Source organism: Shinella sp. (assembly GCF_049651085.1).
Lineage (GTDB): Bacteria > Pseudomonadota > Alphaproteobacteria > Rhizobiales > Rhizobiaceae > Shinella.
Genome location: NZ_JBASBL010000021.1, coordinates 227,743 through 284,294, shown reverse-complemented (window position 1 = coordinate 284,294; position 56,552 = coordinate 227,743). Strand labels below are relative to the sequence as shown.

Below are 56,552 nucleotides of genomic sequence, written 5' to 3'. Positions count from 1 at the left end.
GACATGTCCTTGTCTTCATCCGGCAGGAAGTCCGGGTTCACCGCGCCGCGCGACACGACTTTGGTGGCTCGCGTGAACATCGTGGACAAGCTTTTGTCGAAAGGGCAGCCGTCTCCGGCAAGCGCGTGCACGGCGGCAAGGTGTTCGCTCATCGAGCGCCAGGCCATCAACAGGTCCGGGCCGGAAAGGTTCACTGCCGGGACGCCGGGAATGGCGCTCATGATCAGGCAGGCGCCGTGTTCGTTCTGGCGCCATGCGACCACTTCGGGGCAGGCAATGCCCTTGTCGGCGAGCCAGCCAAGGCGATCCCGCTCGCCGGCCAGTTCGCCGGCGCGCGCGCCTTTTGCAAGCTTGGCATAGTGGCGTCCGTCGCCGCTGCGAAAAACCCGGTCTCCGGATTCACCTTCATGGGCCGGGATCCACCCGGACCGGATATCGAGCACTGTTTCCATCCAGTCCAAAGTGCGCTCCCTGTCGGTCAGCCGGCGAGCAGGCGCTCGACCAGCTCGGGCGTCAGCTCGTCGAAATGACTGATGACATGGGTCGGCTCCAGCTCGGCGACCGGCACGTCGGAATAGCCGAAGGGAACGCCGATCGACGGCACGTCGGCATTGCGGGCGACGAGCATGTCGTTGAGGCTGTCGCCGACCATCACCGTGCGCTTCGGATCGGCGTCGGCGAGGCGGACGGTGCCGAAGAGATGTTCGGCGTCCGGCTTGCGCACCGCGAAGGTGTCGCCGCCCGTGATGGCGACAAAACGGTCCGTCAGGCCGAGGCCGTCGATGAGGCGGCGGGCAAGGGCTTCGTTCTTGTTCGTGCAGACGGCAAGTCGGTAGCCGGCGCCGGAAAGACGGTCGAGGGCGTCCGTCAGGCCGGGGAAGGGCTCCGACACGCCCGGCATGGCCTTGGCGTAATGCTCGACAAAGGCGTCCACCATGCGCTGGAGCTCGCCGTCCGAAATCTCGCGGCCGCGCAGGGCGAAGGCCCGCTTGATCATCACCTGGCCGCCATGCCCGACGAGATAGGTGAGATCGTCGTACCCGACGGGTTCCAGCCCCTCGAGGCCGATCGTGTGGTTGAGGCTTGCCACGAGGTCGTGCGCCGTGTCGATGAGCGTACCGTCGAGATCGAAGACAACAAGAGAAGCGGACATGGGAAACCTTGTGCGGAGAGGGGAGGAACTCCTCCGGTATGCGATGGCGCTGGCATTTGCAATCGCTTCCGTGCCGCGGCGGCAGGGCGTTTTTGGCTTTCGTTTGGCTTTCAGGGCGTGTAAGTGTCTCCCGGAATTCCGGCCGCTTCGCGCGTGCCGGCTCGCAATCATTCAGGGAGTTTGAGGGCATGGACGCCCGGGAAATGAAGATCAAGGCCGCTGAGGCCGCGCTCGCCCATGTGGAAGACGGTATGCGGCTCGGTATCGGTACCGGTTCGACCGCCGAGGAATTCGTTCGACTGCTGGCCGAAAAGGTCGCTGACGGCCTCAGGGTCGAAGGCGTGCCCACCTCCGAGCGCACGGCGCGGCTGTGCGTCGAACTCGGCGTGCCGCTGAAGTCGCTCGACGAACTGCCCGAACTCGACCTCACCATCGACGGCGCAGACGAGGTGGATGGCCGGCTGCGGCTGATCAAGGGCGGCGGCGGCGCCTTGCTGCGCGAAAAGATCGTTGCCAGTGCCTCCACGCGGATGATCGTGATTGCCGACGAGACCAAGGTGGTCGAGACGCTCGGCGCCTTCAAGCTGCCGATCGAGGTCAACCCGTTCGGGCTCGTCGCCACCCGGATCGCCATCGAGAAGGTGGCCTCGCGCCTCGGCCTTTCCGGCGGCATTGCACTGCGCGCTTCCGGCGACGGCACCTTCACCACGGACGGTGGACACTATATTCTCGACGCATCTTTTGGCCGCATTCCTGATGCAGATGCGTTGGCCAGCAATCTCAATGACATACCGGGTGTCGTCGAACACGGCCTCTTCATCAATATGGCGTCGCTTGCCATCATCGCGGGACCCGCTGGTGCGCGCACGCTGACGGCGAAAGAATAGACAGGAGCACAGACCGACATGATCAAATTTGCTGGTTTCGGCCGGACCCTCGCGGTGACCCTTATCGTTTCGGCAGGCCTTTCGGGCGCCGCAGCGGCGCAGGACGTCACGGACGAGCAGATCAAGACCGCGCGCAGCGCCATCGACGCCATTGGTGCGACGAGCAACTTCGACAACATCCTGCCGGGCCTCGCTGTCCGCGTGAAGTCGACGCTCGTGCAGGCTTCGCCGAACCATGAGCCCGAAATCAACGCCGTCGTCGACGAGCAGGCGCTTGCCCTCGCGCCGCGCCGCGCTGACCTCGAGAAGGAAGCGGCGACCATCTACGCCAAGACCTTCACGCAGGAAGAGCTGAAGGCCATAGCCGACTTCTACAGCTCGTCGGTCGGCAAGAAGCTCCTGGCGGATGGCCCGATCGCCACGCGCGAAGTCGTGAAAGCCGCAGAAATCTGGGCTGCCGGCGTCGACCGCGATCTGCGCACGGAAAGCGTCAAGAAGCTCGACCTGATGCTCGGCACGCCGCCGGCGACCGAGGGCGGCGAAGCGCAGCCGCAGCAGTAACGATTATCGAAAAGGCGGCCATTGGCCGCCTTTTTTGTGAATTTTGCACAAACACTTTTTATACATTCATTCACCGAATGCCTTGCCTGCCATGATCCAGTCCTATCAGGCCGACCGTCTTATGGCGGATAGCCGCTTTCACGATTGCCTTGTCTTTTCCGCCGCCGAGCTGCTTGCCACCCATCAGGAAATCCCGCGGGAGGTACGCTACCTTTCCGATCTGCAGAAATGGCTGCTCAGCCAGGCGACGCTGGCGCTGCACTTCGAGCACCGGCTGGACCCGGCGCAGCCGCAGATTTCCCCGACCAATCTCCTGCGGTTTCTCACCGGCACGCCGATCGCCAGCCGCAACACGGTTCTGGCGTTTCTCACCGAGATGCGGCACTACGGGCTTGTCGAGCAGGTGGCGTGCGAGGATCGCCGGCAGCGGCTTTTCCGGGCACGGCCGCAGACCGAGGATCTGATCCGTCGCTGGTATGGAACCCATCTGGACGCGCTCGATTGTATCGATGGCGCAGGCAGGGCCGGCCTCCTGCGGGCCAATCCGGACCTGATCCTTCATGCGCAGACGCGAATGGCGCGCCTGCTGCTTTCATCGCGCGGCTGGTGTCATCCGCCCGAGTCCGTCGGGCTTCTCACCCGCGCGGAATCGGGCAGCAACGTGTTGCATGAACTGGCGGCCCGCGCGCCGTGGCAGCTTCCGGCAGAACGCGTCTGGATCGGTCCGGTGACGGCGAACGGCATCGCCGCGCGCTACCGCATTTCGCAAAGCCACACGGCCCGTATCCTGGCAAGGGCGCGGGTTGCAGGCCTGATCGGCTGGGAGCTTTCGGGAAATCGCGGTGACTGTTGGGTGTCGTCGGGCTTCGTTACCGACTACCGGCACTGGCAGGCGCTGAAATTTGCGGCCATCTCCGAGGCGTTCGTCCATGCGGTCGGGTGCGCTGCGCAGCCGGCAGGATAAGAACCGGGCCGCAGCAACGGGCGGCCCGGCCGGTCTTATTCGTGGATGGTGTAGGTGCCGAGTTCGCAGAGGTTCTGGGTATCGGTGGTCGTGTCGAGATCGGAATCTTCCGAGAATTCGAAGCGCATGTCGTATTCACAGACGCGACGGCCATCGGCGATGGTGATTTCGATCGTTTCGCCCGGGTTGAGAACCTGGTCGCCGAAAACGTCGTCTTCCCACTTTTCCACGCCCACAGGGGAGCTGTAGAAATGCGTAAGGACGGATTTGGTGCCGTTCTTCAGCTGAAAGACGAGATCATCGGCCGAGGCTGGGCCTGCAATCATGAAGAGTGCTGCGGCGCAAGCCGAGAAAGATGCAAATTTATTCATGTTTTTCATCCGCTTAGACCACAATCGGTCGGGCAGTTTCTTAAATCTTGAACAGCGCGCGGTAAACAGGATTCAGCACATGCGGCCTACCCATTTTTGGGATGAATTCACGCTTGCGTGATCCGGCCGCAGGCGTGCCCTGGAGTCGCGGCCTTTTCCTTTTGGCTGCGCTGTTCCTATATGTGTCGAGCCCGCAGGCGGATTCGGCCGGCGAGGATACCGTCAGACGGCCGTCCGGCCCGCTTGCATGCAGGAGATCACGACATGACGACATTCGACTACGACCTCTTCGTGATCGGCGGGGGATCTGGAGGCGTGCGCAGCGCGCGCCTTGCCGCGAGCATGGGCAAGAAGGTGGCGATCGCGGAGGAATTCCGGTTCGGCGGCACCTGCGTGATCCGCGGCTGCGTGCCGAAGAAGCTTTATGTCTACGCCTCGCAGTTCCATGAGCATTTCGAGGATGCGGCGGGCTTCGGCTGGCAGGTCGGTGAATCGCGTTTCGATTGGCAGGCGCTCGTCGCCGCCAAGGAGAAGGAGATCACGCGTCTCGAAGGCCTCTACCGCAAGGGGCTGGACAATTCCGGCGCGACGATCCTTGCGACCCGCGCCGAGCTTGTCGGGCCGAACACGGTCCGGCTTGCGGCCACCGGTGAACTGGTGACGGCCGAGCGCATCCTGATCGCCGTCGGCGGCCATCCGACGCCGCATGTCGACCTTCCCGGCCACGAACTCTGCATCACCTCGAATGAGGCCTTCGATCTGCCCGAGATGCCGAAATCCATCCTGATTTCCGGCGGGGGCTACATTGCCGTCGAATTTGCCAACATCTTCCATGGCCTTGGCGTCGAGACGACGCTGATCTATCGCGGCAGGCAGATCCTGTCCCGCTTCGACCAGGACATGCGCCACGGCGTGCAGTCCGCGATGGTCGCCAAGGGCATCCGCGTTATCTGCGAGGACATCATCACCGATGTCGCCGAAGCCGAAGGCGGCCGCCGCACCGTGACGACCAAGGCGGGCGAGACGCTCGTCGTCGATCAGGTGATGCTGGCGCTCGGCCGCGTTCCGAACACCAGCGGCCTCGGGCTCGAAACGGCAGGCGTCAGGATGAACGAGCGAGGGGCGATCCTCGTCGACGACTATTCGCGCACCAACGTGCCCGGCATCTTCGCGCTCGGTGATGTCACCGACCGCGTGCAGCTCACCCCCGTCGCGATCCACGAGGCGATGTGCTTCGTCGAAACGGAGTTTCGCGGCAACCCGGTCTCGCCCGACCACGACCTCATCGCCACCGCCGTCTTCTCTCAGCCGGAGATCGGTACGGTCGGCATGAGCGAGGAGGCGGCCGCCAAGGCCTTCGACGACCTCGAAGTCTACCGCGCCGAGTTCCGCCCGATGAAGGCGACGCTTTCCGGCCGGCAGGAGAAGATGATCATGAAGCTCGTCGTCAATGCAGCCGACCGCAAGGTGGTGGGTGCGCATATCCTCGGCCACGAGGCAGGCGAGATGGCGCAGCTTCTCGGCATTTCGCTGAAGGCGGGTGTTACGAAGGATGACTTCGACCGCACGATGGCGGTGCATCCGACGGCCTCGGAAGAGCTGGTGACCATGTACCAGCCGAGCTATCGCGTCAGCAAGGGGCAGCGGGTGTGAGGCGAGCCCCGCATTCTGCCGCATTTGGAACAGTTCGCACTGGAAGTTCGGCTATGCAAGGCCCATCTAACGGTTTATAAGCCCGCATCTTTAAATGGAGGGGGTGTCCGTCGCATTTGCGGGCGCTTCAGGACAGGTGAGTATCATGGCACAGAATTGGACCCCGAGCAGCTGGCGGCAGAAGGCCATTCAGCAGGTTCCGGATTATCCGGATCTCGCCGCACTGGCGGCGACCGAAGAGCGCCTTGCGAAGTTTCCGCCGCTCGTCTTCGCCGGCGAAGCGCGCCGCCTCAAGAGCGCGCTTGCCAACGTTGCCGAAGGCAAGGGCTTCCTGTTGCAGGGCGGCGACTGCGCCGAGAGCTTCGCCGAACACGGTGCCGATACGATCCGTGACTTCTTCCGCGCCTTCCTCCAGATGGCCGTGGTGCTGACCTTCGGCGCTCAGCAGCCAGTGGTGAAGGTCGGTCGTATTGCCGGTCAGTTCGCCAAGCCGCGCTCGTCGAATATCGAGAAGCAAGGCGAGGTCTCGCTGCCGTCCTACCGCGGCGACATCATCAACGGCATCGAGTTCACGGAAGAGGCCCGTATCCCGAATCCGGAACGCCAGATCATGGCCTACCGCCAGTCGGCCGCGACGCTCAACCTGCTGCGCGCCTTCGCGATGGGTGGTTACGCCAATCTCGACAACGTGCACCAGTGGATGCTCGGCTTCGTCAAGGATAGCCCGCAGGCCGAGCGCTACCGCAAGCTCGCCGACCGGATCTCCGAGACCATGGACTTCATGAAGGCCATCGGCATCACTTCGGAAAACCATCCGAGCCTGCGCGAGACCGATTTCTTCACCAGCCATGAGGCGCTGCTGCTCGGCTATGAGCAGGCGCTGACCCGCGTCGATTCCACGTCCGGCGACTGGTACGCGACGTCCGGCCACATGATCTGGATCGGCGATCGCACGCGCCAGTCCGACCATGCGCATATCGAATATTGCCGCGGCATCAAGAACCCGATCGGCCTCAAGTGCGGCCCGACGCTGACCGGCGACGGCCTCCTGGAACTGATCGACCTGCTGAACCCGCAGAACGAGGCTGGCCGCCTGACGCTGATCTGCCGTTTCGGCCACGACAAGGTGGCGGAAAACCTTCCGCGCCTCATCCGCGCCGTCGAGCGGGAAGGCAAGAAGGTCGTCTGGTCCTGCGACCCGATGCACGGCAACACGATCACGCTCAACAACTACAAGACGCGTCCGTTCGAGCGGATCCTGTCGGAAGTCGAGAGCTTCTTCCAGATCCACCGCGCCGAAGGCACGCATCCGGGCGGCATCCATGTCGAGATGACCGGCAATGACGTGACGGAATGCACGGGTGGCGCGCGGGCGCTGTCGGGCGACGACCTCGCCGACCGCTACCACACGCATTGCGACCCGCGCCTCAACGCCGATCAGGCGCTGGAGCTCGCCTTCCTTCTTGCCGAGCGCATGAAGGGCGGTCGCGACGAAAAACGTATGGTTGTGAACGGCTGATCACCGTCTGTTCATGCTTCGGTTCCGTAAATTAGCGGAGCTGATGCATGCATTCAGGATTGTGAATTTGACAGGACCGGGCCAGCTGGCAAAGCTGGCCCGGTTTTGTTTTGGGGGGAAAGGCATGAGCGAGGAACATTCGGGGCATTGCCTCTGCGGCGCGGTACGCTTTCGTACCGTCGGCCCGTTGCGTGAGGTCATCGCCTGCCATTGCAGCCAGTGCCGCCGGCAGACGGGACATTTCTATGCTGCGACCAACGTGCGTGATGAGGGCCTGACCGTCGAGGGTGGCGAGAACGTGACCTGGTACCGGGCGAGCGACGGGGCGAGCCGCGGCTTCTGCCGCACCTGTGGCTCGGCCCTGTTCTGGAAGGCGGACGGCACGGCCTCTACCTCAATCATGGCCGGCACATTCGACCAGCCGACGGGCCTCAGGATCGGCATGCATATCTTCTGTGCCGACAAGGGCGACTATTACGAGATCGAGGGCGATGCGCCGCAATATGCGCAGAACCGGTAGGCGGCGCTACTGCACGAGGGCGGGGCGCTGGCAGGTAACGCCCGTCACGCGGATATCGGCCTCGCCGATCCTGACGCCGACGACCAGCAACAGGTTGTAGAGCAGTTCATCTATGGCCGGTGTCACGGTCGTCAGCGTCGAGGCGAGCGCCTTGGCGACGAGCTCCGTGCCGATGGGCAGGCCGAGAAGATTTATCTCGACATCGAGGTCTCCCAGCAGGGTCTTGATGGCGGATGTAAGCGTGTCTCGTGTCGAAACAGACTTCATTGCCTTGGCGGCAATCTCGGTCGGGGTGTAGGTAAGCCGGGTCTTGCTCAGGTTCTTCACCTCGCCATGGGCGAAGGCATCGATTTTCAGGAGTGCACTGTCAACGATCCTCGCCTTCTTCACGCGAGGCTCATCGGAAAAATCGGACAGCACGGACGGATCTACCTGGCCGATTGCGAGTTCCGCGACGCCGGGGACGGCATCGACCGATACGCTGGCATTGGCGGGTGCGCCGCCATGACAGCGGATATCGGCAAGCTTCGCCTCGGAGGCGGCGACCTCGACATAGAGCGGAAGCTTGACCCTGAGGCCAGCAAGGGCCGCCAATCCATCGATCCCGACTTCGACGGCAAGCCGCGTCTGGGCGCTGCGCACCGCGCTGCCCGGCGCACCAAGCCTGTGTGATGGGGTTTCGACCGGCGGCTCGCCGATTGCGAGATTGACCTTCACGGTCGCAAGGCCGGGGAGGGTGGCGCCGACATCGAGCGCGATCTGGTTCTTGCCGTTCGCCAGGCCCGCCGCGGCTGTCACCATCTGCAAGGCGTTGACCGACATTGCCCAATTGCCGCCGGTCGCGACCGAAACGCCTTTCTTCGGATCGAGATTGAGGATGCGCGCGAGCGGCAGCTTGACCTTGCTGCCGGCGGTCGCCTGCTCGATGGCGTGCAAGGCGGAACGCACCGGCCCGGCAAGGCCTTCGACGGCGCGCATGGAGGCGAGGAGCTGCGGCATGGTGATGCCCGCATTCAACACTTCCTCATAGGTCGCGGCCGTCAGGTTCAGGTTGGTGGCGACGGCCTTGAGGAAGGGCTGTACCGAAATATCGGCGTCGAGCAGCGCCCGGTAGTCCATCACGTTGAGGGAGATATTGGTCCCGAGGAGTTTGCCCAGCAGCGCATTGAGAATGCCGTCATTGAGGCTTGCGAGCCGTGTCCCGATGGAGAAGGCGGCAAGTTTCGTGCGGGAGGCCGAGCCGGTTGCCGACAGAAGCGGCGGTCTGGGCAGGATCATCGAGGCGATGAACATGTCGGCGGGGCGCTGGAGCGTCACGCGCGCGGCGTCGGCATCCGCGCCCGCCGGCTTGAATCGGTCTTCCGGAGCGATCTCCGGATCGGCGAAATAGCGGCCGCGTTCGACGCTTGCCGTCGCGGCCGTTGCCTTGAGATCGATGGTGGGGATAGACGGTATCGATACGCCGTTCCTGCCGGTGACGGCAACGGCAAGTTTGTTGAGCGAGAAATAGGTCGCAGCCGCCTTTTCCGCCTCTGCGATGTTCGACGCGGCGGCAATGGCGGCAAGGTCCGCCGAGGACTGCAATTCGCGCTGCTGCACGGTGAAATATCCGTAGTCGACACCGAGGGCGAGCGAAGCGATCAGCAACGGCAGGGAGATAGCGGCAAGCGTTCCGATATTGCCGCGTCTGTCGGTGAAGAGGCGACGGGCCTTCATCTCAGAGCCCCCCGACGCGCACTGTGGCGAAGCGCTCGATCTTCTCGTGCGGCAGGGCGAAGGTGAAGAGCTTCCAGATGGGAAGGTCGCTGGAATCGTAGGAGATCGCCACAGTGAACTGGTCCGGATTGCGGGGATCGTCGGTGACGACGACCTGCATCTTCGCCCGCTTGATGAAGGAATAGTCGAGACGGGAGGCGTCGAGATAGCGGTTGACCAGTGTCACGCGTTCCGCCGGGTTGAGACCGGCCACCGCCGTGCGCGCCGCATCGGCAGCGATCTGCTGCACCGAATGGGTGACGGAAAGATAGATGCCGTAGGCGATCAGCGTGAAGAGGACGAGAAAGAAAAGCGGGGCGATGATCGCGAATTCGAGAGCGGACGTTCCGCGTCGATCTTTTGACAGGTGGGCAAGAGTGCGCATGACACCTCCTCCGACGACTGCCTCGTGATAAGGCTTTCGTGCTTCCAAAATGGGAATGCACGTATATGGTGCACTTAAAATATTAATTTCTTCTGTAGATTGACGTTTGCCAATAGCACCAAGGTCTTGTCGACATGACGGAATTTAGTGTTTTCTGATATACAGACTCTATTTTCCGGTTTGTTTTCAAAGGGTAGCGGCTTGTTTCTATGTGATCCTGACGCAACGGAACGACCGGCATGCTGGTCTTGCGTATGGTTAACCGATGGTTTCCATCCACAGTGGAAACCTGGCGCAATGATAAATATGTTGCGCTTTTCTATCTTTGGTTGTGTTTATTATTCCTTCTGACGTAGTGCCTCACGCAGCTGGAGCACTTCCATCTTCAAGGCGGCAATCTCTCCGATGAGATGCGTGTCGATCTTGTGGTGCAGCGCCATCAGCTCGATCTCTGCCTTCAGATTGACCTCGTAGTCCTTGGAGGCCTCGAAGCGGTCGCGGGTCGCCTGACGGTTCTGCGACATCATGATGATCGGCGCCTGAAGGGCGGCGATCATGGAGAGTACGAGGTTGAGGAAGATGAAGGGGTAGGGGTCGAAGGCATCCTTCGTCAGCAGGATCGTGTTGGCGAGCGTCCAGACGACAAGGAAGGCGATGAATCCGGTGATGAAGGCCCAGGAGCCGCCGACACGGGCGATGGCGTCGGCAATACGCTCGCCGGCGGATTGCTTCGACTGGAAGGCGACGTTCCTGTCCTCGGAAAGGATGCGGCCTTCGTGGGAATGCAGCAGCACGTCGCGCTCGGTCTCGTCGAGATCGCTGGCAGGTTTGCCGAAGAGGATCTGGGCAGCGTCTTCGAACGGTTTCATGGCCGGGCTCCGCAGTGGGAATGGGAGCCCTAGCCTAGGCGAAAATCAGTAGCCTGCCGACATCAGATCCGCATGGGACTCGAAGAAGCGTTCCAGCCCGTACTGCTTGCCGAACATGATGTCGTGCTGCAGGAAGCGGAAGTCGCGCACCAGCGGGTCGATCGTCTTCTTGCGCGCCCAGTCGGCCGTCGCCTCGCCCTTGGCGTCGATCAGCATGTAGCGGTCGATGACGCGCAGCTTGTCATGCACCGCGCCGAGGAAGCCGGTGTAGTAGGGGTGCTCGTAGCCCGCTTCCTTGAGGATGTGGTAGGACAGGAACGCCGGACTGATCGTGCCGAGGTCCTTCTCGGCGCCGGTCTTGTTCGACCAGATGACGAGCGGTGTCTCGTGCTGATCCTTCATCTGCTCGGGCGTGCCCTTGCGGGTGGCGGTGATGCCCGGCATGTAGCCGGAATTCTTGTAGACCGTGTTGAGCGGCGGCAGGTGGTCGCCGAAGACGACGATGATCGTCTCGCGGTCGCGCTCCCTGGCCCAGTCCATCAGCATCTTCAGGCTCTTGTCGGCTTCCTTGACGCCTTCGGCGTAGCTTGCGAGCATGCGGTTGTCGCGTGCGTCGAGCTTGCCGTCGATGGTCACGCCGGTCTTCTTGTAGCGGCCGTCGTCATAGGGACCGTGACCCTGCAGGGTGACGGTGAAGAAGAAGAACGGGTCTTCCTGCATGTCCGCCTGCCGGATGATTTCCTTGGTCAGCGCCTCGTCCGAGGTGAAGTTGCCGCGTTTTGCGAGCGGCGGCATCTTGTCGACGTCCTTGAAGGTCTCGAAGCCGAAAGCCTTGTAGACGCTCGTGCGGTTCCAGAACCAGCCGGAGAACGGATGGATGGCGCGCGCCGTGTAGCCTTCCGCCCGGAAGAAGGTGGCAAGCGAGGGGATCGGCTTGCGCACATATTGCTGGTAGGGAATGCTCCCGGTCGGCAGGAAGGCGTTGGAAAAGCCTGTCAGCGCCTCGAATTCGACATTCGCGGTAAGGCCGCCGAATTCCGGCGAGAAGACGTTGCCGCTCTGGCTTTCGCGGATGACCGGCATCGGATCGGGCGACAGCTTCACGCTCTTTATGCGCGTCGGATCCCACAGCGATTCGCTCATGACGACGATGACGTCGGGCTTGGAGCGATGCGTCGTTCCGGCCGGCAGGGGCTTTGACGGAATCTTGTCGATGGCGTCGACCATGTAGCCCGACGGGGCCTGCACATTGGCCATTGGCAGGTTGATGGCGAAGGCCATGACAAAGCCGTTGTGGCGATAGTTTTCCGCCTGGTCCCAGATGATCGGGAAGATTTTCAACCGGTCGCGGATCCAGGAGAACTCGTTGTAATCCATGACGGAGGCAAAGCTGGCGAGCAGCGGCAGCGCAATGGCCAGGCGCGCCAGGCGTTCCTTCTTCGTCAGCGGCCGGAAACGGCGCCAGGCGAAGACCCAGAGGCTGATGAGGCCCACGACGCCGCCGATGATGGCAAGCGCCAGAGCCGCTGCCGTCCAGGGCCGGTCCTGCACCAGCACCGGCATCAGCTCGATGATCTGGCGGCCGAACAGCAGATCCGTCGGATAGAGCGGATCGGTGAGGAAGACCTGCTTCTGCTGCGAGATGACGCCCATCAGCATGACGAGCGGCGACACGAGCAGCACGGCCTTGTGCTGACGGCCGATCAGCGCGTCGATTGAGAGATAGAGCAGGAAGAACACGCCCGTCGTGGTCCAACCGGGGCGCTGGAGGCTGGTCAGGTAGGCATAAGTCTGCTGCAGCGAGCCGCGGGTGATCCATTCGATGACGATCACGGTGGCCAGCGCAAGAAGGCCGGAAACGGCAAGCGAACGCAGGACGGCAAGAGCCTTGGCATGGCGCGCGAAAAAGCCTGCCTCGACGGCAAGCCTTTCGGTGGTATCCATCGCCACGGCTGCAGGAGTGAACAAGGCCAATGCCGTCTCCAAACTTCATAAAACTGTCGTTCATCTGTCATACGGATGTCATCTTGAACAGAAGATGAATGGTTTCTTCAGCATCCTTCCCCCGCTTTGGGCGCATCTGTCGCATTGCGGCAATGTCACTCCGAACGCACTGAAAGAAGAGGGTTTCCTGACAAAAGCGCGGGCAATCGCCGTGCGGTTCATTCCCAAAGCGCCTGCCATGCTCTAAAGGGTGTAGCGACCGTTCGAGAGTGCGGGCAGCCGTGCGCGGCCGTAGCATCGGACACCATGAGGAAACGGGTCCGCAGACATGACTTCCCAGACTGAAAAGACGACGCTGCGCATCGCCGTCGCGCAATTGAACCCGACCGTCGGAGACGTGACCGGCAACCTTGCCAAGGCGCGCGCCGCCCGCCAGGACGCAGCCCGCCAGGGCGCAGACCTTCTGCTTTTGACAGAACTCTTCATCTCCGGCTATCCGCCGGAAGACCTCGTGCTGAAGCCCGCCTTCCTGAATGCCTGCCGCCGGGCGATCGACGATCTCGCCGCGGACACGGCCGATGGCGGACCCGGCATCATCATCGGTTTTCCGCGGCAGGACGAGACGGGCCGCTACAACGCCGTCGCCGTGCTCGATGCGGGCAAGGTCGTCGCGGTGCGCGACAAGGTGGACCTGCCCAATTATGGCGAGTTCGATGAAAAGCGCGTCTTCGATCAGGGCGCCATGCCCGGCCCCGTCAATTTCCGCGGCGTGCGCCTTGGCATTCCGATCTGCGAGGACATCTGGGGCGACCTCGGCGTCTGCGAGACGCTTGCCGAAAGCGGGGCGGAAATCCTGCTGTCGCCGAACGGTTCGCCCTACTATCGCGGCAAGGTCGATATCCGCCATCAGGTCGCCCTGAAACAGGTTATCGAGACGGGCCTGCCGCTGCTCTATGCCAACCAGCTCGGCGGTCAGGACGAACTCGTCTTCGACGGCGCAAGCTTCGCCTTCAATGCGGACAAGGCGCTGGCCTTCCAGATGAGCCAGTTCGAGGAGACCATGGCGCTCACCACCTGGAAGAAGAATGGCGAGGGCTGGGTCTGCGACGGCGGGCCGATGTCGCGCATTCCGGAGAAGGAAGAGGCGGACTATCGTGCGTGCCTTCTCGGTTTCCGTGACTACGTCAACAAGAACGGCTTCAAGAATGTGGTGCTCGGCCTGTCCGGCGGCATCGATTCGGCGATCTGCGCGGCCATTGCCGTCGATGCGCTGGGCGAGGAGCGGGTGCGCTGCATCATGCTGCCCTACCGCTATACGTCGAAGGATTCATTGAAGGACGCCGCCGATTGCGCCAAGGCTCTCGGCTGCCGCTACGACATCGTGCCGATCGAGGCGCCGGTGACCGGCTTCCTGTCCTCGCTCTCCGAGCTTTTCGAAGGCACGGAAGAGGGGATCACGGAAGAGAACCTGCAAAGCCGCGCGCGCGGCACGATCCTTATGGCGGTGTCCAACAAGTTCGGCTCGATGGTCGTCACGACCGGCAACAAGTCGGAAATGTCCGTCGGCTACGCGACGCTCTATGGCGACATGAACGGCGGCTTCAATCCGATCAAGGACCTCTACAAGATGCAGGTCTATGGGATCTCGCGCTGGCGCAACGCGCATGTGCCGCCGGGCGCGCTCGGGCCGAGCGGCGAGGTGATCCCGAAGAACATCATCGACAAGGCGCCGTCCGCGGAACTGCGCCCCAACCAGACCGATCAGGATTCGCTGCCGCCCTATCCGGTTCTCGACGATATTCTCGAATGCCTTGTCGAGCTGGAGATGAGCACGGAAGAAATCGTCGCGCGCGGCCATGATGCGGCGACGGTGCACCGCATCGAACACCTGCTCTACATCGCCGAATACAAGCGTCGCCAGTCGGCGCCCGGGGTGAAGATCACCAAGAAGAATTTCGGCCGCGACCGGCGCTACCCGATCACCAACCGGTATCGCGACCGGGGGTAGGGAGTGTCTGCCCGGCCGATGGATGCGGGGTGCCGGATCATGGCGATGGGCCTGTTCTGCGCCCATCGCATTAAGCTTTCGCTCACCAGGCTGCTTAAACGAATTTTGCGTTCTGTCATCTAGCGTCCCTTCAACAATGCCTGGGAAAACCGGGTGGGGGACAGGCAGAGGCATGATGACGGGCAAGGCGCAAGAGGGCCGCGCGACGCGGCGACATGGTTTCGGCGTGGCAATCCGGGCGGCGGCCCTGCTGATCGTCCTGTCGTTCGGAGCCGCCAACTATCTGGTTCTCGACTACGCGATCGAGCGGGCCGACAGTTTTGCCGCCGAAACCGAGCGCACGCTTGTCCGCAACGACTTCAGCCACCAGATCGACCAGGTGGTGCAGTACCAGAGCCAGCTTTCCTTCTGGGACAAGAGTTTCGCCGAGCTGGCCGACGGCATGCCGGGGGACGCTTTCGTGCGCGACGAGCTGCGCGACTGGATGTGGTCGGATTTCGGTTTCTCCTGGATGATCTTCACCTCGTCGGACGGCGAGAGGATTCTCGGCGTGCATCGTGGCCAGAAGGTTTCCGAGCGCCGCGCACGCGAAAAATTGCACTGGGTGAGTGACCTGACCCGCAAGGCCGAACGCGCCTATTACAAGGCGCTGTCGCCCGATCGCGGCGGCTTTCAGGTCGCGGGCGCAAAGGAGGATACGGACCTCCTGACGCCGGCGCTTCCGGGAATCCATGTCTCCGGCATGCGGCTGATCGATCGGGTGATGAGCATCGTCGTCGTTCAGACCGTCATCCCGAAGACGCTGTACATTCCCGCCAACCGCTACGAGCCGACGCTGCTGATCACGGTGAAACCCGTCTCGCAGAAGATGCTGGCGAGCGCAGAGCAGCGGTTCGGCTTGCACGATCTCGGCTTTACCCCGATCGTCACGCAGGAGCCCGGACTGGTGATGACGCCGGTCGGCGCGGACACCTACAATCCGATGGTCGCTTCCTGGCGGCCGAACATGCCCGGCACCTTCGTCTGGCGTTCGGCGCTTCCGCAGATCGCGATGTTCGTGCTGGTCTTTGCCGGGGTGATGCTTTTCGTGTCGCTGCGCTTTTCCGCGCTTGTCAGGGCGCTCCAGCGTAGCGAGGCAGACAATGCGTTCCTGGCGCGGCATGACCGGCTGACGGGCGTGAAGAACCGCAGCGGCTTCGACGAGGAGGTCACCCGCGCGGTCGGCAAGGGCAGTCCCTTCGCGATCCTTGCGATCGATCTGGACAAGTTCAAGGCCGTCAACGACCGGCACGGCCATGCCGCTGGCGATGCCGTGCTGGAAACCGTCGCCCGTCGCTTTTCGGAGCGCATCGGGTCGCGCGGTTGCGTGGCGCGGCTGGGCGGCGACGAATTCTCCGTGCTGCTGACCGGGAAGCACGGCCGCGAGGAATTGATGGAGCTCGCCGGCAACCTTCTGCTCGATACGAGGCTTCCCATCGCCTATGACGGGCAGCTTCTTGTGATCGACGGCAGCGCCGGCGTGGCGCTGTTCCCGCAACATGGAAAATCGGTGCACGATGTCATGTTGATGGCCGATGCCGCGCTCTATGCGGCCAAGAATGGCGGGCGCAACCGCGCCGTCCATGCCGGTGATCTCGCGGGCATGGACGCGGCCCAAACCGGTGCCGTCCGTGCAGCCTGACCGTCGATACACAGGCGCAGGGCGGGGGCGGGCTTGAACGCACCGCAAAGCCATGCGCATATCCGTTCGTCAGGTGCCCGCTTGCGGGAGAATCGGGAATCCGGTGCGGGCGAAATCCCAGGTCCGGAACGTGCCCAACGCTGTGACGGGGATGGCTTGCGCCATGAAAGCCTGAATCGATTCAGGCTTTTGCCACTGGTTGTTCAACCGGGAAGGCAGGTGCGCGCCGCGCGACCCGAAGTCAGAAGACCGGCCTGGCAAGATAGACCGAGCCCGCGCGGACGGCGGCAGGTTGTACGCATTGTTGGGGAGATGACGATGCGAACCGAACCGTTGGACCATCTGGTCCGGGCCGGCGCCTTTCCGCATGAGGAGAGGCAGGCCGTCTACCGCGCCATCGAGACGCGCCGCGACGTGCGCGACCAGTTCCTGCCCGAACCCCTGCCGGACGATCTCGTCCGCCGTCTGCTGCAGGCCGCCCATAGCGCGCCGTCGGTCGGGTTCATGCAGCCGTGGAATTTCCTGCTGGTGCGCCGCGAGGAAACAAGGCACGCGGTGCATGCCGCGTTCCTGAAGGCCAATGCCGAGGCGGCGGAGATGTTCGACGGCGAGCGGCAGGCGCAGTATCGGGCGCTGAAGCTCGAAGGCATCCTGAAGGCGCCGCTTTCGATCTGCGTGACCTGCGACCCGACGCGCGGCGGCGCGGTGGTGCTGGGCCGCACGCACAATCCGCGCATGGACGTCTATTCCACGGTCTGCGCGGTGCAGAACCTCTGGCTTGCGGCGCGCGCCGAAGGGGTGGGCGTCGGCTGGGTCAGCATCTTCCACGACAGCGACATCCGCCGAATCCTTGGCATCCCGCAGCATGTCGAGATCGTCGCCTGGCTCTGCGTCGGCTTCGTCGACCGGCTCTATGGCGAGCCGGAACTGGCGGTGAAGGGCTGGCGGCAGCGCCTGCCGCTGGAAGAGCTGGTGTTCGAGGAGCGCTGGCCCGAAAGCGCGGTGGACGTCAGTTGACGCCGGCATCGGCCGGACGGCCGAGATCGATGGCGGATGAATTTTCCGGCAGGAAGAGCGGCCCGACCGTGCGCACCTTGCTCCTGGCCGGATCGTAGACGCGGTCCTCGATCCTGGCGGGTGTCCTGACCTCGCCCTTCACATCCTTGTCCGGCAGGGTGCGGATGGTGGTGACCGAGCCGTTGTCTTCACCGCCGGTCTCGCCGGTGCTGGCCGTCTGCGTGCTCTCGCCCTTGGCGGCCTTCTCGCGCTTGATCATTTCCTGATAATAGGCGGAGAGGTTGCAGCCGCAGGCATCCTGCTTGGAACGGTCGCGCGTGCGATAGGAGAACGCGTTGGCCAATTCGAAATAGGGACGGCCGGTGACCGTGGAGGTCATCTGCTCCGTTTCCTGGCCGTTGGTCATCGACTGGTAGAACAGCTCGGTGTCGGTTTGCGGGCACATCATCGCGCAGACCTTCTGGTCGCGGCGAAAATCGAGTGGCGTGGCGCCCGATGAAATCGGGAAGAAGCCGCCGTCGCAGGTGCGCACGCAGACGGTGCGCAGATTGCCATACCCGGAATTGCCGCCAAGCGAACGCAGTTGCAACCGGTCACTGCCATCCGGCGTCGTGCCGAGCGGCAGCGTGCGCGTCTCGTCCAGCGAGCGCAGGGTTTCGGTGGCGGCGGCCGGCATGACCTGCGGCTGCTGGTTGCAGCCATTCGTTTCCAGCGCGGCGAGAAGCGTGTTGCGGCGGCCCTGGGAGGACACGCCGCCGGCCAGTTCACGGCGCTTCTTGTCGAGAATCTGGAGGTTTCGCTCCATCTTGCCGACGACGGAGGTGAGCGTTGCGCAGGCATCGGCATTGGCGCCGCCGATGACGATGATGCTGCCGCTGGAGCAGCCGAGACGGCGCTGGTCGCTCCTGGCCTTGCGCAACTGGATGTTCTGGCGGGCTATCGCGCCGGCATATTTGCGGGCGCTGGCCGTATCGACCACCACTTTGGGCAGGTTCGCCAGTTCGCTCTGGAGACGCGCGCACATATTCGCCGCCGCCGTTCCAGCCGACAGGAGGAGCGGCAGGCTGGTTGCAATGGCAAAAAAGAGACGGATGCGTCCTTGCAAATCCCTCGATCCCTGAAAGTCTGGAACAGCCGGCCCTGAGCCGGTTTCATGGCCTTTATCATAGGCCGCGACGGGGCGAGCGCAACGCTATCCCGCATTTGTGATTAACGCGTCGGCCGGCGCTTGCCTTGCAACCGTCGCCGTCCGGGACTAGATATGCGCCATCGTCAATGCCGACCGGATGGTGCGCAATGGATTTCAACCCGACCACAAATCGACTTCGTTTTGTCATCGGGGAAATCCGTATCCATGCCGCATTCCATCACGCTTTCCAAAATCACGTGGTCCACGCCTGACGGGCACACGCTTCTTTCAAATCTCGACCTGACCTTCGGCTCCGAGCGCGCCGGCCTTGTCGGACGCAACGGCGTCGGCAAGACGACGCTGCTGAGGCTCGTCACGGGTGATCTCGTTCCGCAGGGGGGAACAGTCACGGCCGACGGCACGCTCGGCCTTCTGCGCCAGAGCGTGCAGGTTGCGCCGGAAGAAACCGTTGCCAGCGTCTTCGGTATTGTCGAGGCGCTTGCGCTGCTCGCTCGTGCCGAACGCGGCGAGGCCGCTGCCGACGAGCTTGCAGAGGCCGACTGGACGCTGGAGGCAAGGCTTGCCACGGCGCTCGCCCGCGTCGGGCTGGCGGCGGAGCCGGACACGCCGCTTTCCTCGCTCTCCGGCGGCCAGCGCACGCGGGCAGCGCTGGCGGCGCTCATCTTCCGCGAGCCGGATTTCCTGCTGCTCGACGAGCCGACGAACAATCTCGACCGGGACGGGCGACGGGCGGTCATCGACATGCTCTCCGGCTGGCGGGCGGGCGCCATCGTCGTCAGCCATGACCGCGAGCTGCTCGAGACCATGGACGCGATCGTCGAGCTGACGACGCTCGGCGCGACGCGTTATGGCGGCAACTGGAGCGCCTACCGCGCGCGCAAGGCGCTGGAGCTTGCCGCAGCGCACCGCGATCTTGCGGATGCGGAAAAGCATGCCGCTGAAGTCGCGCGCACCATGCAGATGATCGCCGAGCGAAAGGCGCGCAAGGACAGCGCCGGTCGCCGGAAGAGGGCGCGGGGCGACATTCCGCGCATCATGCTGGGGGCAATGAAGGAGCGCAGCGAGCTGACGGGCGGAGACCAGGCAAGGTTGGCCGAAAGCCGGCAGGGACAGGCAGCCGAGGCGATGACGGCAGCGCGCGAGCGCATCGAAATCCTCCAGCCGCTGACCGTCGCAGTGCCGCCAACGCATCTTCCCGCCGGCAGGATGGTGCTGAGGTTGGACGGCGTGACAGCCGGCTATCTGCCGGATCGGCCCGTCATCCGCGATCTTTCCTTCGCACTGACCGGACCCGAGCGCGTGGCGGTGACGGGGCCGAACGGCTCGGGCAAGACGACGTTCCTTTCACTCGTTACCGGCCAGTTGCAGCCCTGGCGGGGAAGCGTCCGGCTCTTCACCGATCTTGCCATGCTCGACCAGCGCGTCAGCCTGCTCGATCCAGCGCTCTCGATCCGCGACAATTTCCGGCGGATCAATCCGGAGGCGGACGAGAATGCCTGCCGCGCGGCGCTGGCGCGTTTCATGTTCAGGGCGGATGCGGCGCTACAGATCGTTGGCAGTCTCAGCGGCGGGCAACTCCTGCGCGCCGGCCTTGCTGCGGTGCTCGGTGGCGCCATCCCGCCGCCGCTCCTCATTCTCGACGAGCCGACGAACCATCTGGACATCGCATCCATCGAGGCGGTGGAGGCGGGGCTGCGCGCCTATGACGGCGCGCTCCTCGTCGTCAGCCATGACGAGCCGTTTCTGGAGGCGGTCGGCATCACGCGGAGGCTGGCGCTGGTGGCGGGGTAGGAAGGCCGGAGGACCCGGCCTTCCTCTCATGCGCTGCCGAAACGCTCGATGACATCGGCAAGCGGCACATGGCCCTTGAAGGCGCCGGAGCCCTTGGGCGTCTCGCCGTTTTCGAGCGCCGTGGCGAAGCGCACGCCGGGGTCGGCTTCGAGCCGGCGGCGGATCGCCGCTATGCGCGGCCAACGATCCGCCGGGGCCACCTCATGATAGTCGAGCCAGCGGGCGACGCCGATGAGGACCCCGTCCGCCAGCGTCGGGCGGTCGCCGGCGAGATAGGGCGTCTCGCCCAACATGGCCTCCAGCTTGTCATGCCGCTCGATGACGGCCTCGCGGCCCCAGCGCCGCAGGGCGTCCTGCAGCACCGGATCCGGCGTCTCCATTTCGAGCGCCGACCAGAGCGGGCTGAAGGCGCCGGTGAAGCCGGTGTTGAGATAGGCCATGAGCTGGACCATGCGGTCGGCCGCAGGTGAGCTCGGATCGAAGCTGATGCGCCGTTCTGTATCGCGGGCGGCAAACCAATGGCCGATTGCCATGGTTTCGGTGATGAGCCGGCCGTCGTCGGTAACGAGCGCCGGCGTCTCGTGTCGGGCATTGAGGCGGGCATAGGCGGGTTCGCGCATTTCGCCCAGCATGTCGACGCGGCAGAGGCGATAGGGCTTTCCCAGCCATTCAAGCGCAGCGACAAGTCCCATGGAGCTTCCGGCCGGGAAGCCATAGATGAGGATCGGTTCCAATGTTCTTCTCCGTGATTTCTGTTGACCACGCTGCGCAGCGACACTGGACCTAAGCCTTGCCTCTCCCCATGTAAATTACGCACATTTTTGTCACCACGCGGAGCCCGTCATGAAAGACCTCGTTTCTCGCTGCCCGATCGAAGAGGCGATGCAGGTGATCGGTGGCCGATGGCCGACACTGCTGATCTATTATCTGAAGGACGGCACGAAGCGGTTCAGCGATCTGCGACGCGATAACCCTACCGTTTCGCATCGCATCCTGGCTCTGGAGCTGCGCAAGCTGGAGAGGGCCGGCATCGTCCGGCGCACCGTTTTCGAGGGATATCCGCTACGGGTGGAATACGACCTTACGCCCGCCGGTCTGTCGGTCGTTCCGCTGATCGACGCACTTGGCGACTGGTGGGAGGCGATAGATACGGCGCATCCGGCACCGCGAACGAAAACGGCCGCCAAAGAGGCGGCCGTATTGTAGGGCTGCAGAACGGGTCAGGTCGGGTAGGACGCTTCCACGACCGCCAGCGCCGCCATGTTGACGACGCCACGCGAGGTGACCGACGGCGACAGGATATGGGCAGGCATGGCGGCGCCGAGCAGGATCGGGCCGACATGCAGACTGTCCGTCATGGTCTTGACCACGCCGAGCGTGATGTTGGCGGCATCGAGGTTCGGGAAGACCAGCAGGTTGGCTTCGCCTGACAAAGTCGAGTCGGGCATGACGCGCTGGCGCAGCGCCTCGGAAATAGCCGAATCGCCATGCATTTCGCCATCCGCCTCCAGGGACGGATCCATCTCGCGCACCAGTTCCATCGCCCTGCGCATCTTGAAGCTGCTGTCTGAATCGCGCGAGCCGAAGTTGGAGTGAGAGACGAGGGCGGCGCGCGGCGTGATGCCGAAACGGCGGATTTCTCTCGCGGCCATGATGGTCATCTGTGCGACTTCCTCGGCCGTAGGTGTCATCGTCACGTAGGTATCGGTGAAGAAGGTTGCACCGCGCTGCGAGATCAGGAGGCTGAGCGCGGAGAAATCGAGCACGCCTTCCTTCTTGCCGATGATCTGGCTGACGTCGCGCAGGTGCTTGGCATAGCGGCCTTCCACGCCGCAGATCAGGGCATCGGCCTCGCCGCGCTTGAGCGCGAGGGCGCCGATGACGGTCTGGTTCGTGCGCACGATGGTGCGGGCGGCTTCGGGAATGACGCCCTTGCGGCCGACGATGCGGAAATAGTCATCCACATAGTCGCGGTAGCGCGGGTCGCCTTCCGGGTTCACAATCTCGAAATCCACATCCGGCCGTACGCGCAGGCCGTATCGCTGCAGGCGCGCTTCGATGATCTGCGGGCGACCGATGAGGATCGGCTTGGCGATCTCTTCTTCCAGCAGCACCTGGGCGGCGCGCAACACGCGCTCGTCCTCGCCTTCGGCAAAGATGACGCGTTTCTTCTCGGCCTTCTTCGCTGCGGCGAAGATAGGCTTCATGATGAAGCCCGAACGCCAGACGAAGCGGTTGAGCTGGTCGAGATAGGCGTCGAAATCAGTGATCGGGCGCGAGGCGACACCCGTTTCCGCCGCTGCGCGGGCCACGGCCGGCGCGATGCGCAGGATGAGGCGCTGGTCGAAGGGTGAGGGGATCAGGTAGTTCGGGCCGAAACTCGGCGTATCGCCGGAATAGGCGCGCGCCGCGACTTCCGAAACCTCTTCACGGGCGAGCGATGCGATGGCGCGCACCGCGGCCATCTTCATCTCCTCGTTGATCGTGCGCGCGCCGCAATCGAGCGCGCCGCGGAAGATGTAGGGGAAGCACAGGACGTTGTTGACCTGGTTCGGGAAATCCGAGCGGCCGGTGCAGATCATTGCGTCCGGGCGGGCGGCACGCGCCTCTTCCGGCATGATTTCCGGCGTCGGGTTGGCGAGCGCCAGGATCAAGGGCTTCTCCGCCATGCGGGTGAGAAGCTCCGGCTTCAGCACGCCGGCGGCCGAAAGGCCGAGGAACACGTCGGCGCCATCGATGGTTTCGGAAAGCTGGCGCTTGTCCGTCTCCTGCGCATAGATGGCCTTCCACTGGTCCATCAGCACTTCGCGACCCTTGTAGACGACGCCCTCGATGTCGTGCACCCAGATGTTCTCGACCTTCGCGCCGAGAACGACGAGCTGGTTGAGGCAGGCAAGCGCGGCGGCGCCGGCGCCCGAAGCGATGATCTTCGCGTCCTCGAGAGACTTGCCGGCCAGCTCCAGGCCGTTCAGCACCGCGGCCGCGACGATGATCGCCGTGCCGTGCTGGTCGTCGTGGAAGACGGGGATGTCCATCTTTTCGCGCAGCTGGCGCTCGACCTCGAAGCATTCAGGAGCCTTGATGTCCTCAAGGTTGATGCCGCCGAATGTCGGCTCCAGCGCGGAGACGACATTGACCATCTCGTCGACGGTCAGCGCGTCGATCTCGATGTCGAACACATCGATGCCGGCGAATTTCTTGAAGAGGACGGCCTTGCCTTCCATCACCGGCTTGGAAGCCAGCGGACCGATATTGCCGAGCCCGAGAACGGCGGTGCCGTTCGAGACGACGGCGACGAGGTTGGCGCGCGCCGTATAGTCGGCGGCCGTGGCCGGATCGTCGCGGATGGCAAGGCAGGGAGCGGCGACGCCCGGCGAATAGGCGAGCGCGAGGTCGCGCTGGTTGCCGAGCGGCTTGGTCGGGTTGATCTCAAGCTTGCCGGGGCGGGGGTGACGGTGGAAGAAGAGGGCCTGCTGGTCGATGTCGCCGCTTGAAGGGCCGTTCTGTGTCCGCGGTTTGTCACCCGTGCTCATATTGTTTCCTGCCATATGCTGTTTTCGTTGCGGCTCTTCGTTGCACAAATCCGCCGCTGCGATAAGTTTCCCGGAGTCATCCATAAAGCCGCAATCAGCGGCCTGTGCAATGCCTATTTGTGGGCGGTTATTGCATAGGTGTGTCATCAATTTGAAACAGGACTCTGGTTTTCAACGGGATGAAAGCCGCCTCGTTCCGGCGAGGAGTGCGGCGGCAGGCCACCCGGAGACAAACGCATGACCGCGACCCCCGTTGACCCGAATGTCCGCAACTTCCGCACGCTCTTCATCTCGGATGTGCATCTGGGATCGAAAGCCGCCAAGGCCGATTTTCTGATCGACTTCCTGCGGCATCATGAAGCCGAGACGATCGTGCTCGTGGGCGACATCGTCGATGGCTGGCGGCTGAAGCGCAACTGGTACTGGCCGCAGGCCTTCAACGACGTCACGCAGAAGCTTTTGCGCAAGGCGCGCAAGGGGACGCGCATCATCTATATTCCCGGCAACCATGACGAATTCCTCCGCGATTTCCCCGGCACGCATTTCGGCGGCGTCGAGGTGGCCGAACGCATCATCCACGAAGCGGCCGACGGCAAGCGCTACCTCGTGCTGCATGGCGATGAATTCGATGTCGTGGTGCGTCACGCCCGCGTCGTCGCCTATCTCGGCGACTGGGCCTATGACGCGGCCATCGCCATCAACGTGTTCTTTGCCGCCATTCGCCGCAAGCTCGGCCTGCCATACTGGTCGTTCTCGGCCTGGGCCAAGCAGCAGGTGAAATCGGCCGTCAACTTCATCGGCGAATTCCAGCGCGTGGTCGTCGAAGAGGCGCGGCGCAACAATGCCGACGGCGTTATCTGCGGCCACATCCACCATGCCGTCATCACCGAGATCGACGGCATCCGCTACATCAACAGCGGCGACTGGGTGGAAAGCTGCACGGCGATCGCCGAGCACCATGACGGGAAGATGGAACTCATCACCTGGCAGAAGGTCGCGGCGGTGCCGGCGGAGGTGCTGCCCGTCTCGCGCCAGATGCTCGCCATCGACACCCGCAAGCCCGCTGAGGCGGAGGCCGCCTGAGCCCGGTCACGCGTCGCGGCGGACACCCGCAGAAATAGCGCATTGGCGTACGTACATCGGCGTGCTAGAGCCGAAGGTGTTCCAATGCAGGTTCCCCGCCATGACTGCCCCTTCCGTGACCACCGGTGCGCCGCCGTTCTTCGCCGCGCGCATCGCTCTTGTTTTCTGCGCGCCGATGATGGTCAACGGCATCGCGCTCCCGTTCTTTCCCATCTGGCTCGAAACGCTTTCGATGAGCGATTTCCAGATCGGCATCGTGCTCGCATTGCCGATGTTCGTGCGCGTCTTCACCGCACCCGTGGCGGGCGTGATCGCCGACCGGATGGGCGAGCGCTCGATCGTCCTGCTCTGGTCGGGCCTGCTGTCGCTGCTGACCACGGTGGCCTTGTTCGCCACCGGGTCCTTCTGGCCCATTCTCCTGCTCTACACGCTGCAGGGCGCCGTCTACTCGCCCTATGTGCCGATCACCGAGGCGATCATGCTGTCCGGCGTGCGACGCTGGAACTTCGACTATGGAAAGATGCGCCTGTGGGGCTCGCTCGCCTTCATTCTGGCGACCATGATCGGCGGCTGGCTTGCCGGGTTCTATGGCGGGGCGATGGTGCTGCCGGCATTGACGGCGGCCTTCGTGCTGACCGTGATCGGGGCGCTGATCACGCCGAAGATCGGCAAGCCCCGACGGCCGTCGCCGATCGCCGCGATCGCGCATGTGCCGGGAAAGAGCACCTTGCGGCAACGGGACGTGCAACTCATGCTGATCGGCGTTTCACTCGTCAGCGCCAGCCATTCGATGTACTACGCCTTCTCGGCTATCCATTGGCAGAAGATGGGGTTCAGCGGCACGGATGTCGGCATTCTCTGGAGCGCAGGGGTTCTCGCCGAGGTGGTGATGTTCGTTTTTGCCGTCCAGCTGCGCAGACGCTTCAATCTCTGGTCCATGATGGTCTTCGGCAGCACCATAGCGGTGGGACGCTGGATACTGTTTCCGATGGATATGGGATTCTCGGGCTATCTTGCCTTGCAGTGCCTGCATGCCTTCACCTATGCGATCATCCATATCAGCGTGCAGAGCCGCCTTGTCGAACGGGTCGCGGAAGAGCAGGAGGCGGCGGCGCAGGGGTTGTATTTCTTCTACATGGGCATTTTCACGGCGATCGCCACCTTTGCCTCCGGCTATGCCTATAGCTGGTACGGCGTCGATGGCTTCTACCTGATGTCGGTCGTTGCGGCCGCGGGCCTTGTCTGCGTCGTTGCCGGGCGGTTGGTTGCCCCGAGTGCTGCCGCTCAGCCCCAGAGGGCGGCTTCCGGCGGATAGACGTCCGATCCCTTGTAGTGAAGGCCCGGCTCCCGGTCGCGGGCCAGCAGCAGCGGGCCATCGAGATCGACGAAATCGGCGCCCTGCGCCAGAAGCACGGCCGGCGCCATGCCGAGCGACGTACCGACCATGCAGCCGACCATGATCCTGAGGCCGTGCTCGCGGGCCGCCTCGCGCAGCGCCAGCGCTTCCGTCAGGCCGCCGGCCTTGTCGAGCTTGATATTGATCGCATCGTAGCGGTCGGCGAGCTTGGCAATGTCCTGCGTGCGGTGCACGCTCTCGTCCGCACAGACAGGGATCGGCCGTGCATGATCGCGCAGCGCCGCGTCGTTGCCCGCCGGAAGCGGCTGCTCGACGAGCGCGATGCGCGCCTCGGCGCAGAGCGCAAAGTGATGGGCAAGGTTGTCCGGCGTCCAGCCCTCGTTGGCGTCGAGGATGATGGCGCTTTGGGGCGCACCGGCGCGAACGGCGCGAATGCGGGCGGCGTCGTCCTGCGTCCCGACCTTGACCTTCAGCAGGGGCCGCCATGCATGTTCCGCCGCCTGGCGCTGCATGGCCTCCGGTTCGCCGAGCGAGAGCGTATAGGCGGTGACGAGCTTTTGCGGCGCGTCCCGGCTGATGACCTGCCAGGTCGGTATGCCGGAGAGCTTGGCTTCCAGATCCCAGAGCGCGCAATCGAGGGCATTGCGGGCGGCGCCGGCCGGCATCTGGCGGGCAAGGTCCTCGCGGCCGATGCCGTCTTCGATCATACCGCGCATGTCCTCGATGGCGGACAGCACGCCCGGCACCGATTCGCCGTAGCGGGCGTAAGGCACGCATTCGCCGCGACCGATCATGCCCGAGGTCGATATCGTGCAGGTGACCACCTCGGCTGTCGTCTTGGCGCCGCGCGAAATGGTGAACGCGCCGGCAATCGGGAAGCTTTCGGCGGCGGCTTGGAGGGTACGGCGCATGGGATGATCCTGACGGGCCTTAAAATTGCGGGGTGGAGATAAGGTTTTGGCCGTTCGTTCGGTGACAGATGGCCGGCGAGCCGGTAAGACAGGCGCATGTTGTCCCAAGCACGGGAAGATGCAAGAGCTTGACTGCAGCCACCATCCCCACAGCCGAAATCGCGATCGAAAGCCTGCCCGGCAAGGATGGGGAGATCTGGCGTCTCTCCGGTCAATGGGGGAATACGACAGCCGTGGGCGCGAGCAAGCGGTTGTCCGCAATTGCGGGCGGGCGCGGCGGCATCCTTGAAATCGACCTCAGCGACGTTTCCGAGATGGATACGGCTGGCGCCTGGCTGCTGCGCCGCGCGATTACCGAGCGGCAGGCCGGTGGCGCGCAGGTGAGCATCACGGATCGGCAGGGTGCGCGCTATGCCGATCTGATCGCCGCGCTGCCGGAAAAACTTCCCGACCCGAGCGGCGACAAGGCCGAGAAGCTTTCGCTCTTCGAGCGCATCTTCGCCCCGGTCGGGCGAGTCATGGCCGACGTCTGGAACGATGCGGTCGCGGCGATGTTCATCCTCGGCTCGGCGGTGCGCGGCGCGCAGCTGAAGCTCGGGCGCAAGAGCGGCGTGTCGCCGGCGGCGATCGTGCACCAGATCGACCACATGGGCGTGCGCGCCGTGCCGATCATTGTGCTGATGTCCTTCCTTATTGGTGCGATCATTGCCCAGCAGGGCGCGTTCCAGCTTCGCTATTTCGGTGCGGAAGTCTTCGTCGTCGACCTCGTCGGCATCCTGCAATTGCGCGAGATCGGCGTTCTGCTCACCGCCATCATGATCGCGGGCCGCTCGGGAAGCGCCATCACCGCCGAAATCGGCTCGATGAAGATGCGCGAGGAAATCGATGCGCTGAAGGTCATGGGCCTCAGCCCCATCGGCGTCCTGGTCTTTCCGCGCCTCGTGGCGCTGACGGTCGCGCTGCCGCTGCTGACGATCATCGCAAACTTCGCGGCGCTGACAGGCGCGGCTTTCGTCGCCTGGTCCTATTCCGGCATCACGCTGGATACCTATCTCGCGCGCCTTCGCGAGGCGATCGATCTGTCGACTGTGGTCTCGGGCATGATCAAGGCGCCGTTCATGGCGCTGATCATCGGCATCGTAGCGGCGGTGGAGGGTCTCAAGGTCGGCGGCAGCGCCGAATCGCTCGGCCGTCACGTGACCGCCGCCGTGGTGAAGGCGATTTTCGTGGTCATCCTTGTCGATGGCCTCTTCGCCATGTTCTACGCCGCGATCAATTTCTAGGGATGCACATGGCGGCTTCGGAAAAACAGGACAATGTGGTGCTCTCGGTCAAGGACCTGACCGTCGGCTTCGGCAGCAATATCGTCCTCGACCGGCTCGATCTCGACATCTACCGCGGCGAGATCCTCGGTTTCGTCGGCGCGTCCGGCACGGGCAAGTCCGTGCTGATGCGCACGGTGCTGCGTCTCCTGCCGCGCCGCGCCGGCAATATCCGGATTTTCGGCACCGATTTCGACAAGGCGAGCGAGGCCCAGCGGCTGGCGCTCGACATGAAGCTCGGCGTGCTCTTCCAGCACGGCGCGCTGTTTTCCGCGCTGACGGTCAAGGAAAACATCCAGGTGCCGATGCGCGAATATCTCGACCTGCCGCAGGCCATGATGGATGAACTGGCGCGGTTGAAGATCGAGCTTGTGGGTCTTGCCCCCGAGGCGGCGAACAAGTTCCCCTCCGAGCTTTCCGGCGGCATGATCAAGCGTGCGGCTTTGGCTCGTGCATTGGCGCTCGATCCGGCGCTGGTCTTCCTCGACGAGCCGACTTCCGGCCTCGATCCAATCGGCGCGGCCGATTTCGACGAGCTTATCGCCAAACTGCGCGACACCCTCGGATTGACCGTGTATATGGTGACTCACGACCTCGACAGCCTGTTTTCGGTGTGCGACCGCATCGCCGTCCTCGGGCAGAAGAAGGTTATGGTCGAAGGCACGATCGAGGACATGCTGGCCTTTGACGATCCCTGGGTGCAGTCCTATTTCCAGGGAAAGCGTGCACGCTCGATCGTGCGGAAGGCATAGAAACATCCGGGGCTGTCGCCCCGGCGGATGGAACTGCGAGTACGGAACCCCGAAGCATGGAAACGAAAGCCAACTACGCCCTCGTCGGCTTCTTTACCGTGCTGGTCATGGCCGCCGCCTTCTTCTTTGTCTACTGGATGTCGCAATATGGCCGCGGCGGCGAGATGGCGCAGCTTGCGATCCGCATACCGGGCTCGGCCAACGGCCTTTCGGTCGGCTCGCCCGTGCGGTTCAACGGCATTCCGGTCGGCTCCGTGCGCAGCCTTGCCATCGATGCGAACGATCCGCGCTTTTCCGTCGCCATGACGGAGGTATCGACCAGCGCACCGGTCAAGCAGTCCACCTCCGCCGTGCTGGAAGTGCAGGGCCTGACGGGCGCGGCCTATATCGAGCTTGGCGGCGGCAATGCCGGCGATCCGAACATCCTGCGCGAGGCTTTCGACAGCGAGACTGCCGCCGTGCTGCAGGCCGAGCAGTCGAGCGTAACGAACATCCTGTCGACGGCCGACAAGATTCTCAAGCGCGCCGACGCGGCGATCACGGATATTCAGGGCTTCGTTGCCGATGCACGCGGACCGCTCACCACCACGATCCGCAATGCCGAACTGTTTTCCGGATCGCTCGCCCGCAACGGCGAGAAGATCGACGAGTTCCTGCAAAGCGTCGGCGGGCTATCGGATACCTTCCAAAACCTCTCCGGCCGGCTCGATTCGACGCTGGCCACGGTCGATTCGCTGATCAAGGCGGTCGATCCGAAGAAGGTCGAGGACTTCGTGAGCAATGTGGAAAAGGTGAGCAAGGACATTGCCGACGCCTCGGGCGGTGCGAAGGAAACCATGGAGAGCTTCCGCCAGACCGCCGCGACCTTCAACGCCTTCGGCAAGCAGGCGACGGCGTCTCTGGACAAGATCGACACGCTGATGGCCGCAGTCGATACGCAGAAGGTCGGCAGCGCGATCGACAATATCTCGGTCGCGACCGCCGATGCCCGCAAGGCGATCGCTTCCGTGACGGGCGTTGCCGATCGCATCGGCGCGCGGAAAGAGGATATCGACCAGATCATCACCGACGTTCAGCAGATGAGCAACAAGCTGAACGCCGCCTCCACGCGCGTCGACGGCGTGCTCGCTAAGCTGGACGGCTTCCTCGGGGAGGGCGATTCCGAATCGCTCTTTGCCGAAGCCAAGGCGACCCTCCAGTCGATCAAGCAGGCGGCCGATACGCTGAACGGCCGCATCGGCCCGATCGCTGACGGCCTCCAGCGCTTTTCCGGCTCTGGCTTGCGCGATGTCGAGTCCCTGGTGCTCGATACCCGCCGCACGATCCAGAATCTCGACAGCGCCATTTCCGGTTTCGAGCGCAACCCGCAGCGGCTGCTATTCGGCGGCGACACCGTCAAGCAGTATGACGGCCGCACGAGGCGCTGAAACGGGCCGGAAAGTGTGGCCCTATCCCCACAACGGTAAACAGGTAGCGCCCAGGGGCCGATTTGTCCGCTAGCGCAGCCGTGACAGCTTGCTGTGCCGCTGCTACACAGGGTTTATTAGGGTTCGAGGATGAAATGACGGTATCGGGTATGGAGTTGTTGCGGAACGGGACTGCGGCGCGTGCCGCTCTCATCGCCGTTCTGGCGACAACGCTTGCTGCTTGCGGCAGCGGGCCGGCCAAGAACGATACGTTCAGCCTTTCGGCCGCCGCGACCGTTCAAGGACCATCCGCCAAGAGCCGCCAGATCCTCGTGCAGCAGCCTTCCGCGTTGAAGGCGCTCGACAGCGAGCAGATCGTCATTCGTCCTTCGCCCTCCGAGATCCAGTATCTGGCCCAGTCGCAGTGGAGCGACAGCCTCGGCAAGATGGTGCAGGCCAAGCTGGTTCAGGCTTTCGAGAATACGGGCAGTCTTGGTGGTGTCGGCACGCCGGGCCAGGGGCTGGCGATCGACTACCAGATCGTCACCGATATTCGCGCCTTCGAGGTCCAGACCTCGGGCGTGGACAGCGCGGTGGTCGAGATTTCGGCAAAACTGCTCAATGACCGTAACGGCACCGTGCGGGCGCAGAAGATCTTCCGCGCGGTCGTTCCGGTCGGCGGTTCGGGAAGCGTGGCTTTCGTGAAGGGGCTGGATGCAGCCTTTGCCGCGGTCACCACCGATATTGTCGGCTGGACCCTGAAGTCTATCTGATCAGACTATTCGCCAATCAGAAGGCCGTGCGCAGCCTGTCGCTGCGCACGGCATTTTCGTGTCAGGCTGCTTCGACGCCCTGGATGGCCGAGACTTTCCATTCGCCGCCGTTGCGGCGCACGAAGGTCCAGATCTCGACGGATTCCGTCAGCGTGTCCGGATCGCCGGAAACCAGTGCGTCGGTCGAGCGGTCGCGCATCACGTCGATGCTCTCGTAGCGCAGGGCCACCGTGGCGTATTCGTCTGCGCCCTCGCTCCAGGATTCGGCGACATCGCCCTGGACCAGATGGATGTCGCGCACCTCGTTCTTCAGGCCCTGCGTGGCGTTGTCGCCGATCTCTTCGGCGAGATAGGACATTGCCTCCGGCGTGGTGATCTGGCGCAGCGTGCGGAAGTCTTCCGCCGCATAGGCTGCCTGCAACTCCTTCAGCAGGCTCTCGAACTGCTCAAGGTCGGCCGGCTGGACACCGATCTCGTCGGCGCCCTTCGGCGGTGCGACAGGCTGGCGGCTGCCACCGCCGATGCTCGGGATCTTGAAGCCCGGAGCGCTGTCCTGCGGGGTGCTGCGCTCGGAGGGAGCAGCGCCCGCATAGGCGGCCGCATTCTTCTGCGCGAACATGCGGCGCAGGAAGATGAAGACGCCTGCGATCAGCGCGACCTGCAGGATCAGGCCGAGGAAGCCCATGGCGCCGCCCAGTCCGGAGCCGAGCAGCATGCCGACGAGGCCGCCGAGCATGAGGCCGCCAAGCAGCCTGCCGCCAAAGCCGCCGAAGAGGCCCGGGCGCTGCGCCGCAGCCGGGGAATTACGCCCGGCGGAGGGCTGCGCCGACTGCTGGCGCGTCATCGTGCGGTCGATCGGCTGTGCTTCGGTCGGCGCCGTGCGCGTGGTCGATGGTGTCGAGAAGGTGCGGCTGCCACGGCTGCCGAAGCCACCTCCGGCGCGGCGTGCCTCGGCCACGTCAACCACCGTCATCATCACCATTACGGCCAGCGCCAGCATTGCCAGCGCGCGACCAAATCCCTGTATCAAAATCATTCTCGTCTCTCTTCCCCATGCGCATCGTGGCGCGATCGAGAAGCATATAGACGGTTCGGCTGCGGATTTTAAGGTTTGGCCACTGCAAAATTAGGTGATCGGGCGGCATACGGCTTGAAACGCGAAACGGCCGCCCTGGGGCGGCCGTTGGAATTTCACGTCGACGACGCAGAACCGCTTAGTTGAAGCGGCCGGCGGCGTGGGCCAGCATGGTGTAGACCTTGCCGGTGTCGGAGGTGAGGTAGGTCTGCGTCATCGCCTTGTCCCGGTCGTTGCGGGCGACATCGGCAAGCAGCTTCTCGAAGTCCGAGATGTAGCGGTCCACCGCGGTGCGGAATTCCGGCTCGCGCTCGTACTTGCGCTTGATCTCGTCGAAGGTCTGCTGGCCCTTCAGCGTGTAGAGGCGGCGCGTGAAGACGTCGCGCTCGCCGCGCTGGTAGCGCCGCCACAGATCGACCGAGGCGTCGTGGTCGATGGCGCGGGCGATATCGACCGAAAGCGAGTTCAGCGATTCGACCACGTGACGCGGATTGCGCTTGTCGGCCGGACGGGCAGCCTGGCCTTCGCCGCGGGGCTGGGCGAACTGGGCTTCTTCCCGCGAGACGGCGCCGCGCAGGAGGTCGCGCATCCAGCCACCTTCGCCGGCCGCCTTGGCGTCGGCTTCGGCGGGCAGGGGCTGCGCACGCTGCGGCACCGTGACGGCTGCCGCACGCTCGAGACCCAGGCTGCCGCGCAGCTGCGCCGGTTCCTCGCGGCGGGGTTCGACACGGGCCTGCTGTACGGGCTGTACCGGCTGGACCGCCTGGGCGACCTGCACCGGCGTTGCCTGAGCCACCGGGCGGGAGATTTCCAGCGCGGAGGAGGACTTGCCGATGATGTCGGAAAGGTCCTGCAGGGCCTTGATCTGTTCGCTGACGGCGCGGCGCATCTGGGCCGCGTTTTCCTTGGCTTCTTCCGGAAGGTCGAAGGCGCTGCGCTTCAGTTCACCACGGGTCTGGTCGAGTTCCTTGCGGATTTCGGTGGCCGCGCGGCGGATTTCCTCGGTTGCGCCCGAGAACTTGCCGATGGCTTCCTCGACGGCCTCGCGCATCGCTTCACGCATGACGGTCGTTGCGGCCTCGGATTTCTTGCCGGATTCGGTGAGCAGGCGGTCGACGTCGGAGAGCGAGGCGCCGACGCTGCCGCGCAGGCGGTTTGCCACTTCCTTCGTCCGCTCCTCGGCGCGCACGAACGCGCCCTCGACCGACTGGCCTGCTTCCTCGCCGGCCTTGACCAGCGAATCGCGCAGCGTGTTGGCGGCGGCCTCGGCACGCTTCTCGGTATCACCGAGGATGCGGCCGACTTCGGCGAACGACGACTGGATGCCGCCGCGAAGATTGCCGGCGATCAGGTTCGAGCGTTCCTCGGCGCGGCTGAAGGCGCCTTCCACCATGCCTTCGAGCGACTGCATCGTCTTCTCGATCTCTTCCGAACGCTGGACGAGGCCGATGGAGAGCGAACGCAGCGCGTCCTGGCGCTCTTCCAGCGTCGAGACCAGGTTCGACTGGGCGGCGGCAAGGAGGTCGGAGGCTTGCGACAGTATCTTCGAATGGTCCTCGAAGCGTCCGACGATGCCGCCGATCTGCGAGAGCGTGCCGGCGGAAATGTCGGAGAGACGGTCGACCTTGCCTTCCAGCAGGCGGGAGGTGGTCGCGACCATGTCGGAAGCGCGCTCGGCGGAGTTCGAGAAGTTCTCGGCTGTCGCCGTCAGACGACCGTCGATGGCACCGAGCGTCTGGCTCGCGGCGTCGACGACGCCGGCGATGCCGGCATTGCTTTCCGACAGGCGGGCGATCAGGCCGTCCACATTGGTCTGCAGGCTGTTCTCGATTTCGCGCATCGTGCCGGCCGCTTCTTCGGTGCGGCTCGAGATGGCGGCAAGCGTGTCGGCGGTGCGGGCGGAGATCGCGTTGATAAGCGCGGCGTTCTCGGTGCGCAGACGGTCGGCGCTCTCGCGGGCAACGCCGGTGATGGCCTCGGCAGCCTGGCGGCCGACGGCGGCATAGTCGTCGATGACCGGGCGGGCCTCCTCGTTGATGAGGCGCGACAGCTCTTCCGTGCGGCTTGCCAGCATGGAGTTCAGTTCACGCGTGCGGTCGTCGAGCGTCGAGCGGATGGAAGCGCCACGGGCTTCCAGCGCCTTCTCGACATCGCCGAGATCGGAGCGCAGGGACTGCGCCTGGCTTGCAAGACGGCCTTCCGTCTCGGCAAAGCGGGCAACAGCGGACGAGGTGGTTTCCTCGACGGCACGGGTGAACGCTTCGTTGCGGGCGGAGAGGTTGTCGGCGAATTCCTCGCCGGTCTTGGCGATGGTTTCCGTGGCGCGCTGGGCTTCCGCGCCCATTTCCTGCGCCGCACGGGAGACTGCGCCGCGCAGCGAGCTCGAAAGATGGGCGAATTCCTCGCCGGTCTTTGCAAGCGACTGGGCGGAGCGGATCGCTTCGGCGTCCATGTCCTGGGCGGCCTGCGAAACGGCTTCGCGCAGTGTCTGGGCAAGGCCTGCGGCCTTGCCGTCGATGGTGCGGTTGACGCTGTCGAGGCCGATGGTGAGGGCCCGGTCCATCGTGCCGAGGCGCTCCTCGATACGGCCGGTCTTTTCGTCGATGGTGGTGGCGATGCGCTCGGCGGCCTCGCCGGAAACGCGCTCGATGTCGCCGGTGCGGCTGGCAAGCGTGCCGTCGATCCGCTCGGCGGCTTCGCCGGTGATGCGTTCGATCTGGCTCGCGCGGTCGGCGAGGGTGCCGTCGATGCGGGCAGCGGCTTCGCTGGCGACGCGCTCGATCTGGCTGGCACGGTCGGCAAGGGCGCCGTCGATCCGTTCGGCCGCTTCGCCGGTGACGCGCTCGATATCGCTAAGGCGGCCGGAGAGGGCCCCCTCGATGCGATCTGCGGCGACGGCGCTGACGCGCTCGATATCGCCGAGGCGGCCGGAAAGCGCGCCTTCGATGCGGTCTGCCGCCGTGGCGCTGACGCGCTCGATGTCACCGACGCGGCCAGCAAGGGCGGCGGCGATGCGGGCGGTCGTCTCGTCGCCGATGCGATCGACTTCCGCCATCGGGCGGGAAAGGGCGTCGGAGACGCGAAGCGAAACATCGCTGCCGACGCGGTCGAGGTCGGCAAGGCGCTCGGAGAGCGTGTCGGAAATGCGTGCGGCTGCCGTGTCGACGATGCCGGAGACGTTTTCGACGCTGTGCTCGATGCGGGCTTCCAGTCTGCCGAGGTTTTCCTCGAGCTTGCTGCCCGTGCTGTCGAAGCGGTTGGCAACGTTGTCGACCGTCTGTTCCATCCGGGTGCCGAAGACGCTGGCGGCTTCGGCAATCTTCGCCGAGGTCTCGCCAAGGCGCTCGGCAACCGCGCCGGCGCTTTCGCGCACGCGCTGGTCGAGCAGGGCAGCGCTGCCGTCGATGGTGCGGCGCAGGTTTTCCTCGTGCTGCTCCAGCGTCATTTCCAGCATGCCGGCGCTGGTGGCGATCGAGGTGCCGATGGAGGTCGCCTGATCGTTGAGCGTTTCGGAGAGCTGGTGGCGGCCTTCCGAAATCACGAGATTGATCGCGTTGATGCGGTCGTCGAGCGTCGTGCGGATCTGCTCATGGGTGGAGACGAGCGAGCCGGCAAGTTCGGAGGCGCGGCCCGAGAGCGCTTCCGCGATCTCGGCGGCACGGCCGGAGAAGGCATCGGCGAATTCGGTTGCCTGGCCATGAAGGACGCCGCCGAGCTGCTGGCTGCCTTCGGTCAGGACGCTTTCGACGCGGTTCGCGGCATTGTCGATGGCCGATTGCATGGAGCCGGCGCTGTTGGACAGCACCGAGGCGAGGTTCGCCGTGCGGCCGGTAATGACCTCGTCGATCTGGCGGGCGGCGCCCGTCAGTGCGGTTTCGACGCGGCTTGCCGCCGAGCCGACGGAATCTTCTAGCTGGCTGCCGGTCTCGTTCAGCATGGCGGAGAGGGCGGCCGTGCGCTCCGTCAGCGCGGTGTCGAGGCGGTTGTGGCTTGCCGCGATCGTCGAGGTGATCTCGTCGGCGCGCGCGCCGAGCGCATCTTCCATGCGCGACTGGGCGGCCTGGATGTCGCTGGCGATTGCCGTGCCGCGGGAATCGAGGGCCTGCGTCAGGCGACGCTCGCTGCTGGAAATGCTCTCCACCAGCGCGCTCGCGCGGGCGCCGAGCGCTTCCTCCATGCGTTCCTGGGCGGCCTGGACGTCGGTGGCGATCGAGGTGCCGCGGGAATCGAGTGCTTCCGTCAGGCGGCGCTCGCTACCCGATACGCTCTCCGCCAGCGCATCCGCGCGGGCGCCGAAGCCGGTTTCGATACGGTTCTGTACGTCGGCAAGGCCGCCGAGCAGCGATGCGGACTTTTCCGAAAGCGCGGCGCCGAGGCGCTCATGTGCGCCATTGACGGCGTTGCTGATCGCTTCCGCATGGCCGGAAACGGCGCTTTCGAAGACTTCCTGACCGGTGCCAAGGGTTGTCGCCAGGGCAAAGGACTGGTCGTTGAGCGTATTGCCGAGGCGGTCGATGCTCGAGGTAAGGATGCCGTCGATCGTATCATGGCCGCTGGCGACCGTCTCGTTGATACGGGCGAGGCTCTCCATGAGCTTGGAATCGAGCGAACCGGCGCGCTGGTCGAAGGCCTGCGTGAATTCTTCCACGCGATGGTCGAAGGCGCTGGCGATCTGGCCGACGGTTGCCTGCATGCGCTCGTCGAAGAAGCCGGAGCGCAGGTCGAGGTCCATGACGGTATCGTCGGCGGCGTTCTTCAGGCTCTGGCGGAACTGCGCGCCCTTTTCGTCGAGCGCCGCGTTCATCGATTGCAGCACGTGATCAAGGCCGCCGGTCACTGCCTGCTGGCCGATCGACAGGCTTTCGCTGATTTCGCGGGTACGGGCGATCAGCGTCTCGTTGAGCTGCTTGGCGCGCTCGTTGAGCGCCGCGTTCAGCTTCTCGGTATTGGTGTCGAGCGAGGTGGCGCGGGTCTCGAACTGCTGAAGCAGGTCACGGCCGCGCGAATCGAGGCTCTGCGTCAGCTGGTCGAGGCGGCTGTCAAACTCGTTGGCAAGGGCGACGCCCGAGGAGCTGAGCGTCGAAAGCAGGCTGTCGGTGCGGGCCGAGAGCATGGCGCCGATCGTCTGCGTCGCGCTGTCGGACTTTTCCATCAGCATGGCGGCGCGGGTATCGAGCATGGAGGCGAAGGCCTCGCCCGAGGTCGCGATGCGCGAGGTGATGCTGTCGCCGGCGCTTGCCAGCTCATCCTTGAGCTGTTCATGCGCGCCGGAAATCGACGAGCGGATACGCTCGGCATGGCTGACGATGGCTTCGCGCTCGGAGCCAAGTTCCTGCACGAGCGTGCGCACGCGCATTTCATTGTCGGAATAGGAGCGTTCGAGCGCGTTGACTTCAGAATGCACGAGGGTTTCGAGTTCGGTCGCGCGGGCGATCGTGCGCTCGATGCCTTCATTCATGGCCGAGACTTCGCGGCGCACGGCCTGGCCGACCGTCATGATGCGGTCGGTGGCGACGGTTTCCGGCTCGGAAAGGCGCAGGGCTACTTCGGCCATGGAGCGGGCGGCGCTACGCAGTTCATGGGCGCGCGCGATCATGATGGCGAAGGCGAAGAACAGCATGATCGGCATGACGATTGCCACGAGCATGCCGATGGCGCCGGGCAGGGCGACAAGGTCGGAGACCGAACGAATTTGCCAGATCGGCGGGGCATAGAGCAGGTTCGCAATGCCGAGGCCGCCGATGACCCAGAGGATGGAGGCAAGGATGGCCATGCGGATCGGGCCGCGGGAAGAGCGCATGTCCAGCGACTTCAGGATCGCTGCGGGCGTCTTGCGCGAGCCGTCGTTCGCGGGCGTGAAGGTGGGCGCCTTCGGCACGGGTTCCGGGCTGAGGTTGCGCGGGGTCTCGCCGGCTGCCGGCTGATTGGCCGGCATGTCCTGCGTCCTGTTCGCGTTGCGTCCTGCCGGTTCAGACACGCGAGCCTCGGAGGTTTCCTTCCTGGGGGGCGTCTCGGGAGCCAGATCGTCGAAGTCGATCTTCAGTGCTTCCTCGAGGGCCTGGAAGGCCTTTTCGTCGAGAGACTCGGTGGACTTGTTCGTCGCCATGCGGTTACGCCTCGTTACCATGTCCGGGATCGGGCTTCATACGCTCTGCCGCTGCTCAGGCGTATTCGAACCGTCCGGTTGGTGGCCGGTCTTGCTGCATACCCTCATGGCAAGCAGCGTCCGGGCCCCCGTCATTTCAAATTCGCTCGATAACCCGAAAAGGTGAAATGGTGTATCTCCACCCACGGCTTATCCACCGGGACTATCCGGTCGTATCGTAGTGACACATTAGCAAGTATCACACAATTGATTGCCATCTCCCTACGCCCGCAAGTTAACAGGAAGTTAATGTCGGAAGAATCTGTATCGCAATGGAAAACCTCAGAAAAAGGCTATTTTTCAGGCGTTAACCATAGTTTGCGATTCATGCCCCTTTTGCGCCCTCTTTTAATCGGATAGGCGCGCCGGTCCCGCAGAGTGGGGTTCCCGTGTTCCCGGCGAACGAGGCGCTAAGCGCTTCCCGCCAAAACCGGCATCTGCGTGCACCACAACGAAACAACGTACGTAGCGTTTATAAGGGTATTGGCAAATGGCAGCGGTCAACATCGCATTCGAAGCGCCGGAAAATGCAGGCGGCATGTGTCCCTCAAATGGACGGCCGATCGATATGGTACACCTTGCCCGTCAGACCATGGGGGACAAGGCGCTTGAACTGGAGGTGCTGCAGATGTTTGCGCGACAGGCGCGCGAGAGCATGAAGGAACTGGCTGGTTCGCATGGCGAGCCGCGTTCTGCCATCGCGCATCGACTGAAGGGGTCCGCCCAGTCCGTCGGAGCCACGAATGTCAGCAAGGCCGCCGAGGCGCTGGAGGACAATCCGGCCGATGCAATCGCCCTTGCCGCCGTCACCGCGGCGGTGGTCGAAGCGGAAAACTTCATCCTGAAACTCTGCCGCTGATCGTCGCATCCCGGCCGTGCCGAAACTGGCGCGGCGGGAGAATCCGATGACGCGCCCGGACCAGCAAACGCGCTGCCGGGCGCGCGATGTTGACTGGGCAGGGGTTTTGTTGGAAACAACCGCCGGAAAACCGGCGGCTCCCACTATCCTCCGCCGGCCAGTCATTCGCCCGCTTCGGGCAGTCTTAGGATCCGGAAGCCATCATGAGTAAACTCACCATCGTCGCCTTCGACGGCACGCGCCACGAACTGGAAGTCGCCAACGGCTCCACGGTCATGGAAAATGCCGTGCGCAATTCCGTGCCCGGCATCGAGGCGGAATGCGGCGGCGCCTGCGCCTGCGCGACCTGTCACGTCTATGTGGATGACGCCTGGAGCGCCACCGTCGGCCCGCCGGAAGCGATGGAAGAGGATATGCTCGACTTCGCCTACGAGGTCCGCCCGACCTCGCGGCTCTCCTGTCAGATCAAGATGTCGGATGCCTTCGACGGTCTCGTGGTTCACGTGCCGGAACGCCAGGCCTGACATCGAACCGAACGGAAAACGCGATGGACGCCGGCGCCGATACCGATGTGATTCTGGTCGGCGCCGGGCCGGTCGCGCTTTTTGCCGTCTTCCAGCTCGGGCTCTACGGGCTGAAATGCACGCTGGTCGATAGCCTTCACCGCGCCGGCGGCCAGTGCGCCGTGCTCTATCCCGACAAGCCGATCTATGACGTGCCCGGCTTTCCAAGGATCGACGGGCTGGATCTGACCGCGCGGTTGCTCGAGCAGATCGCGCCCTTTGCCCCGCGCCTCCATTTCGGCACGACCGTTACGGGCTTTGCACAGCAGCCGGACGGACGCTTCCGGGTGACAATGACGGACGGCGCAGCGATCGGTGCGAGCGTGGTGGTCATTGCGAGCGGGCTTGGAACCTTCGTGCCAGGCGAGGGCGAGCCGTCGCTGGAGGCCGGCCCGGCGCCCGGCTGGCCGCTGGAGCGCACCAAGGACGCCTTCATCGTCGATGCCGAACGTTTCGAGACCTCGCAGCCCGGCGTCTTCGCCATCGGCGATGCGTGCCACTATCCGGGCAAGCTGCGGCTGATTCTATCGGGCTTCCATGAAGCGGCCCTGATGACGCAGGCGGTGCGGCGTATCTCGTTTCCCGGCGGGCGGACGGCGCTCGCCTATACGACGTCTTCTTCGCGCCTGCGCAAGAAAATCGAAGGTGCTGTTTCTTCTCAGGAGTAGATCGCCAAAAAAGAGCCTCGCCTGTCGAGAATGACGAGCGAGGCCAGGAGGGCGCATCGCAGACAGGAGAGGGAGGAGACACCTGCTGCTTCTATTGGGACGCGCCAGGAGAATCTGTTACGAACCGTTTCATGCAACTTCGGGAAGGAAACTTGCTTCCCGTTCTCTGTTGAATTGAACGTACGGTGATTTGCGGATTTGCGCTATCGCTAAAATTCACCACTGATTTTGCACATGCAGCATTTTTGGGCGCGCAGGGCGCTTGCGTTCCGGTCTGGAATTTTCAGGAAAGACACGCCCTGCGGGGCAGCCTTCACTTGGCCCGGTTCTTCAGCTGGTGGACGAGCAGGCGCATCATGCGGTCGTCGAAGTTCTTGGATTCGACACGGTCGAAACGGGCCTGGTCGGCATCGTGCTTTGCCACCGCATCGGCCGTCGCCCGATCGACCCGCGCCTGCATGCGCTCGCAGTCGGCCTCGGGACGCAGGCGTTTCAGCGAGCGCTCCAGATTGCGGGCATGGCTGCGCGCGATCTCCGCGTGGCGTTCCTCGTGACGCTTGATATCGCGCGACAGCGTATCCCAGATGAGCGCGAGCGAGGGCGTGGCGCGCTTGCGGTTCTTCCAGCGCGGCAGGATGATCTGGGTCGAGAGCGTCACCTTCGCTTCGCCGACCGCGCAGCGGCTGCCGCGGCGCACATAGCTGACCGAGCCGCCCCACTTGATCCGCGTGGCGCCGGGATGGCGCGAGCCGCTTTGCTTCATCATCGGGCCGTTTTTCGAAAGCTCCGCATCCAGTTCCGCCGCCGTGCGTCCGCCGACGGAAAAATAAGCGAAGGTCTTCGATGTGATCGTTTCGGCGCGCACCGGCTGGGAAGCAAGGGTAGCAAGGGCGGCAAGGGCCATCAGGCGAGCGATGGTCGTCATTCGAATCCGTATTCCTTTCGCCATCGGGGTCGACCCGAGGCAGTGCCGGCAGAGGGAGCCGGTTGAACTTCGCTTAAGCTTGGGGCATAGGCACGGCGAGCGCAACACCCTTTGAGGGCGCTGGTTAACCGCGGAAGGAAACCGCCATGTTCTCGCCGTTCGATCCCTTCCCCTGGGCGCTGGCTCATGGCCGGCATCTGGAACTCGGCCCGCGTGGCATTTTGATGGCGATCGTCAATGTCACGCCTGATTCCTTTTCCGACGGCGGCCAGTTCGACAGCGCGGACGCTGCGGTTGCGCAGGCGATCCTCTGTCTCGAGCGGGGCGCCGAAATCATTGATATCGGCGGGGAATCGACGCGGCCGGGTGCGGCAGTCGTGACCGCGGCTGAGGAGCAGGATCGCATCCTTCCGGTCATCGAGGCGCTGGCCGCTACGACGGACGCCATCATTTCCGTCGACACCTATCGCGCCGAGACGGCGCGGCTTGCCGTCGCCGCCGGCGCGCATATCGTCAACGACGTGCACGGCCTGCAGCGCGAGCCGGACATAGCCCGTGTCGCCGCGCAGACCGGGGCAGGGCTCTGCATCATGCATACCGGGCGCGATCGCGAGAAAATGCCGGACGTGGTGGCCGACCAGTATCTTTTCCTCGGTCGTTCGCTGGAGATCGCCCGGGAGGCGGGCGTCGCGCATGAGGCGATGGTGCTCGATCCCGGCTTCGGCTTTGCCAAGGATACGGACGAAAACCTCGAACTGATGGCGCGTTTCGGCGAGCTTTACGGTTTTGAACTGCCCATTCTCGTGGGCACCTCCCGCAAACGTTTCGTGGGCGCCGTCACCGGGCGTGAAGCGGCCGACCGGGATGCGGGTACCGCTGCAACGACGACGCTGCTGCGTGTCGCGGGCGCAACGGTCTTCAGGGTGCACGATGTCGCAATCAACAGGGATGCGCTTGCTATCGCGGATGCTATGCTTGCCGCGGGGCGCACGGTAAAGGCGCGCGAGCAGCGCGCCGGACACCCAGCCAGACAGGATGAAACATGACCACCACCTACACGATCACGCTCAAGAACTGCGCCTTCTTCGCCCGTCACGGCCTGCATGATGCCGAAGAATTCCTCGGCCAGCGCTTCTTCGTAGATGCGGAACTGGACGTGCGGCCGTTGCGGCCGCTTTCCGACGATTCCATCGATTCGACGGTCGATTACGGCGTTGCTTTCCAGGAGATCGAGAAGATCGTCACCGGCCAGCGCCGCTATCTCATCGAGGCGCTGGCGCAAGAGATCGCCACCGTGCTCTGCGCGCGTTTCCCGCAGATTTCCCGCGCGCGGATCACTGTGCGCAAGCCGAACGCGCCGGTGCCCGGCGTGCTGGATTATGTACAGGTGACGGTCGATCATGCCGTCTGAGCCCTTCCGCCGGGCGACACTCGGTCTCGGCGGCAATATCGGCGATCCGGTGCGCTCGATGGCGGACGCCTTGCAGGCGCTCGACGCGCGCGAGGATTGCCGCGTCATCGCCGTGTCGCGCCTCTACCGGACGCCGCCATGGGGCAAGACGGACCAGGACTGGTTCTTCAATGCCTGTGCGCTGGTGGAGACGGCGCTGGCGCCGGAAACGCTGCTCGATACCTGCCTTGGCATCGAGCGTGACATGAAGCGCGAGCGCAAGGAGCGCTGGGGACCGCGTACCATCGATATCGACGTGCTGACTTTTGAAGGGGTGGCGCAATCCGGCGGCCGGCTGGAATTGCCGCATCCGCGCATGACGGGGCGTGGCTTCGTGCTGATGCCGCTTGCCGATATCGCGCCAGCCATGGACGTGCAGGGGCGCACGGTCGAGGCGTGGCTGAAGGATGCGGATGTCGCGGGTATCGAGCCGGCGAGCGCCGGCCCCGATTGGTGGACGATCTGAAGCTTACTTGATCGAGCCGACGGCGATGTCGTCGAGATTGCGATCGAGCGACAGGCCGATGACCGGCACCATCTTGTTCTCGACCTTCACCGAGATGGTGATGTTCATCTTGTTGTCGCTCTCAAGGCGCGCAATCATCGCGCCGTTCAGCTTCTGGCGATTGATGCCGACGACGACCTTGTTGCCGGCGACCTGGCCGGAGACGATGTCGAGGCCCTTGCCCGCCGCGCCGTCGAGGAACTTGCCCTTGTAGGAACTTCCCGCCTTGGTGATCAGCGCCGACATCGGCTGCTTGAACACGCCGACGCGGCAGAAGCCGTCGAGCTTGATGCCGGCATCCTTGGCGGCGGCGGGATCGCCCGTCAGGTCGCAGTTGAACTTGGTGCCCTTGTACTTGCCGGCGACGATTTCGCCCTTGCCCTGCCAGCTACCGGCGACCTGATCGAAGAAGGCCTTGTCGCGCGAACCGGCAGCAGCCGGAAGGGCGAAGGCGGTGGCTGCGAGAATGGCCGCTACGGAGGCGCGGGCGATCAAAGAAGTGCGCGGGTACATGAACGATCCTTGATGGGCGACGGCCTTCCGGCCTGCTTTGGTGCGATCAGGTTTGCGCGAAAATGGTTAATGGACGGTTTCCCGCCGCCTTGCCCTTCGTCATTTCATGCGGTCGCATCGCCGGAAAACCGGGGTGTTGCAGTCCGGTCACGCTTCGTCGCGCCGGCTGGCCGAGGTTCCCGGCGTCAGGTCGCCGATGAAATCGCCGATGCCGGGCCGTTTGAGTGCGCGGAAGGGCATGGGGCGGCAGAGGTCCATGGCGGCGATGCCGATTCGCGCCGTCATCAGGCCGTTGATGACCCCTTCGCCGAGCCGGGCGGAAAGTTTTGACGCCAGCCCGTGGCCGAGCACCTGCTGCACGAGGCTGTCGCCCATGGCGATGGAGCCGGTGACGGCAAGATGGGCGATGACGTCGCGCATCAGCCGCAGCATGCCGATCTTGCCAGGCCGCCCGCCGTAAAGTTCCGCCATGCCGCGCACCAGCCGGCTGCTTTCGTAGATGACATAGCCGAGATCGACCAGGGCGCGGGGGCTTACGGCGGTGACGATGGAGACGCGTTTGGCGGCGCCAAGGATGAGGCCGCGCGCCTCGCGGTCGAGCGGCGCCATCAGTTCCCGTTCGGCCAGATCTATGAGGTGGGCGGCGTCGATGATCTCGCCCTCGGTTTCGGCAAGCCGAGCGCGGCCGCGCGCCGTCTGCGCACGCGCGGCAACGAGGTGAACGAGGCGCGCGACGATGGCGCGGCCGACGGCCGGCGTCGGTGAGGCGGCGGCCTCCACGACGTCATGCTTCAGGTCCTGCACGGCGGCGAGACGGCGCAGGCCGATCAGCTCGCGCAGCACGAGGCCGAGAAGGGCGAGCACGGCGATGGCGGCGGCGGCAATGGCGATATAGCCGAGCCAGTCGTTGCGCGTGAAGAGGTCGCGGATCAGCGCATCGATCCACAGGCCGATGGCGAGCGACAGGAGGAGACCCAGTGCACCCACCGCGATGCGGCCGAGCGTGACGCGGCGCGGCCGGGGCGTTGCGACCGGGGGCGAAAGATCCGGCAGGTCGATCGTCGTCGCGATAAAGGGATCGTCCGCATCCGGCGTCAGCGTCACGGCGTCGTCGAACGCGGCAGGCGCGCGCGGCTTGCCCTGTTCGGGCTGGTTCCCGACGGCGTCGCCGGGAAGCGAGAAGGAGGCGGGCTTGCGCGGACGGTCGTTCATGCCAGCCTGTCTCCGATCAGATATTGCAGCGCGCGGTCGAGCCGGATGTGCGGCACCGACAGTTTCAGGCCGCCGCCGGTCTCCTCGATATGCGGCGGGCGGAAGCGCACGAAGTTGAGGAGATGCGGAGCGTCGCCTTCAGGAACGGATTCAAGCGCTTCAAAAAGTGAATCCGGATTCTTTGGCAAGTCCCCGGGAAATATCGCTGTTTTCTTCTCGCCGTCGAAAATCTCGCCGTTGATCCGCTCGCCCGCCATCGGCACGCCGACGATGACCGGCAGGTCCTCGCCGTCATGCTTGACCGTCGCTTCGCGGGTGGCGCGCACCGAGGCGAGCGCCATGACCTCGATTCCCGCGCCGCTCATGCCGATGCGTTCGATGGCGCGATCGACCAGCCGCCGGGTAATGGCTTCGAGCCGAGGATGGCTTTCATGGTGCAGGTGATCGGCCTTGGTGGCGGCAATCACGATGCTGTCAATGCGGCGCGTGACGAAGGAGGAGAGGAAGCTGTTCGTGCCGGCGCGGAAACAATCGAGCACATCGCCGAGGGCGCGTTCAAGGTCGTGCACGGCCTCCGCGCCGCGGTTGATCGCCTGCAAGGCATCGATGAGCACGATCTGCCGGTCGAGCCGGGCGAAATGCTCGCGGAAGAACGGGCGCACCACATGCGTCTTGTAGGCCTCGTAGCGACGCTCCATCATTGCATGCAGCGAGCCCTTGGCGGGGCTCCCCTTGGCAAGGTTCGGCAGAGGCGCGAAGGTGAGGGCGGGCGAGCCTTCGAGGTCGCCGGGCATCAGGAAGCGGCCGGGCGGCAGAGTGGAAAGCGAGCGCTCGTCGGATTTGCAGGCCCTGAGATAGGCGGTGAAGGCTTCGGCGAGCGACCTGGCAGTCGCCTCCTGCGCACCGGCAGACGGGTCGACGGTGTTGGAGAGCGCCAGCCAGTCGCGGGCAAGGTCGGCGCGGATGCCGCTCTGCGCCAGTGCGACCGTGTTCTCGCTGAAGGTGCGGAAATCCTGCGCCAGCAGCGGCAGGTCGAGCAGCCACTCGCCGGGATAGTCGACGATGTCGATCGAGAGTTTTCCGGGCGAGAACAGCCGGCCCCAGCCCGAGGCGCTTTCATATTCCAGCGTGATGCGCAGCTGCGAGATGGCGCGCGTCGAATCCGGCCAGATACGGTCGGCGACGAGCGCCCGGATGTGATCCTCATACTGGAAGCGCGGTACGGCATCGTCCGGTTGCGGCTCCAGCCTGATTTTCGAGACGCGGCCGGACCGACCGGCCTCGAACAGCGGCAGGCGGCCGCCATTCAGCAGGTTGTGCACGAGTGAGGAAATGAAGACCGTTTTGCCGGCGCGCGACAGGCCCGTCACGCCGAGACGGATCGACGGGTTGACGAGATTGGTGGCGCGCCCGGTCAGCGCGTCGAGCGCGAGCAGGGCTTCGTCGGTGAAAGTGGTCAGGTTAGGCGGCAAGATCTCTTTCCAGCATCGAGGGCGATATAGGAAGCCAGTTCCGTCGGGAAAAGAGGCGCGGTCGCTTTGTTCAGCGCGCCGGGCGCGCTGTCATGAAGCCGGCAAGGCACGCCCCGCTATAATCCGTGTCGGTCGGCCGCTTGTCGAAATCGAGGATCGCAAGCCCCGCAGTCGGATACCCGAAGGGGGCCGCCGTCTCGGCGATTTCCTTGCCGACGAGGCGATGGAAGAATTCCTCGACCATCGGGTTATGCCCGACGATCATCACGGATGTCTCCTGCCGGTCCGCGAAGGCGAGTTCCGCATAGGTCTCGACCGAGCCGGAATAGAGCGTGTCGATATAGTCGATCGACAATTCCTCGCTGACGGTGCGGTGGAAGGGTTCGGCCGTCTGGCGGCAGCGCACGGCAGTTGAGGAGATGATGAGGTCCGGCTTGTAGCCCTGGTCGGCCGCTTCCTCGGCGATCACCTCGGCCTCTGCAAAGCCCTCGTCGTCGAGTGCGCGGTCGAAATCCGCCTGGCCGGGCTGTGCCCAGGCGGCGCGGGCGTGGCGCAGGATGTAGAGCCTGAAGGCCGGCGTTCCGAGAGATGCCAAGTTTGTTCTCCTTCCGCCTGCCGCCGATCATCGGCGATGCTTCCGACTTCATGTCTTTCCTTGCCGGAAAGATCAACCGGTTTTGCGCATGGGGATGTTCAAGATCGCATCGGATACCGTCTGGCAGGTGCGGCTGACGTCCGTGCGCGTTGCTGGGGCAAGTCTGGAACCGTGGCGGGACGATCTGCGCGAAAGAAAACGTCCCCTCAACCATCTTAAAGGTGAGGGTGCCAGTGCCTATATTCGCGGCAGTAGCCGTTCGCAGCGCTTCGTCTCGATGACAAAGGAACGGGGATTTGAGCACCTGCCTTGGGTCTCTTTGGTCATCCCGTTGTAATCCTGATGAAATAATAGCCCTGCGAAGCCTAAAATAAAGGCGTGTGTGAAAACCGTGGGTAAGTTCTGGAAGACTTGAATCGTGTTACCTGTGGGGATATACAGCGCGCCTTGAGATGTTCTTCAGGAGAATCGCGTTGAGTGAGAAGATCGATCTTAGCAATCTCGTCCTCAATGAGGATGAGGAATTTATGAGTGCAAACCAGCGGGCTTACTTTCGAGCAAAGCTGAACGCCTGGAAAAACGACATTCTGCGCGAAGCGCGTGAAACCCTCGATCATCTGGCGGAAGAAAGCGCCAACCACCCGGACCTCGCGGACCGGGCATCCTCCGAAACCGACCGTGCCATCGAGCTTCGTGCTCGCGACCGCCAGCGCAAGCTGATCTCCAAGATCGATGCGGCGCTCCAGCGTCTCGACGAAGGCACCTACGGCTATTGCGAGGAAACCGGTGAACCGATCGGCCTCAAGCGTCTCGACGCTCGTCCGATTGCTACGCTGTCGATCGAGGCGCAGGAGCGCCATGAACGTCGGGAAAAGGTGTATCGCGACGAGTAAGCGTTTTCTGCCGGTCTGAGGAGGCCGGCGGGCGCACGACACGGAACGAACACCGGACATGTCCGGTGCGGGCAGTTTTCGGACTGGCTGTACCCGGGCAGAACACCTTTAAAACCCTTGGAGACAATCGTCCCCAAGGGTTTTTTATTGTCTTGATCGAGCGGGTTTGCCGTCAAGCCTTACGGTTGGCGGCTATTTCACCGAGCAGGCGGGCCATTTCGGCCTCGGTTTCCTCGCGGCTCTTTGAGGCCGGCTGCGCCTGACCGGCCATGGCGGCGGTTTGCGTGGGGCTTGCGACGGGCTGGACGCTCGTTCGCGCGGCGCCTGTCGATGCGGCACTGCTCGCCATCTCGGCTTCGAGGAGCTTCTCGAACTCGCTGACGAGAGCCGGATCGGCGACAGCGCTTGCCGGCCGGGCGATTGCGGCGCTCGTCGCCGGATGCTGAGCGACCTGACCGGCGACTGCCTGCGCTGTTGTTGCCGCGCCAGCCTGCGGCGACAGGACCCGCTGGCGGTTCTGTTCGAGCAGTTCTTCCACGCGCCGTTCGGAGGGGATCTGCTGCGCGCCGGATTGTCCCTGCTGGGTTGCCGCTGCTGGCTGTGAGACGGTGCGGGCCGGCATCGGCCGGGCCACAGCGGCTTCATCGCCGGCATAGAGCACCTTGCTCATGGCGGAGACGCCATCGGGGACGGCGGCCGGCCGGCGTTCGGTTGCTGCGCTTGCTGCCGTTGCCGTTGCGGTCGACCGGGCGGCGATCGGTGTGTCGGCCACTTTCGCCGGCGTTTCCACCAGCGCGGGCGCCGGTTCGGCGTATTCTGCCTTCTGCAGGGGCTTTTCGACCGGCGGGGCGCCTTCTGCCGAAGCGGAGACGATCCGCGTTTCGATGACGATGTCGGTCGGGCCACCGATCATGACGAGGTGTTCCACGTCGTCGCGGCGCAGCAGCACGAGCCGGCGGCGCGTATCGATCGCGGCGGCATCGAGTACGGCAAGGCGTGGCGTGCGGTTGCGTCCACCGCGAATGAAGGGCGAGGAGGGACGCCCGCGGATGATCCACAGCACAAGCGCCAGGCAGAGAAGGCCGAGCAGCACCACCGCTGCGGCGACGGCGAATTTCATGCCACTCTCTCCGAGAATTTCCAGGAACATACGCGGTCACTCCTTGTCGGCAGCTTGCCGGTTCGTCAGATTGGGCCCACTTGAAGGCTTTTTGCGGGCTCGTACAAGCGCTTGGCGACGGTTGTCCAGCATCGATTGCCCGCCCCATCGTCGCCTAACTATGGCAGCGCACGGGAAATGCGAGGGTTCAGCCGGGAATATTCCCTGTGAATTCGCGGCTTTGCTTCCCTTGGGCGGCTTTTTGCGCTTCCCTCAGGCGGCTAAACATGATTCTGCCATCGGCTTGGGGTGAAGCGCACCGTCCGACTGTTGCAGACGAGGGATTGATGACGACGATGAAGCGACCGGGCGAGGACAATCTACCGATCGTGGACCGCGGCGTGCGGCCGGCGGTCGCGCTTCGCGTCGTGCTGCTTGCGCTGGTGCTGGCGGCGTCCGCCGGTGCCTTCATCGTCTTCAAGAACCAGCTCGACAACGAAATCGTGCTCGGCGTTCTCGGCGTGCTGGCAATGGCCGGCATCTTCTTTGTCGTCTCGGCGCTGATCGGTTTCATCGAGGTCATGCCGCAGGCGGCAGGCTCGGACGAACTGGCGCGCGCCTTCCTCGATTCGCATCCGGACGGAACGCTCGTCACCGACCGCAAGGGCCGCATCGTCTATGCCAATGCTGCCTACGGCGCGCTGACCGGCGCGAAGGGCGACGCGGAAGTACAGACGCTGGAAACACTGCTGTCGCGCAACCGTGACGCCACCGAGGCCGTCTACCGCCTGACGAACGGCCTGCACGAGGGCAAGGAAGGGGCGGAGGAATTTCGTGTCCAGAAGCCTCTCAATCCTTCCATCGCCAGCAATTCCGGCGCCCACTGGTATCGTCTGAAGGCGCGCGTGCTGCCGAACCGCGAGAAGACCAGGCAGCCGCTCTATATCTGGCAGGTTTCCGACATCACCTCCGAGCGGGACGACCAGGAGCGCTTCTTCAAGGAACTGCAGAACGCGATCGACTATCTCGACCACGCACCGGCCGGTTTCTTCTCCGCCGGCCGCAAGGGCGAGATCGTCTATCTCAACGCGACGCTTGCCGAATGGCTCGGCATCGACCTGACGAAATTTCATCCTGGCTCCCTCTCCATTGCCGACGTCGTGGCAGGTGAGGGCCTTGCGCTGATCCAGTCCGTGCAGGCCGAGCCGGGCCTGAAGCGCACCGAGACGCTGGATCTCGACCTGCGCAAGACGAACGGCCGGAGCCTGCCGGTGCGCATCGTGCACCGCGTTTCCTCGATGCGGGACGGCGCGCCCGGCGAAAGCCGCACCATCGTTCTGGCGCGAGAGGAAGGCAGCGAGAGCGACCAGTCCGCCTCGATTGCCTCCATGCGGTTCACGCGCTTCTTCAACAACACGCCGATGGCGATTGCCTCGGTCGATGGTGACGGACGGATTTTGCGCACCAACGCGCCCTTCCTGAAGCTTTTCTCGGGCGTCGTCTCGCGCGACGATATCGACCGAGGCGCCAAGCTCGAAACCATCGTGCACGACACGGACCGGCTGCGCCTGCAATCCGCGCTCGATGCGGCAAAGGACCGGCAGGGCGACATTCCCGCGCTCGATTCGCTGCATCCGGGCGATGACAGTCGCCACTTCCGCTTCTATGTGAATGCCGTCATCGACCAGAGCGACGAGGCGCCGGAAGAGGCCGCCATCGTCTACGCAGTCGAGATTACCGAGCAGAAGGCGCTCGAGACGCAGATGGCGCAGACGCAGAAGATGAATGCGGTCGGCACGCTTGCGGGCGGCATCGCGCATGACTTCAACAACGTGCTGACGGCGATCCTGCTGTCTTCCGACCACCTCCTGCTTTCCGCCCGGCCGGCCGATGCAAGCTTTGCCGATCTCATGGAGATCAAGCGCAACGCCAACCGCGCCGCCGTTCTGGTGCGCCAGCTGCTCGCCTTCTCGCGCAAGCAGACGATGCGCCCGACGGTCCTCAACCTGACCGATGTCATCGGCGACCTGCGCATGCTCGTCGACCGCATGACGGGCACGAATGTCAAGATCGACGTCCAGTACGGCCGCGACCTCTGGACGGTGAAGACCGATCTCGGCCAGTTCGAGCAGGTGATGATCAACCTTGCCGTCAACGCGCGCGATGCCATGCCGCAAGGCGGCACGATCACCTTCCGCACCCGCAATGTCGAGGCGGAGGAAGCCGCCGCGAGGAACCTGCGCGATCTTCCGCCGGGCGACTATGTGGAAGTCGAGGTCGCCGACCAGGGCACGGGCATTCCGCCGGAGATCATCGACAAGATCTTCGAACCCTTCTTCACGACCAAGGAAGTCGGCAAGGGCACCGGTCTTGGCCTTTCCATGGTCTACGGCATCGTCAAGCAATCGGGCGGCTACATCTATCTGGAATCGGATGTCGGCGCGGGCACGACCTTCCGCATCCTCATGCCACGCCATATCGAAGAGGTGGTGCCGGTCGAGGCTGCGGTGCCGGCCCTGGCCAGCGAACAGCAACCTGTTGCGCTCGCGCCAGCAGGGGAAAAGGAACCGCGCGATCTTACCGGCGGCTCCGCCGTCGTGCTCCTCGTCGAGGACGAGGAGGCGGTGCGCCGTGGCGGCAAGCGCATGCTGGAAACGCGCGGCTACACGGTGCACGAGGCGGGCTCCGGCGTCGAGGCGCTCGACATCATGGAAGAGCTGAACGGCGCCATCGATATCGTCGTTTCCGATGTTGTCATGCCCGAAATGGACGGCCCGACGCTGCTGCGGGAGCTACGGAAAAACTATCCGGACATGAAGTTCATCTTCGTCTCGGGCTATGCCGAGGACGCATTCGCCCGCAACCTGCCCGCCGACGCCAAGTTCGGCTTCCTGCCGAAACCGTTCTCGCTGAAGCAGCTTGCCGAGGCCGTGCGGGAAATGCTGGATTCCTGAGGGACTGGAAATGTCGGGCGCTTGAAGCGGGGCCGTCATCCTCAAGCCTGGCTGGAGGATCCCGCAGGGCTGTGCGGCCGGCGCGAACCGGCCGCCGCTATCGTTCAGTCGGCCATCGCAACGGCAATCTCTGCCGCAAGCCGCGCGTTGTTTTCGACAAGCGCGATATTCGTCTTCAGGCTGCGGCCGTCCGTCAGGTGGAAGAGGTTGTCGAGCAGGTACGGCGTGACGTCCTTGCCGGAGATCTCGTCGCGCTCGGCATTGTCGATAGCGCGGGCGATGTAGATTTCCATTTCCTCGCGGGGAATTTCATCGGCTTCCGGTACGGGATTGGCGATCAGCATGCCGCCGTCGACGCCGAGCTGGTCGCGCACCGTCTGGAAGTTTGCGATGGCTGCCGGGCTGTTGAGCGTCAGCGGGCTTTTCAGGCCGGAATCGCGCGACCAGAAGGCCGGGAAAACCGGGCTGTCATAGGTCACGACCGGCACACCACGGGTTTCCAGCACTTCCAGCGTTTTCGGGATGTCGAGGATGGCCTTTGCGCCGGCGCAGATGACGATGACGCCGGTACGCGCCAGTTCCTCAAGGTCGGCGGAAATGTCGAACGTCTCTTCCGCGCCACGGTGCACGCCGCCGATACCGCCGGTCGCGAAAACCTTGATGCCGGCGCGGGCCGCGCCGATCATCGTCGCGGCGACCGTGGTCGCGCCCGTGCGGCGCTCGGCAATGGCGAAGGCGAGGTCGGCGCGTGAGACCTTCATCGCACCTTCGGTCTTCGAAAGTGCTTCGAGTTCAGCCTCCTCGAGGCCGATATGCAGCACGCCGTCGATGACGGCGATGGTCGCCGGAACGGCGCCTTCCTCGCGAATGATGCGCTCGACGCTGCGCGCCATGTCGAGATTTCCCGGAAAGGGCATGCCATGCGTGATGATCGTCGATTCCAGTGCGACGATCGGCGCGCCACGCGCCTTGGCGGCGGCAACTTCGTCCGAGTATTTCATCGGCAGGAGGGGGGAGACGGATCTGGTCATGGCGTATCCTTGCGGGATTTTGGGCAAAGAAGTCTCATGCCACCCATTCGGCCTCCGGCACAAGAGAAAGTGCGGCCGCAAGGGCTGCCTGCGACATTTCTTCAGCCGCGGCCAGAGGCGAGCGCACGGTAATTGTCGCGGCGGCCACGCCATGGCGCAGCGCCTGTCCGATATCCGCGCCGCCCATCCAGGCGCTGAGAAAGCCGGAGGCAAGCGAATCGCCCGCACCGGTGACATCGCCGAGCGCCGGAATTTCCGGCGGAGCGACAAGGACCGCACGGGTTTCGTCAAACGCGATGACGCCTTTGCCGCCGCGCGTCACCACGCCGGCGGAAAGGCCGGCGGCGCGCAGGGCGAGGGGCCAGCCAGCTGCGTTTTCCGGGTCCGCGCCCGTCAGCGTGCGCGCTTCCGCCTCGTTCATGAAGAGGAACGAGAGGGCCGGGAGGCAGTTCTGGAAGCGTCCGACCTTCGCCGGAGAGATGGCGATGCCTGCTATCGGCACGCCTGCGCCCTGCGCCGCGTCGCACATCGCCGCGAGCGTTTCGGCCGGCAGGTTCGCATCGGCCAGGATGACGGCGGCCGCTGCTATCGCCTCGCGCATTGCGCGCTGCTGGATGCGTCGCGGCGAAAACAGGCGGTAAAGCTCCATGTCGGCGAGCGCGATGACGAGATTTCCATCCCGTTCGATGATCGCCGTATAGCTCGGCGTCGCGCGGTCGAGGAAGATGAAGGGCGTGTCCTCGACGCCCGCCGCCGCCGCGGCCGCAGCGACGATATCGCCGTCCGCATCGCCGCCGCGCGGCGAGACGAGCCGTACCCGGTGGCCGAGCCTTGAAAGATTGCGCGCCGCATTGAACGCGCCGCCGCCCGCTTCCACGAACCAGGCGCCCGGATTGCTTGCGCCCGGCGCCGTTTCGCCGGCGATGCGTCCGCGTCTGTCCACATGGGCGCCGCCCATCACCAGTATTGTCCTGTCCGTCATCGTCATCCTTCACGCCCATCGCCGATTCGGCCGTTCCAGCCAGCTCCGGCCATAGGGTTTGTCCTGTTGCGGCACCGCGCCTATCCACCTGAAACAAAAATAGAACACACGCTAGATTCACAAAAATATTCAAATGGATGAATGTGTCTTGCGAAAAGAGAACAAAATGTGTACATAGCTTTCATCGGCGGCTTCGTTGCCTGTCTTGCTTCAATAACCTAAAGGTGGACAAAATGGCACAGAACACTTTGCGGCTCGTAGAGGATAAAACAGTGGATAAAAGCAAGGCACTCGAAGCGGCTCTCTCCCAGATCGAGCGCTCGTTCGGCAAGGGCTCCATCATGAAGCTCGGCGGCAAGGACAGCATCATCGAGACCGAGACGGTTTCGACAGGGTCGCTCAGCCTCGACGTCGCGCTTGGCATCGGCGGCCTGCCGAAGGGCCGCATCGTCGAGATCTACGGCCCGGAAAGCTCGGGCAAGACGACGCTGGCGCTGCAGACGATTGCGGAAAGCCAGAAAAAAGGCGGCATCTGCGCCTTTGTCGACGCCGAACACGCGCTTGACCCGGTCTATGCCCGCAAGCTCGGCGTCGATCTTGAGAACCTGCTGATCTCCCAGCCCGATACCGGCGAGCAGGCGCTGGAAATCACCGACACGCTGGTGCGCTCCGGCGCGATCGACGTTCTCGTCGTCGATTCGGTCGCCGCGCTTACGCCGCGCGCCGAAATCGAGGGTGAGATGGGCGAAAGCCTGCCGGGCCTCCAGGCCCGCCTGATGAGCCAGGCGCTGCGCAAGCTGACGGCTTCGATCTCCAAGTCCAACACGATGGTGATCTTCATCAACCAGATCCGCATGAAGATCGGCGTCGTCTACGGTTCGCCGGAAGTCACGACCGGCGGTAACGCGCTGAAATTCTACGCCTCGGTCCGCCTCGACATCCGCCGCATCGGCGCGGTCAAGGAGCGCGACGAGGTGATCGGCAACCAGACGCGCGTCAAGGTCGTCAAGAACAAGATGGCGCCTCCCTTCAAGCAGGTCGAATTCGACATCATGTATGGCGAAGGCGTCTCCAAGACGGGCGAACTCATCGACCTCGGCGTCAAGGCCGGCATCGTCGAGAAGTCGGGTTCCTGGTTCTCCTATAACAGCCAGCGCCTTGGCCAGGGCCGCGAGAACGCCAAGACGTTCCTGCGCGACAATCCGGATCTTGCACGCGAGATCGAGACGTCGCTGCGCCAGAATGCCGGCCTCATCGCCGACCGCTTCCTTGAGAATGGCGGCCCGGACCCGAATGACGCCGACGACGCTGCGGAAATGTAATCGCCGCGCAACGCATCCTGAAAACGTCAAGAACCGGCCTCTTCTTCGTGAAAGGCCGGTTTTTTGACGTCTGGACAGGGGGCAAGACGGGCGATAAAAGCCTTGAGTTCTCGCGCGCGCCTCGGGGTTTGCGGCCTTTCCGCAAGGCTTTCGGATGGTGCGTGCAGTTCGACGGAATTCGCGGGATGGATGGCCGGACGGCTTTCCGGGCGTGTGCTCCGGCCGGCGGGGCGTTTTCGCGTCGTTGCAGTGACAATTGGGTGGGTGTTGCGCCGTCTTCCGGCGCAGACAGTGCAGATATGAAGGACGCGATATGAGCGGCGTGAATGAAATCCGGTCGACTTTCCTCGACTATTTCCGCGGAGAAGGCCACGAGGTCGTGCCGTCCAGTCCGCTCGTTCCGCGCAACGATCCGACACTGATGTTCACCAATGCCGGCATGGTGCAGTTCAAGAACGTCTTCACCGGGCTTGAATCGCGACCCTATTCCACGGCGGTCTCCTCGCAGAAATGCGTGCGCGCCGGCGGCAAGCACAACGACCTCGACAATGTCGGCTATACCGCGCGCCATCACACCTTCTTCGAGATGCTCGGCAACTTCTCCTTCGGCGACTACTTCAAGGAGCGCGCGATCGAGCTTGCCTGGAACCTGATCACCAAGGAATTCGGCATCGACAAGAACCGCCTGCTTGTCACCGTCTACCACACGGACGACCAGGCCTTCGACCTGTGGAAGAAGATTGCCGGTCTGTCCGACGACCGCATCATCCGCATCGCAACCAGCGACAATTTCTGGGCGATGGGCGATACCGGCCCCTGCGGCCCCTGTTCCGAGATCTTCTACGACCATGGCGATCATATCTGGGGCGGCCCTCCCGGCTCGCCGGATGAGGATGGCGATCGGTTCATCGAGATCTGGAACCT

50 protein-coding genes and 1 riboswitch (2 of these 51 only partly in view) are annotated in these 56,552 nt (G+C 64.1%); of the genes, 29 read left to right on the top strand and 21 right to left on the bottom strand.

Features of this window, described 5'->3' with window-relative positions; all coding sequences use genetic code 11:
- Both WA950_RS13880 and WA950_RS13875 read right to left on the bottom strand, forming a co-directional pair.
- On the bottom strand, positions 1 to 452 hold the 5' portion of the coding sequence (locus WA950_RS13880) for an APH(3'') family aminoglycoside O-phosphotransferase (RefSeq protein ID WP_424552408.1). Its footprint begins 352 nt before the window's first position; 452 of the gene's 804 nt are visible here — the first part of the coding sequence; it begins with the start codon at positions 450 to 452; its stop codon lies beyond the left edge, outside the window.
- Between the two features lie 26 nt (positions 453 to 478).
- Entirely contained in the window at positions 479 to 1,153 is a 675-nt protein-coding gene (locus WA950_RS13875; RefSeq protein WP_424552281.1) for an HAD family hydrolase, read from the bottom strand.
- Positions 1,154 to 1,341: 188 nt separating this feature from the next.
- Between WA950_RS13875 and rpiA the strand changes: the two genes are divergently transcribed.
- From rpiA to WA950_RS13860, 3 genes are all read left to right on the top strand, one after another.
- On the top strand, positions 1,342 to 2,040 hold the full coding sequence (gene rpiA, locus WA950_RS13870; RefSeq protein ID WP_424552280.1) for a ribose-5-phosphate isomerase RpiA: 699 nt from the start codon (positions 1,342 to 1,344) through the stop codon (positions 2,038 to 2,040).
- An 18-nt stretch (positions 2,041 to 2,058) separates the two neighbouring features.
- Positions 2,059 to 2,601 carry a DUF2059 domain-containing protein gene (locus tag WA950_RS13865; RefSeq protein ID WP_424552279.1) on the top strand — a complete coding sequence of 181 codons (543 nt, stop codon included), beginning with the start codon at positions 2,059 to 2,061 and terminating at the stop codon, positions 2,599 to 2,601.
- 91 nt (positions 2,602 to 2,692) lie between these two features.
- Positions 2,693 to 3,565 (top strand): hypothetical protein, encoded by an 873-nt coding sequence (locus tag WA950_RS13860; RefSeq protein ID WP_424552278.1) that lies wholly within the window; start codon positions 2,693 to 2,695, stop codon positions 3,563 to 3,565.
- A gap of 35 nt (positions 3,566 to 3,600) precedes the next feature.
- Here WA950_RS13860 and WA950_RS13855 read toward each other — a convergent pair whose 3' ends face one another.
- Positions 3,601 to 3,891, bottom strand: coding sequence for a hypothetical protein (locus WA950_RS13855; protein ID WP_424552407.1), 291 nt, complete (start codon positions 3,889 to 3,891; stop codon positions 3,601 to 3,603).
- A gap of 309 nt (positions 3,892 to 4,200) precedes the next feature.
- Here WA950_RS13855 and gor point away from each other — a divergent pair, with 309 nt between their 5' ends.
- The 3 genes from gor (at position 4,201) to WA950_RS13840 (ending at position 7,628) form a co-directional block, all read left to right on the top strand.
- The gene (gor, locus tag WA950_RS13850) at positions 4,201 to 5,589 is read left to right on the top strand and encodes a glutathione-disulfide reductase (protein ID WP_424552277.1); all 1,389 of its coding nucleotides are present in this window, start codon (positions 4,201 to 4,203) and stop codon (positions 5,587 to 5,589) included.
- Positions 5,590 to 5,734: 145 nt separating this feature from the next.
- The gene (locus tag WA950_RS13845; RefSeq protein WP_424552276.1) at positions 5,735 to 7,108 is read left to right on the top strand and encodes a class II 3-deoxy-7-phosphoheptulonate synthase; all 1,374 of its coding nucleotides are present in this window, start codon (positions 5,735 to 5,737) and stop codon (positions 7,106 to 7,108) included.
- Between the two features lie 124 nt (positions 7,109 to 7,232).
- Positions 7,233 to 7,628: a GFA family protein gene (locus WA950_RS13840; RefSeq protein WP_424552275.1), complete on the top strand. Its 396-nt coding sequence runs from the start codon at positions 7,233 to 7,235 to the stop codon at positions 7,626 to 7,628.
- Between the two features lie 6 nt (positions 7,629 to 7,634).
- Here the strand turns inward: WA950_RS13840 and WA950_RS13835 are convergent, their stop codons facing one another.
- The 4 genes from WA950_RS13835 to WA950_RS13820 all read right to left on the bottom strand — a co-directional run bounded on the left by WA950_RS13835 (position 7,635) and on the right by WA950_RS13820 (position 12,581).
- Positions 7,635 to 9,344 (bottom strand): pilus assembly protein TadG-related protein, encoded by a 1,710-nt coding sequence (locus WA950_RS13835; protein ID WP_424552274.1) that lies wholly within the window; start codon positions 9,342 to 9,344, stop codon positions 7,635 to 7,637.
- Position 9,345: 1 nt separating this feature from the next.
- Positions 9,346 to 9,768 (bottom strand): TadE/TadG family type IV pilus assembly protein, encoded by a 423-nt coding sequence (locus tag WA950_RS13830; RefSeq protein WP_424552273.1) that lies wholly within the window; start codon positions 9,766 to 9,768, stop codon positions 9,346 to 9,348.
- A gap of 338 nt (positions 9,769 to 10,106) precedes the next feature.
- Positions 10,107 to 10,637 carry a DUF1003 domain-containing protein gene (locus WA950_RS13825; protein ID WP_424552272.1) on the bottom strand — a complete coding sequence of 177 codons (531 nt, stop codon included), beginning with the start codon at positions 10,635 to 10,637 and terminating at the stop codon, positions 10,107 to 10,109.
- Positions 10,638 to 10,682: 45 nt separating this feature from the next.
- Positions 10,683 to 12,581: an LTA synthase family protein gene (locus WA950_RS13820; protein WP_424552271.1), complete on the bottom strand. Its 1,899-nt coding sequence runs from the start codon at positions 12,579 to 12,581 to the stop codon at positions 10,683 to 10,685.
- Between WA950_RS13820 and WA950_RS13815 the strand changes: the two genes are divergently transcribed.
- The 4 genes from WA950_RS13815 (at position 12,571) to bluB (ending at position 17,287) form a co-directional block, all read left to right on the top strand.
- Entirely contained in the window at positions 12,571 to 12,828 is a 258-nt protein-coding gene (locus WA950_RS13815; protein ID WP_424552270.1) for a hypothetical protein, read from the top strand. The two genes, WA950_RS13820 and WA950_RS13815, sit on opposite strands and share 11 nt — an antisense overlap.
- An 81-nt stretch (positions 12,829 to 12,909) precedes the next feature.
- Complete coding sequence (locus WA950_RS13810; protein ID WP_424552269.1) at positions 12,910 to 14,589, top strand: NAD+ synthase; 1,680 nt, start codon at positions 12,910 to 12,912, stop codon at positions 14,587 to 14,589.
- 172 nt (positions 14,590 to 14,761) lie between these two features.
- A complete protein-coding gene (locus WA950_RS13805; RefSeq protein WP_424552268.1) occupies positions 14,762 to 16,270 on the top strand; it encodes a diguanylate cyclase domain-containing protein in 1,509 nt (502 codons plus the stop codon).
- Positions 16,271 to 16,324: 54 nt separating this feature from the next.
- A riboswitch (cobalamin riboswitch) is annotated at positions 16,325 to 16,542 on the top strand.
- 46 nt (positions 16,543 to 16,588) lie between these two features.
- Positions 16,589 to 17,287, top strand: a complete 699-nt coding sequence (gene bluB, locus WA950_RS13800) for a 5,6-dimethylbenzimidazole synthase (RefSeq protein WP_424552267.1) — start codon at positions 16,589 to 16,591, stop codon at positions 17,285 to 17,287.
- Here bluB and WA950_RS13795 read toward each other — a convergent pair.
- Entirely contained in the window at positions 17,280 to 18,392 is a 1,113-nt protein-coding gene (locus WA950_RS13795) for a DUF2865 domain-containing protein (protein ID WP_424552266.1), read from the bottom strand. The two genes, bluB and WA950_RS13795, sit on opposite strands and share 8 nt — an antisense overlap.
- Before the next feature lie 249 nt (positions 18,393 to 18,641).
- Here WA950_RS13795 and WA950_RS13790 point away from each other — a divergent pair, with 249 nt between their 5' ends.
- Positions 18,642 to 20,228 carry an ABC-F family ATP-binding cassette domain-containing protein gene (locus WA950_RS13790; protein WP_424552265.1) on the top strand — a complete coding sequence of 529 codons (1,587 nt, stop codon included), beginning with the start codon at positions 18,642 to 18,644 and terminating at the stop codon, positions 20,226 to 20,228.
- Positions 20,229 to 20,254: 26 nt separating this feature from the next.
- On the opposite strand, the gene WA950_RS13785 is transcribed toward WA950_RS13790, so the two are convergent.
- A complete protein-coding gene (locus WA950_RS13785; protein WP_424552264.1) occupies positions 20,255 to 20,962 on the bottom strand; it encodes a glutathione S-transferase family protein in 708 nt (235 codons plus the stop codon).
- A 109-nt stretch (positions 20,963 to 21,071) separates the two neighbouring features.
- Between WA950_RS13785 and WA950_RS13780 the strand changes: the two genes are divergently transcribed.
- Complete coding sequence (locus tag WA950_RS13780; RefSeq protein WP_424552263.1) at positions 21,072 to 21,434, top strand: winged helix-turn-helix transcriptional regulator; 363 nt, start codon at positions 21,072 to 21,074, stop codon at positions 21,432 to 21,434.
- Positions 21,435 to 21,448: 14 nt separating this feature from the next.
- Here WA950_RS13780 and WA950_RS13775 read toward each other — a convergent pair whose 3' ends face one another.
- Entirely contained in the window at positions 21,449 to 23,761 is a 2,313-nt protein-coding gene (locus WA950_RS13775) for an NADP-dependent malic enzyme (RefSeq protein ID WP_424552262.1), read from the bottom strand.
- Positions 23,762 to 23,998: 237 nt separating this feature from the next.
- Here WA950_RS13775 and WA950_RS13770 point away from each other — a divergent pair, with 237 nt between their 5' ends.
- Complete coding sequence (locus WA950_RS13770; RefSeq protein WP_424552261.1) at positions 23,999 to 24,844, top strand: UDP-2,3-diacylglucosamine diphosphatase; 846 nt, start codon at positions 23,999 to 24,001, stop codon at positions 24,842 to 24,844.
- A 100-nt stretch (positions 24,845 to 24,944) separates the two neighbouring features.
- Complete coding sequence (locus WA950_RS13765; protein WP_424552260.1) at positions 24,945 to 26,159, top strand: MFS transporter; 1,215 nt, start codon at positions 24,945 to 24,947, stop codon at positions 26,157 to 26,159.
- On the opposite strand, the gene dgcA is transcribed toward WA950_RS13765, so the two are convergent.
- Positions 26,129 to 27,112: an N-acetyl-D-Glu racemase DgcA gene (dgcA, locus tag WA950_RS13760; protein ID WP_424552259.1), complete on the bottom strand. Its 984-nt coding sequence runs from the start codon at positions 27,110 to 27,112 to the stop codon at positions 26,129 to 26,131. The two genes, WA950_RS13765 and dgcA, sit on opposite strands and share 31 nt — an antisense overlap.
- Positions 27,113 to 27,180: 68 nt before the next feature.
- On the opposite strand from dgcA, the gene WA950_RS13755 reads away from it, so the two are divergent.
- The 4 genes from WA950_RS13755 (at position 27,181) to WA950_RS13740 (ending at position 31,365) form a co-directional block, all read left to right on the top strand.
- Positions 27,181 to 28,395, top strand: a complete 1,215-nt coding sequence (locus WA950_RS13755; protein WP_424552258.1) for an ABC transporter permease — start codon at positions 27,181 to 27,183, stop codon at positions 28,393 to 28,395.
- 2 nt (positions 28,396 to 28,397) lie between these two features.
- Complete coding sequence (locus WA950_RS13750; protein ID WP_424552257.1) at positions 28,398 to 29,186, top strand: ABC transporter ATP-binding protein; 789 nt, start codon at positions 28,398 to 28,400, stop codon at positions 29,184 to 29,186.
- 56 nt (positions 29,187 to 29,242) lie between these two features.
- Positions 29,243 to 30,613 (top strand): MlaD family protein, encoded by a 1,371-nt coding sequence (locus tag WA950_RS13745; RefSeq protein ID WP_424552256.1) that lies wholly within the window; start codon positions 29,243 to 29,245, stop codon positions 30,611 to 30,613.
- A 134-nt stretch (positions 30,614 to 30,747) separates the two neighbouring features.
- A complete protein-coding gene (locus tag WA950_RS13740; RefSeq protein WP_424552255.1) occupies positions 30,748 to 31,365 on the top strand; it encodes an ABC-type transport auxiliary lipoprotein family protein in 618 nt (205 codons plus the stop codon).
- 61 nt (positions 31,366 to 31,426) lie between these two features.
- Here WA950_RS13740 and WA950_RS13735 read toward each other — a convergent pair whose 3' ends face one another.
- Positions 31,427 to 32,401, bottom strand: coding sequence for a Tim44 domain-containing protein (locus WA950_RS13735; RefSeq protein ID WP_424552254.1), 975 nt, complete (start codon positions 32,399 to 32,401; stop codon positions 31,427 to 31,429).
- 178 nt (positions 32,402 to 32,579) lie between these two features.
- Positions 32,580 to 38,546 (bottom strand): kinesin, encoded by a 5,967-nt coding sequence (locus WA950_RS13730; protein WP_424552253.1) that lies wholly within the window; start codon positions 38,544 to 38,546, stop codon positions 32,580 to 32,582.
- 529 nt (positions 38,547 to 39,075) lie between these two features.
- Here WA950_RS13730 and WA950_RS13725 point away from each other — a divergent pair.
- From WA950_RS13725 to WA950_RS13715, 3 genes are all read left to right on the top strand, one after another.
- Positions 39,076 to 39,444, top strand: coding sequence for an Hpt domain-containing protein (locus tag WA950_RS13725; protein WP_424552252.1), 369 nt, complete (start codon positions 39,076 to 39,078; stop codon positions 39,442 to 39,444).
- Between the two features lie 203 nt (positions 39,445 to 39,647).
- Complete coding sequence (locus tag WA950_RS13720; protein WP_424552251.1) at positions 39,648 to 39,968, top strand: 2Fe-2S iron-sulfur cluster-binding protein; 321 nt, start codon at positions 39,648 to 39,650, stop codon at positions 39,966 to 39,968.
- A gap of 23 nt (positions 39,969 to 39,991) precedes the next feature.
- Positions 39,992 to 40,675, top strand: a complete 684-nt coding sequence (locus tag WA950_RS13715; RefSeq protein ID WP_424552250.1) for an NAD(P)/FAD-dependent oxidoreductase — start codon at positions 39,992 to 39,994, stop codon at positions 40,673 to 40,675.
- Between the two features lie 313 nt (positions 40,676 to 40,988).
- On the opposite strand, the gene WA950_RS13710 is transcribed toward WA950_RS13715, so the two are convergent.
- Complete coding sequence (locus tag WA950_RS13710) at positions 40,989 to 41,600, bottom strand: DUF922 domain-containing Zn-dependent protease (protein ID WP_424552249.1); 612 nt, start codon at positions 41,598 to 41,600, stop codon at positions 40,989 to 40,991.
- A gap of 146 nt (positions 41,601 to 41,746) precedes the next feature.
- On the opposite strand from WA950_RS13710, the gene folP reads away from it, so the two are divergent.
- The 3 genes from folP to folK are packed head-to-tail and all read left to right on the top strand — an operon-like array spanning position 41,747 to position 43,516.
- Positions 41,747 to 42,646, top strand: a complete 900-nt coding sequence (folP, locus tag WA950_RS13705) for a dihydropteroate synthase (protein WP_424552248.1) — start codon at positions 41,747 to 41,749, stop codon at positions 42,644 to 42,646.
- Positions 42,643 to 43,011 (top strand): dihydroneopterin aldolase, encoded by a 369-nt coding sequence (gene folB, locus WA950_RS13700; protein WP_424552247.1) that lies wholly within the window; start codon positions 42,643 to 42,645, stop codon positions 43,009 to 43,011. The genes folP and folB overlap by 4 nt, the downstream gene beginning before the upstream one ends.
- The gene (gene folK / locus WA950_RS13695) at positions 43,001 to 43,516 is read left to right on the top strand and encodes a 2-amino-4-hydroxy-6-hydroxymethyldihydropteridine diphosphokinase (RefSeq protein ID WP_424552246.1); all 516 of its coding nucleotides are present in this window, start codon (positions 43,001 to 43,003) and stop codon (positions 43,514 to 43,516) included. The genes folB and folK overlap by 11 nt, the downstream gene beginning before the upstream one ends.
- 3 nt (positions 43,517 to 43,519) lie before the next feature.
- Here the strand turns inward: folK and WA950_RS13690 are convergent, their stop codons facing one another.
- The 4 genes from WA950_RS13690 to WA950_RS13675 form a co-directional block, all read right to left on the bottom strand.
- Positions 43,520 to 44,068: a hypothetical protein gene (locus WA950_RS13690; protein WP_424552245.1), complete on the bottom strand. Its 549-nt coding sequence runs from the start codon at positions 44,066 to 44,068 to the stop codon at positions 43,520 to 43,522.
- 147 nt (positions 44,069 to 44,215) lie between these two features.
- On the bottom strand, positions 44,216 to 45,280 hold the full coding sequence (locus WA950_RS13685) for a YcjF family protein (protein ID WP_424552244.1): 1,065 nt from the start codon (positions 45,278 to 45,280) through the stop codon (positions 44,216 to 44,218).
- A complete protein-coding gene (locus WA950_RS13680) occupies positions 45,277 to 46,752 on the bottom strand; it encodes a YcjX family protein (protein ID WP_424552243.1) in 1,476 nt (491 codons plus the stop codon). The genes WA950_RS13685 and WA950_RS13680 overlap by 4 nt, the downstream gene beginning before the upstream one ends.
- A 70-nt stretch (positions 46,753 to 46,822) precedes the next feature.
- Positions 46,823 to 47,347, bottom strand: coding sequence for a SixA phosphatase family protein (locus WA950_RS13675; protein WP_424552242.1), 525 nt, complete (start codon positions 47,345 to 47,347; stop codon positions 46,823 to 46,825).
- 88 nt (positions 47,348 to 47,435) lie between these two features.
- On the opposite strand from WA950_RS13675, the gene WA950_RS13670 reads away from it, so the two are divergent.
- Both WA950_RS13670 and dksA read left to right on the top strand, forming a co-directional pair.
- A complete protein-coding gene (locus tag WA950_RS13670; protein ID WP_424552241.1) occupies positions 47,436 to 47,684 on the top strand; it encodes a hypothetical protein in 249 nt (82 codons plus the stop codon).
- 136 nt (positions 47,685 to 47,820) lie between these two features.
- Entirely contained in the window at positions 47,821 to 48,240 is a 420-nt protein-coding gene (gene dksA / locus WA950_RS13665) for an RNA polymerase-binding protein DksA (RefSeq protein WP_424552240.1), read from the top strand.
- Between the two features lie 172 nt (positions 48,241 to 48,412).
- Here dksA and WA950_RS13660 read toward each other — a convergent pair whose 3' ends face one another.
- Positions 48,413 to 49,360, bottom strand: coding sequence for a flagellar biosynthetic protein FliO (locus tag WA950_RS13660; RefSeq protein WP_424552239.1), 948 nt, complete (start codon positions 49,358 to 49,360; stop codon positions 48,413 to 48,415).
- Between the two features lie 326 nt (positions 49,361 to 49,686).
- On the opposite strand from WA950_RS13660, the gene cckA reads away from it, so the two are divergent.
- The gene (cckA, locus tag WA950_RS13655) at positions 49,687 to 52,293 is read left to right on the top strand and encodes a cell cycle histidine kinase CckA (protein ID WP_424552238.1); all 2,607 of its coding nucleotides are present in this window, start codon (positions 49,687 to 49,689) and stop codon (positions 52,291 to 52,293) included.
- A gap of 104 nt (positions 52,294 to 52,397) precedes the next feature.
- Here the strand turns inward: cckA and WA950_RS13650 are convergent, their stop codons facing one another.
- Together WA950_RS13650 and WA950_RS13645 are read right to left on the bottom strand one after the other, a co-directional pair.
- Positions 52,398 to 53,324, bottom strand: a complete 927-nt coding sequence (locus tag WA950_RS13650; protein WP_424552237.1) for a pseudouridine-5'-phosphate glycosidase — start codon at positions 53,322 to 53,324, stop codon at positions 52,398 to 52,400.
- A 34-nt stretch (positions 53,325 to 53,358) separates the two neighbouring features.
- On the bottom strand, positions 53,359 to 54,306 hold the full coding sequence (locus WA950_RS13645; RefSeq protein WP_424552236.1) for a carbohydrate kinase family protein: 948 nt from the start codon (positions 54,304 to 54,306) through the stop codon (positions 53,359 to 53,361).
- A gap of 233 nt (positions 54,307 to 54,539) precedes the next feature.
- On the opposite strand from WA950_RS13645, the gene recA reads away from it, so the two are divergent.
- Together recA and alaS are read left to right on the top strand one after the other, a co-directional pair.
- A complete protein-coding gene (gene recA / locus WA950_RS13640) occupies positions 54,540 to 55,628 on the top strand; it encodes a recombinase RecA (protein WP_424552235.1) in 1,089 nt (362 codons plus the stop codon).
- A gap of 313 nt (positions 55,629 to 55,941) precedes the next feature.
- Positions 55,942 to 56,552, top strand: partial view of an alanine--tRNA ligase gene (gene alaS, locus WA950_RS13635; protein WP_424552234.1) — the start only. The gene runs 2,050 nt beyond the window's last position; only the first 611 of its 2,661 coding nucleotides appear in the window; the start codon lies at positions 55,942 to 55,944; its stop codon lies off the right edge, out of view.

Excerpts from the sequence above, each read along its gene's own strand:
- WA950_RS13755 (WP_424552258.1), top strand. The coding sequence starts at position 27,181 with ATGGCCGGCGAGCCGGTAAGACAGGCGCATGTTGTCCCAAGCACGGGA.
- WA950_RS13780 (WP_424552263.1), top strand. The coding sequence starts at position 21,072 with ATGAAAGACCTCGTTTCTCGCTGCCCGATCGAAGAGGCGATGCAGGTG.
- WA950_RS13660 (WP_424552239.1), bottom strand. The coding sequence starts at position 49,360 with ATGAAATTCGCCGTCGCCGCAGCGGTGGTGCTGCTCGGCCTTCTCTGC.
- WA950_RS13825 (WP_424552272.1), bottom strand. The coding sequence starts at position 10,637 with ATGAAACCGTTCGAAGACGCTGCCCAGATCCTCTTCGGCAAACCTGCC.
- WA950_RS13750 (WP_424552257.1), top strand. The coding sequence starts at position 28,398 with ATGCACATGGCGGCTTCGGAAAAACAGGACAATGTGGTGCTCTCGGTC.
- WA950_RS13710 (WP_424552249.1), bottom strand. The coding sequence starts at position 41,600 with ATGACGACCATCGCTCGCCTGATGGCCCTTGCCGCCCTTGCTACCCTT.
- WA950_RS13775 (WP_424552262.1), bottom strand. The coding sequence starts at position 23,761 with ATGAGCACGGGTGACAAACCGCGGACACAGAACGGCCCTTCAAGCGGC.
- WA950_RS13860 (WP_424552278.1), top strand. The coding sequence starts at position 2,693 with ATGATCCAGTCCTATCAGGCCGACCGTCTTATGGCGGATAGCCGCTTT.
- WA950_RS13855 (WP_424552407.1), bottom strand. The coding sequence starts at position 3,891 with ATGATTGCAGGCCCAGCCTCGGCCGATGATCTCGTCTTTCAGCTGAAG.
- WA950_RS13840 (WP_424552275.1), top strand. The coding sequence starts at position 7,233 with ATGAGCGAGGAACATTCGGGGCATTGCCTCTGCGGCGCGGTACGCTTT.
- WA950_RS13650 (WP_424552237.1), bottom strand. The coding sequence starts at position 53,324 with ATGACCAGATCCGTCTCCCCCCTCCTGCCGATGAAATACTCGGACGAA.
- WA950_RS13770 (WP_424552261.1), top strand. The coding sequence starts at position 23,999 with ATGACCGCGACCCCCGTTGACCCGAATGTCCGCAACTTCCGCACGCTC.
- WA950_RS13690 (WP_424552245.1), bottom strand. The coding sequence starts at position 44,068 with ATGTACCCGCGCACTTCTTTGATCGCCCGCGCCTCCGTAGCGGCCATT.
- rpiA (WP_424552280.1), top strand. The coding sequence starts at position 1,342 with ATGGACGCCCGGGAAATGAAGATCAAGGCCGCTGAGGCCGCGCTCGCC.
- folB (WP_424552247.1), top strand. The coding sequence starts at position 42,643 with ATGACCACCACCTACACGATCACGCTCAAGAACTGCGCCTTCTTCGCC.
- dgcA (WP_424552259.1), bottom strand. The coding sequence starts at position 27,112 with ATGCGCCGTACCCTCCAAGCCGCCGCCGAAAGCTTCCCGATTGCCGGC.
- WA950_RS13730 (WP_424552253.1), bottom strand. The coding sequence starts at position 38,546 with ATGGCGACGAACAAGTCCACCGAGTCTCTCGACGAAAAGGCCTTCCAG.
- WA950_RS13820 (WP_424552271.1), bottom strand. The coding sequence starts at position 12,581 with ATGGATACCACCGAAAGGCTTGCCGTCGAGGCAGGCTTTTTCGCGCGC.
- WA950_RS13810 (WP_424552269.1), top strand. The coding sequence starts at position 12,910 with ATGACTTCCCAGACTGAAAAGACGACGCTGCGCATCGCCGTCGCGCAA.
- WA950_RS13725 (WP_424552252.1), top strand. The coding sequence starts at position 39,076 with ATGGCAGCGGTCAACATCGCATTCGAAGCGCCGGAAAATGCAGGCGGC.
- folK (WP_424552246.1), top strand. The coding sequence starts at position 43,001 with ATGCCGTCTGAGCCCTTCCGCCGGGCGACACTCGGTCTCGGCGGCAAT.
- WA950_RS13845 (WP_424552276.1), top strand. The coding sequence starts at position 5,735 with ATGGCACAGAATTGGACCCCGAGCAGCTGGCGGCAGAAGGCCATTCAG.
- WA950_RS13715 (WP_424552250.1), top strand. The coding sequence starts at position 39,992 with ATGGACGCCGGCGCCGATACCGATGTGATTCTGGTCGGCGCCGGGCCG.
- WA950_RS13745 (WP_424552256.1), top strand. The coding sequence starts at position 29,243 with ATGGAAACGAAAGCCAACTACGCCCTCGTCGGCTTCTTTACCGTGCTG.
- WA950_RS13805 (WP_424552268.1), top strand. The coding sequence starts at position 14,762 with ATGATGACGGGCAAGGCGCAAGAGGGCCGCGCGACGCGGCGACATGGT.
- WA950_RS13830 (WP_424552273.1), bottom strand. The coding sequence starts at position 9,768 with ATGCGCACTCTTGCCCACCTGTCAAAAGATCGACGCGGAACGTCCGCT.
- bluB (WP_424552267.1), top strand. The coding sequence starts at position 16,589 with ATGCGAACCGAACCGTTGGACCATCTGGTCCGGGCCGGCGCCTTTCCG.
- WA950_RS13835 (WP_424552274.1), bottom strand. The coding sequence starts at position 9,344 with ATGAAGGCCCGTCGCCTCTTCACCGACAGACGCGGCAATATCGGAACG.
- WA950_RS13875 (WP_424552281.1), bottom strand. The coding sequence starts at position 1,153 with ATGTCCGCTTCTCTTGTTGTCTTCGATCTCGACGGTACGCTCATCGAC.
- WA950_RS13645 (WP_424552236.1), bottom strand. The coding sequence starts at position 54,306 with ATGACGGACAGGACAATACTGGTGATGGGCGGCGCCCATGTGGACAGA.
- recA (WP_424552235.1), top strand. The coding sequence starts at position 54,540 with ATGGCACAGAACACTTTGCGGCTCGTAGAGGATAAAACAGTGGATAAA.
- WA950_RS13735 (WP_424552254.1), bottom strand. The coding sequence starts at position 32,401 with ATGATTTTGATACAGGGATTTGGTCGCGCGCTGGCAATGCTGGCGCTG.
- WA950_RS13790 (WP_424552265.1), top strand. The coding sequence starts at position 18,642 with ATGCCGCATTCCATCACGCTTTCCAAAATCACGTGGTCCACGCCTGAC.
- WA950_RS13865 (WP_424552279.1), top strand. The coding sequence starts at position 2,059 with ATGATCAAATTTGCTGGTTTCGGCCGGACCCTCGCGGTGACCCTTATC.
- folP (WP_424552248.1), top strand. The coding sequence starts at position 41,747 with ATGTTCTCGCCGTTCGATCCCTTCCCCTGGGCGCTGGCTCATGGCCGG.
- WA950_RS13740 (WP_424552255.1), top strand. The coding sequence starts at position 30,748 with ATGACGGTATCGGGTATGGAGTTGTTGCGGAACGGGACTGCGGCGCGT.
- WA950_RS13670 (WP_424552241.1), top strand. The coding sequence starts at position 47,436 with ATGGGGATGTTCAAGATCGCATCGGATACCGTCTGGCAGGTGCGGCTG.
- cckA (WP_424552238.1), top strand. The coding sequence starts at position 49,687 with ATGACGACGATGAAGCGACCGGGCGAGGACAATCTACCGATCGTGGAC.
- gor (WP_424552277.1), top strand. The coding sequence starts at position 4,201 with ATGACGACATTCGACTACGACCTCTTCGTGATCGGCGGGGGATCTGGA.
- WA950_RS13720 (WP_424552251.1), top strand. The coding sequence starts at position 39,648 with ATGAGTAAACTCACCATCGTCGCCTTCGACGGCACGCGCCACGAACTG.
- WA950_RS13765 (WP_424552260.1), top strand. The coding sequence starts at position 24,945 with ATGACTGCCCCTTCCGTGACCACCGGTGCGCCGCCGTTCTTCGCCGCG.
- WA950_RS13685 (WP_424552244.1), bottom strand. The coding sequence starts at position 45,280 with ATGAACGACCGTCCGCGCAAGCCCGCCTCCTTCTCGCTTCCCGGCGAC.